The sequence below is a fragment of the Mesorhizobium sp. WSM4844 genome, assembly GCF_055811775.1.
Genome location: NZ_JBVVQB010000015.1, coordinates 1 through 56,063, shown reverse-complemented (window position 1 = coordinate 56,063; position 56,063 = coordinate 1). Strand labels below are relative to the sequence as shown.

General features: G+C 63.1%; 53 protein-coding genes and 2 pseudogenes (1 of these 55 running past the window's edge). 19 read left to right on the top strand and 36 right to left on the bottom strand.

The genetic code is table 11. The features are described 5' to 3' along the window. The 3 genes in view from AC0L2A_RS14630 to AC0L2A_RS14620 are tightly spaced (at most 44 nt apart) and all read right to left on the bottom strand, a layout consistent with a single transcriptional unit that may run on beyond the window. Positions 1–56 carry the start of an ABC transporter permease gene (locus tag AC0L2A_RS14630; RefSeq protein WP_473609422.1) on the bottom strand. The gene continues 724 nt to the left of window position 1, outside the view, so the window shows 56 of its 780 coding nt (coding positions 1–56); it begins with the start codon at positions 54–56; the stop codon falls past the left edge of the window. A gap of 44 nt (positions 57–100) precedes the next feature. Then, complete coding sequence (locus AC0L2A_RS14625) at positions 101–1,087, bottom strand: ABC transporter substrate-binding protein (RefSeq protein ID WP_473609420.1); 987 nt, start codon at positions 1,085–1,087, stop codon at positions 101–103. Between the two features lie 38 nt (positions 1,088–1,125). Further along, on the bottom strand, positions 1,126–1,335 hold the full coding sequence (locus AC0L2A_RS14620; protein ID WP_027151301.1) for a hypothetical protein: 210 nt from the start codon (positions 1,333–1,335) through the stop codon (positions 1,126–1,128). A 661-nt stretch (positions 1,336–1,996) separates the two neighbouring features. Here AC0L2A_RS14620 and AC0L2A_RS14615 point away from each other — a divergent pair. Further along, positions 1,997–2,377, top strand: a complete 381-nt coding sequence (locus tag AC0L2A_RS14615) for a c-type cytochrome (RefSeq protein ID WP_023797685.1) — start codon at positions 1,997–1,999, stop codon at positions 2,375–2,377. 153 nt (positions 2,378–2,530) lie between these two features. Here AC0L2A_RS14615 and gph read toward each other — a convergent pair whose 3' ends face one another. From gph to AC0L2A_RS14565, 10 genes are all read right to left on the bottom strand, one after another. Then, a complete protein-coding gene (gene gph, locus AC0L2A_RS14610; RefSeq protein WP_473609340.1) occupies positions 2,531–3,232 on the bottom strand; it encodes a phosphoglycolate phosphatase in 702 nt (233 codons plus the stop codon). Continuing rightward, positions 3,229–3,786: a thioredoxin family protein gene (locus tag AC0L2A_RS14605; protein WP_091596793.1), complete on the bottom strand. Its 558-nt coding sequence runs from the start codon at positions 3,784–3,786 to the stop codon at positions 3,229–3,231. Before AC0L2A_RS14605 ends, gph begins: the two co-directional genes overlap by 4 nt. 22 nt (positions 3,787–3,808) lie before the next feature. Further along, the gene (gene rpe / locus AC0L2A_RS14600) at positions 3,809–4,495 is read right to left on the bottom strand and encodes a ribulose-phosphate 3-epimerase (RefSeq protein WP_473609338.1); all 687 of its coding nucleotides are present in this window, start codon (positions 4,493–4,495) and stop codon (positions 3,809–3,811) included. Between the two features lie 61 nt (positions 4,496–4,556). Further along, positions 4,557–5,495 (bottom strand): CbbX protein, encoded by a 939-nt coding sequence (gene cbbX / locus AC0L2A_RS14595; protein ID WP_473609337.1) that lies wholly within the window; start codon positions 5,493–5,495, stop codon positions 4,557–4,559. A gap of 8 nt (positions 5,496–5,503) precedes the next feature. After that, the gene (locus AC0L2A_RS14590; protein WP_023797690.1) at positions 5,504–5,938 is read right to left on the bottom strand and encodes a ribulose bisphosphate carboxylase small subunit; all 435 of its coding nucleotides are present in this window, start codon (positions 5,936–5,938) and stop codon (positions 5,504–5,506) included. A gap of 18 nt (positions 5,939–5,956) precedes the next feature. Next, a complete protein-coding gene (locus tag AC0L2A_RS14585) occupies positions 5,957–7,450 on the bottom strand; it encodes a ribulose-bisphosphate carboxylase large subunit (protein ID WP_023797691.1) in 1,494 nt (497 codons plus the stop codon). A 21-nt stretch (positions 7,451–7,471) separates the two neighbouring features. Then, entirely contained in the window at positions 7,472–8,551 is a 1,080-nt protein-coding gene (gene fba / locus AC0L2A_RS14580) for a class II fructose-bisphosphate aldolase (protein WP_023797692.1), read from the bottom strand. Between the two features lie 13 nt (positions 8,552–8,564). After that, positions 8,565–10,571 (bottom strand): transketolase, encoded by a 2,007-nt coding sequence (gene tkt / locus AC0L2A_RS14575; protein WP_473609335.1) that lies wholly within the window; start codon positions 10,569–10,571, stop codon positions 8,565–8,567. Positions 10,572–10,581: 10 nt separating this feature from the next. Beyond that, complete coding sequence (locus AC0L2A_RS14570) at positions 10,582–11,454, bottom strand: phosphoribulokinase (protein ID WP_023797694.1); 873 nt, start codon at positions 11,452–11,454, stop codon at positions 10,582–10,584. A gap of 5 nt (positions 11,455–11,459) precedes the next feature. Continuing rightward, positions 11,460–12,506 (bottom strand): class 1 fructose-bisphosphatase, encoded by a 1,047-nt coding sequence (locus AC0L2A_RS14565; protein WP_473609334.1) that lies wholly within the window; start codon positions 12,504–12,506, stop codon positions 11,460–11,462. A 119-nt stretch (positions 12,507–12,625) separates the two neighbouring features. Here AC0L2A_RS14565 and AC0L2A_RS14560 point away from each other — a divergent pair, with 119 nt between their 5' ends. Then, on the top strand, positions 12,626–13,582 hold the full coding sequence (locus tag AC0L2A_RS14560; RefSeq protein WP_473609332.1) for a LysR family transcriptional regulator: 957 nt from the start codon (positions 12,626–12,628) through the stop codon (positions 13,580–13,582). 43 nt (positions 13,583–13,625) lie between these two features. Here the strand turns inward: AC0L2A_RS14560 and AC0L2A_RS14555 are convergent, their stop codons facing one another. From AC0L2A_RS14555 to AC0L2A_RS14535, 5 genes and pseudogenes are all read right to left on the bottom strand, one after another. Next, complete coding sequence (locus AC0L2A_RS14555; protein ID WP_473609331.1) at positions 13,626–14,180, bottom strand: TetR/AcrR family transcriptional regulator; 555 nt, start codon at positions 14,178–14,180, stop codon at positions 13,626–13,628. 201 nt (positions 14,181–14,381) lie between these two features. Beyond that, positions 14,382–17,523: pseudogene (locus AC0L2A_RS14550) on the bottom strand (efflux RND transporter permease subunit). Positions 17,524–17,525: 2 nt separating this feature from the next. Beyond that, the gene (locus AC0L2A_RS14545; protein ID WP_473609329.1) at positions 17,526–18,635 is read right to left on the bottom strand and encodes an efflux RND transporter periplasmic adaptor subunit; all 1,110 of its coding nucleotides are present in this window, start codon (positions 18,633–18,635) and stop codon (positions 17,526–17,528) included. A 35-nt stretch (positions 18,636–18,670) separates the two neighbouring features. Further along, positions 18,671–19,084, bottom strand: coding sequence for a hypothetical protein (locus tag AC0L2A_RS14540; protein WP_473609328.1), 414 nt, complete (start codon positions 19,082–19,084; stop codon positions 18,671–18,673). A 437-nt stretch (positions 19,085–19,521) separates the two neighbouring features. Then, entirely contained in the window at positions 19,522–19,980 is a 459-nt protein-coding gene (locus AC0L2A_RS14535) for a nuclear transport factor 2 family protein (protein ID WP_473609327.1), read from the bottom strand. Between the two features lie 83 nt (positions 19,981–20,063). Between AC0L2A_RS14535 and AC0L2A_RS14530 the strand changes: the two genes are divergently transcribed. The 4 genes from AC0L2A_RS14530 to AC0L2A_RS14515 all read left to right on the top strand — a co-directional run bounded on the left by AC0L2A_RS14530 (position 20,064) and on the right by AC0L2A_RS14515 (position 23,350). Continuing rightward, positions 20,064–20,642, top strand: coding sequence for a TetR/AcrR family transcriptional regulator (locus tag AC0L2A_RS14530; RefSeq protein WP_473587365.1), 579 nt, complete (start codon positions 20,064–20,066; stop codon positions 20,640–20,642). 47 nt (positions 20,643–20,689) lie between these two features. Continuing rightward, positions 20,690–21,994 (top strand): beta-ketoacyl-ACP synthase II, encoded by a 1,305-nt coding sequence (gene fabF / locus AC0L2A_RS14525; protein WP_473609325.1) that lies wholly within the window; start codon positions 20,690–20,692, stop codon positions 21,992–21,994. Between the two features lie 71 nt (positions 21,995–22,065). Continuing rightward, the gene (locus AC0L2A_RS14520) at positions 22,066–22,881 is read left to right on the top strand and encodes an oxidoreductase (protein ID WP_473609324.1); all 816 of its coding nucleotides are present in this window, start codon (positions 22,066–22,068) and stop codon (positions 22,879–22,881) included. A gap of 268 nt (positions 22,882–23,149) precedes the next feature. Further along, a complete protein-coding gene (locus tag AC0L2A_RS14515; protein WP_023797709.1) occupies positions 23,150–23,350 on the top strand; it encodes a hypothetical protein in 201 nt (66 codons plus the stop codon). A gap of 26 nt (positions 23,351–23,376) precedes the next feature. Here the strand turns inward: AC0L2A_RS14515 and AC0L2A_RS14510 are convergent, their stop codons facing one another. The 6 genes from AC0L2A_RS14510 to AC0L2A_RS14485 form a co-directional block, all read right to left on the bottom strand. Next, on the bottom strand, positions 23,377–24,003 hold the full coding sequence (locus AC0L2A_RS14510; protein ID WP_473609323.1) for a hypothetical protein: 627 nt from the start codon (positions 24,001–24,003) through the stop codon (positions 23,377–23,379). Next, positions 24,003–24,863 (bottom strand): ABC transporter permease, encoded by an 861-nt coding sequence (locus tag AC0L2A_RS14505; protein ID WP_473609419.1) that lies wholly within the window; start codon positions 24,861–24,863, stop codon positions 24,003–24,005. The genes AC0L2A_RS14510 and AC0L2A_RS14505 overlap by 1 nt, the downstream gene beginning before the upstream one ends. 11 nt (positions 24,864–24,874) lie before the next feature. Continuing rightward, on the bottom strand, positions 24,875–25,663 hold the full coding sequence (locus AC0L2A_RS14500) for an ATP-binding cassette domain-containing protein (RefSeq protein WP_128173332.1): 789 nt from the start codon (positions 25,661–25,663) through the stop codon (positions 24,875–24,877). A gap of 84 nt (positions 25,664–25,747) precedes the next feature. Beyond that, positions 25,748–26,242: a cupredoxin domain-containing protein gene (locus tag AC0L2A_RS14495; RefSeq protein WP_473609321.1), complete on the bottom strand. Its 495-nt coding sequence runs from the start codon at positions 26,240–26,242 to the stop codon at positions 25,748–25,750. 73 nt (positions 26,243–26,315) lie between these two features. Further along, positions 26,316–27,242 (bottom strand): YVTN family beta-propeller repeat protein, encoded by a 927-nt coding sequence (locus AC0L2A_RS14490; protein WP_287137524.1) that lies wholly within the window; start codon positions 27,240–27,242, stop codon positions 26,316–26,318. A 66-nt stretch (positions 27,243–27,308) separates the two neighbouring features. Further along, positions 27,309–28,559 carry an ABC transporter substrate-binding protein gene (locus AC0L2A_RS14485; RefSeq protein ID WP_473609320.1) on the bottom strand — a complete coding sequence of 417 codons (1,251 nt, stop codon included), beginning with the start codon at positions 28,557–28,559 and terminating at the stop codon, positions 27,309–27,311. A 225-nt stretch (positions 28,560–28,784) separates the two neighbouring features. On the opposite strand from AC0L2A_RS14485, the gene AC0L2A_RS14480 reads away from it, so the two are divergent. The 5 genes and pseudogenes from AC0L2A_RS14480 to AC0L2A_RS14460 all read left to right on the top strand — a co-directional run bounded on the left by AC0L2A_RS14480 (position 28,785) and on the right by AC0L2A_RS14460 (position 33,881). Then, on the top strand, positions 28,785–30,626 hold the full coding sequence (locus AC0L2A_RS14480; protein ID WP_473609319.1) for a (5-formylfuran-3-yl)methyl phosphate synthase: 1,842 nt from the start codon (positions 28,785–28,787) through the stop codon (positions 30,624–30,626). A gap of 3 nt (positions 30,627–30,629) precedes the next feature. Continuing rightward, on the top strand, positions 30,630–31,181 hold the full coding sequence (locus tag AC0L2A_RS14475; RefSeq protein WP_473609317.1) for a flavoprotein: 552 nt from the start codon (positions 30,630–30,632) through the stop codon (positions 31,179–31,181). Continuing rightward, positions 31,174–32,564, top strand: a pseudogene (locus tag AC0L2A_RS14470) (DUF6513 domain-containing protein). The gene AC0L2A_RS14475 and the pseudogene AC0L2A_RS14470 overlap by 8 nt, the downstream one beginning before the upstream one ends. A gap of 3 nt (positions 32,565–32,567) precedes the next feature. Beyond that, a complete protein-coding gene (locus AC0L2A_RS14465; RefSeq protein ID WP_473515017.1) occupies positions 32,568–33,158 on the top strand; it encodes a DUF447 domain-containing protein in 591 nt (196 codons plus the stop codon). A 591-nt stretch (positions 33,159–33,749) separates the two neighbouring features. Continuing rightward, entirely contained in the window at positions 33,750–33,881 is a 132-nt protein-coding gene (locus AC0L2A_RS14460) for a hypothetical protein (protein ID WP_473515018.1), read from the top strand. Positions 33,882–34,268: 387 nt separating this feature from the next. Here AC0L2A_RS14460 and AC0L2A_RS14455 read toward each other — a convergent pair whose 3' ends face one another. Together AC0L2A_RS14455 and AC0L2A_RS14450 are read right to left on the bottom strand one after the other, a co-directional pair. After that, positions 34,269–36,497: a serine hydrolase gene (locus AC0L2A_RS14455; protein ID WP_473515019.1), complete on the bottom strand. Its 2,229-nt coding sequence runs from the start codon at positions 36,495–36,497 to the stop codon at positions 34,269–34,271. A gap of 431 nt (positions 36,498–36,928) precedes the next feature. After that, positions 36,929–37,978, bottom strand: coding sequence for a hydantoinase/oxoprolinase family protein (locus AC0L2A_RS14450; protein WP_473609316.1), 1,050 nt, complete (start codon positions 37,976–37,978; stop codon positions 36,929–36,931). 56 nt (positions 37,979–38,034) lie between these two features. Here AC0L2A_RS14450 and AC0L2A_RS14445 point away from each other — a divergent pair, with 56 nt between their 5' ends. Next, positions 38,035–38,733: a HisA/HisF-related TIM barrel protein gene (locus AC0L2A_RS14445; protein ID WP_473609314.1), complete on the top strand. Its 699-nt coding sequence runs from the start codon at positions 38,035–38,037 to the stop codon at positions 38,731–38,733. Positions 38,734–38,989: 256 nt separating this feature from the next. Here the strand turns inward: AC0L2A_RS14445 and fae are convergent, their stop codons facing one another. The 7 genes from fae to AC0L2A_RS14410 all read right to left on the bottom strand — a co-directional run bounded on the left by fae (position 38,990) and on the right by AC0L2A_RS14410 (position 45,568). Next, the gene (gene fae, locus AC0L2A_RS14440; protein WP_029350398.1) at positions 38,990–39,496 is read right to left on the bottom strand and encodes a formaldehyde-activating enzyme; all 507 of its coding nucleotides are present in this window, start codon (positions 39,494–39,496) and stop codon (positions 38,990–38,992) included. A gap of 168 nt (positions 39,497–39,664) precedes the next feature. Beyond that, complete coding sequence (locus AC0L2A_RS14435; protein ID WP_473609313.1) at positions 39,665–40,534, bottom strand: triphosphoribosyl-dephospho-CoA synthase; 870 nt, start codon at positions 40,532–40,534, stop codon at positions 39,665–39,667. After that, complete coding sequence (locus AC0L2A_RS14430; protein WP_473609312.1) at positions 40,531–41,499, bottom strand: ATP-grasp domain-containing protein; 969 nt, start codon at positions 41,497–41,499, stop codon at positions 40,531–40,533. The genes AC0L2A_RS14435 and AC0L2A_RS14430 overlap by 4 nt, the downstream gene beginning before the upstream one ends. A gap of 86 nt (positions 41,500–41,585) precedes the next feature. After that, positions 41,586–42,542, bottom strand: coding sequence for a methenyltetrahydromethanopterin cyclohydrolase (gene mch, locus AC0L2A_RS14425; protein ID WP_473609310.1), 957 nt, complete (start codon positions 42,540–42,542; stop codon positions 41,586–41,588). After that, entirely contained in the window at positions 42,539–43,687 is a 1,149-nt protein-coding gene (locus AC0L2A_RS14420) for an ATP-grasp domain-containing protein (RefSeq protein ID WP_473609309.1), read from the bottom strand. The genes mch and AC0L2A_RS14420 overlap by 4 nt, the downstream gene beginning before the upstream one ends. Continuing rightward, the gene (locus tag AC0L2A_RS14415; protein WP_473609308.1) at positions 43,665–44,558 is read right to left on the bottom strand and encodes an NAD(P)-dependent methylenetetrahydromethanopterin dehydrogenase; all 894 of its coding nucleotides are present in this window, start codon (positions 44,556–44,558) and stop codon (positions 43,665–43,667) included. Before AC0L2A_RS14415 ends, AC0L2A_RS14420 begins: the two co-directional genes overlap by 23 nt. Before the next feature lie 41 nt (positions 44,559–44,599). Then, a complete protein-coding gene (locus tag AC0L2A_RS14410; RefSeq protein WP_473609306.1) occupies positions 44,600–45,568 on the bottom strand; it encodes a beta-ribofuranosylaminobenzene 5'-phosphate synthase family protein in 969 nt (322 codons plus the stop codon). Positions 45,569–45,729: 161 nt separating this feature from the next. Between AC0L2A_RS14410 and AC0L2A_RS14405 the strand changes: the two genes are divergently transcribed. The 5 genes from AC0L2A_RS14405 (at position 45,730) to AC0L2A_RS14385 (ending at position 50,808) form a co-directional block, all read left to right on the top strand. Then, positions 45,730–46,110 carry a 4a-hydroxytetrahydrobiopterin dehydratase gene (locus AC0L2A_RS14405; RefSeq protein ID WP_473609305.1) on the top strand — a complete coding sequence of 127 codons (381 nt, stop codon included), beginning with the start codon at positions 45,730–45,732 and terminating at the stop codon, positions 46,108–46,110. Positions 46,111–46,374: 264 nt separating this feature from the next. Beyond that, positions 46,375–47,481, top strand: a complete 1,107-nt coding sequence (locus AC0L2A_RS14400) for a tungsten formylmethanofuran dehydrogenase (protein ID WP_473609304.1) — start codon at positions 46,375–46,377, stop codon at positions 47,479–47,481. Then, entirely contained in the window at positions 47,475–49,106 is a 1,632-nt protein-coding gene (locus AC0L2A_RS14395) for a formylmethanofuran dehydrogenase subunit A (protein ID WP_473609303.1), read from the top strand. The genes AC0L2A_RS14400 and AC0L2A_RS14395 overlap by 7 nt, the downstream gene beginning before the upstream one ends. Next, on the top strand, positions 49,094–50,002 hold the full coding sequence (fhcD, locus tag AC0L2A_RS14390; RefSeq protein WP_029350418.1) for a formylmethanofuran--tetrahydromethanopterin N-formyltransferase: 909 nt from the start codon (positions 49,094–49,096) through the stop codon (positions 50,000–50,002). Before AC0L2A_RS14395 ends, fhcD begins: the two co-directional genes overlap by 13 nt. Further along, positions 49,999–50,808: a formylmethanofuran dehydrogenase subunit C gene (locus tag AC0L2A_RS14385; RefSeq protein WP_473609301.1), complete on the top strand. Its 810-nt coding sequence runs from the start codon at positions 49,999–50,001 to the stop codon at positions 50,806–50,808. The genes fhcD and AC0L2A_RS14385 overlap by 4 nt, the downstream gene beginning before the upstream one ends. Before the next feature lie 50 nt (positions 50,809–50,858). On the opposite strand, the gene AC0L2A_RS14380 is transcribed toward AC0L2A_RS14385, so the two are convergent. From AC0L2A_RS14380 to AC0L2A_RS14370, 3 genes are read right to left on the bottom strand one after another with little or no spacing between them, the layout of a single operon-like run. Beyond that, positions 50,859–51,683, bottom strand: coding sequence for an alpha/beta hydrolase (locus tag AC0L2A_RS14380; RefSeq protein ID WP_473609300.1), 825 nt, complete (start codon positions 51,681–51,683; stop codon positions 50,859–50,861). Positions 51,684–51,694: 11 nt separating this feature from the next. Then, positions 51,695–53,182, bottom strand: coding sequence for an NAD-dependent succinate-semialdehyde dehydrogenase (locus tag AC0L2A_RS14375; RefSeq protein ID WP_473609298.1), 1,488 nt, complete (start codon positions 53,180–53,182; stop codon positions 51,695–51,697). An 18-nt stretch (positions 53,183–53,200) separates the two neighbouring features. Further along, on the bottom strand, positions 53,201–54,427 hold the full coding sequence (locus AC0L2A_RS14370; protein ID WP_473609297.1) for an iron-containing alcohol dehydrogenase: 1,227 nt from the start codon (positions 54,425–54,427) through the stop codon (positions 53,201–53,203). 137 nt (positions 54,428–54,564) lie between these two features. Here AC0L2A_RS14370 and AC0L2A_RS14365 point away from each other — a divergent pair, with 137 nt between their 5' ends. Both AC0L2A_RS14365 and AC0L2A_RS14360 read left to right on the top strand, forming a co-directional pair. After that, positions 54,565–55,266: a GntR family transcriptional regulator gene (locus tag AC0L2A_RS14365; RefSeq protein ID WP_473609296.1), complete on the top strand. Its 702-nt coding sequence runs from the start codon at positions 54,565–54,567 to the stop codon at positions 55,264–55,266. Positions 55,267–55,345: 79 nt separating this feature from the next. Then, positions 55,346–55,939 carry a DJ-1/PfpI family protein gene (locus AC0L2A_RS14360; RefSeq protein ID WP_473609295.1) on the top strand — a complete coding sequence of 198 codons (594 nt, stop codon included), beginning with the start codon at positions 55,346–55,348 and terminating at the stop codon, positions 55,937–55,939. Positions 55,940–56,063: the final 124 nt, after the last annotated feature.

Here is a 56,063-nt window from a genome sequence, read left to right as displayed (position 1 = left end):
GCCGCGACCGTCAGCACCGGTGTCAGCGCCGCTGCCAGGCCGGATTGGATGGACATGCCGGCCGCAGCGCCAGGCGGGCGATCGCCGGTATCAGGTGCGCTCATTGCGGGGGTACCTGCCAGAACGTGCCGGGCGCCATCTCGGGCGCGCGGCCGACCAGCTTTTCGCCGCCGATCTCGGCCAGCACACGATAGAGCTTGCCGGCGTCGGCCGCATCCTCGGCGACCGGGCGTCTGGGAATGCCTTCGCGATAGCGGTCACGCAGTCTTGCCAGTTCCTCGCCTTGCGCGCGGATATCAGGCGCAAGGCGCAGCCACTCATCGTCGGATCGGGCCAGCAAGTCCTTGGACTGCGCCGAAGCCTTGATGAAGCCCCTGATAGCGTCCGGATGTTCGTTCGCCCATTTGTCATGAAAGACATAGCCGAGCGCCGATACGGCGCCTGAGGCCCCGAGGGCTTTCGCCGCAGCATCGGCGCCGATCAGGCGACGAAAGCCGTTGGCCTCGAGGCGGGCGCAAAAATGCCAGAAATTGAGCACCGCATCGAGCTCGTCCTGCATCGCCTTTTCCGAAATCAGCGGCGGCGCGCCAAAGACGATGTCGCTGGTTGCCGGCAGGTCGAGGCCGTGATCGCGTCTGGCCAGCGCCTGGATCAGCAGCCAGCTTTTATCGAGCGGTCCGCCGGCGACGCCGAGCTTTTTTTCCCTGAGATCGGAGATCGTGCGGATCGGCGCTCCCTCCTTCACCATGATCGCCCCGACGGCGGTCGAATAGGGGACCAGTGTGAGGTCGACGCCTTCGGAGCGTTGGCGCGAGACCCACAGCCAGTCGGAGACGATCATGTCGATCGCGCCGGCCAGCAAGGCGACGTTGGTTGCATCCTCGCCGGCGAAATCGACGACCTCCAGATCGATACCGTTGGCTGCGTCGAATCTGTGGTGCTTCAGCGTGTCAAGCGCCCAGCTCACGGTGCCGAATTTCAGCACACCGATGCGAACCCGGTTCGTGGCGAATGAGGGCTTTGGGACAAGTGCCGCGGCTGTTCCAAGAGCCGCCAGCCGGAGCGTTCCTCGACGCGAAATCATGATGATGTCTCCTCCCGGGGCCATAACGGCCGGGGCGCCGATCAGATCGCACGGTCTTTGTTCGGGAAAGCGCATTTCCAGCGCTTGACCTTGAGGGTCGGGTGTTCCTGCGACCATTTTGCGATTTCGGTGGGCGCCAGCATCATGCATTGGAACAGAGAGCCGCGGCTCTCGAAATAGAGATGTTCGTCTCGGCAATTGCCCGGATTGGCAATCAGGCAAACCGTCAAGATGAGGTCGACCATATCCATTCAGCACCTCTTGCGCGCTTGAAGACGCCCGCTTTGACGAGTTCCGGCCCGATCCGCGAACCTGGACAAAATCGCCAACTGCCGGAGTCCCGAGGTGCCCATGGAAAACCGGAATGGTTTGAGGCTACGCGCTCGCCCGATGGCCGTCAACAACGGCGAATGGAGAGGGGCGGAGCCGAACTCCGCCGGTTGCTTGCCCAGTCTTCCAGCGTTGGTGGTTGGCGAAAGCCGAAGCGGCATCCAATCTCCCCCCTTGCGGGGGAGATGTCCGGCAGGACAGAGGGGGGTGGGAAGGATCGCCAACTTTCGACTTTCAGCTATTTCACCATTCCCGACCGAAAGCAGCCTGACTGCGTGGCTGTAATTGACTGCCAGGCCAGGCGGGACAGCACCCCCCTCTGCCCTACCGGGCATCTCCCCCGCAAGGGGGGAGATCGGCAGCTTCGCCGGCTGCGCTGCGAGCAGCAATTGGTCTGAGGCGATTGCCTTGAATTCGGGGTAGCGGTTGACATCGCTCATCTGCCGGGTAGCTTCCAGGGTGCAGGCGCTGCAACTCCACAAGGGAGACGTTTTCGCTCTGCATAAAACGATGCATGCCGATGATCAGACAAAGGCATGCGCTAATCGTCCAGGGCACCTTGACGATCAATGAGGAAATGCCATGCGTGCAGTCGCATTTTTCGCCGTCGTGTCCGTTGCGACGTCTATTACAAACCAATCGCAGGCACAGGATGCCGCGGCGGGTGAGAAGGTCTTCGCCAAGTGCAAGGCCTGCCACGTCGTCGACGAGGACAAGAACAAGATCGGCCCGTCATTGAGCGGCGTTATCGGCCGGACGGCCGGCACGCATCCGGGGTTCAAATATTCCAAACCGATGGCCGAGGCGGGCAAATCCGGCGTCAAATGGGACGAAGCCACGCTGACGAATTATCTTCGCGACCCGAAGGGCATGATCAAGGGTACGAAGATGGCGTTTCCCGGTCTCAAGAAGGACGAGGATCTCGCCAACGTCATCGCCTATCTGAAGCAATACTCCAAATAACCCGGTTTTTCCGCAGGAAATAACCCGGTTTTTCCGCAGGAAATAACCCGGTTCTTCCGCAGGAAGTAACCCGGTTCATCCGCCGGAGTAACGCGACTTCGCCGGCCGTTCGCAAACTGCGCTCGGCCGGCGCGCCCGCACTGGTGGCGCCGGTCAAGCGGCGTCTTGCAGCCTGCGCATCGCGGAAGGCAGGTCGAGCAAGCCATCGCAAACCAGGTCGGCGCCAAGCGCTTCAACGGCAATTTGGGTGTAGCCGCCACGCAGCAGGATAGCCGGTATGCCGGCGGCGCGGGCGGCGGCCACGTCGGCGCCGCTGTCTCCGACCATCAGTGCGTCACGAGGCTCGACCTGAAGCTGGTCGAGCGCCAGCAGCAGAGCGTCGGGCGCCGGTTTCAGGCAAGTCACCGCATCTCCGCCGACGATCGCGCCGAGATGCTCCGTCAGCCCGAAATGCAGCAGGATTTCGCGAGCCGCCAGCTGCGGCTTGTTGGTCACCACGCCCATGGCTATTCCGCTCAAATGGAAGTGGGTGAGAACCTCCCTGACGCCGGGCATCAGCGTCGTCAGGCCGGTCAGATGTCTGCGGTAGATCGGCGCCATGGCACGGTTGGCCTCGTCGAGGGCGCTGCCGAGGAGCGGCGCGCCGGATGCCGCGAAGGCTCGCTCGACCAGTTTCCTGACGCCGCCGCCGATCATCGCCCTGACCTGTTCCAGGCGCAGCGGCGGCAGATCGCGACCGGCCAGCAATTCGTTGACCGCGGCGGTTATATCGGGCGCCGAATCGACCAGCGTGCCGTCGAGATCGAACAGGATCGCCTTCGGCGATCGAAACGGCCTACTCATGCCGACGTTCATGCGGCGTCCTTCCACTTGATCGAGCAGCCGATCGAAGCGATCTGGTCCAGCGGTCCGTCGCCGGTTCGGGCAATTTGCCTCATCGCCTCGAAAAGGTCGCGTCTTAGTCCGGGCGGTCCAGCGTCGCGCCGCGCCGCGTCCAGCCTGCCGCGATATTGCAGCGTCAATTCGCTGTTGAGCCCGAAGAAATCCGGAGTGCAAACGGCTCCATAGGCACGCGCCACCGTCTGGCGCTCGTCGTGGAGGTAGGGGAAAGTGAAGCCGTTCGCCTTCGCGAAGAGCTTCATGTTGTCGAAGGAATCATCCGGATAGGCGTCGGCATCGTTGGCGTTGATCGCGACAAAGCCGATGCCTTCGGGCTTGAGGTCGTCGGCATCGCGGACGATGCGGGAAATCACCGCCTTCACGTAAGGGCAGTGGTTGCAGATGAAGGCCACCACCAGCCCGTTCGGACCGGCGTGGCTGAAGATCGAATGCGATTTGCCGTCGACGCCGGGCAAGACGGCATCGATGGCTTGCCAGCCGAAATCGCAGACAGGTGGGATTGCCCCCATGTTGTGCTCCGATGAAATGGTTTTACGCGGCTTTCCGGATCGCGCCGTCGGCTGCCTGCCTGATGGCGCCGATATTGGCGCGATAGGCCGCCTCGCTGCCGCCCTTGAAGATAGCCGAGCCGGCGACCAGCACATTGGCGCCGGCCGCGGTGACCAGCGGGGCGGTCTCGGGGGTGACGCCGCCGTCGATCTCGATGTCGATCGGGCGATTGCCGATCAGCGCCTTGACCCGCCTGACCTTGTCGACGACCGCCGGAATGAAAGCCTGGCCGCCGAAACCCGGATTGACCGTCATCAGAAGCACCAGATCGAGCCGGTCGAGCACATATTCGATGACGCTTTCCGGCGTCGACGGGTTCAGCGACACGCCGGCCTTCTTGCCGAGATTCCTGATCGCCTGCAGCGAACGGTCGAGATGCGGCCCGGCCTCGGCATGCACGGTGATGATGTCGCAGCCGGCCTCGGCGAAGGCGGCGAGATAGGCGTCGGCCGGCGCAATCATCAGGTGACAGTCGAAGACCTTGTCGGTTCGATCGCGGATCGCCTTGATCACCGGCGGACCGAAGGTGATGTTGGGCACGAAATGACCGTCCATCACGTCGAGATGGATCCAGTCGGCGCCCGCCCGGACGACTGCTTCGACCTCATCGCCGAGCCGCGAGAAATCCGCAGAAAGCACCGAGGGGGCGATGATTGTCTTGGTACCCATGGTCGTCGGCTCCATTCCGTCTTCGGTTTCCGGTCGCTGCACACCAACCGGCGTCATCGTGTCAGCGCGCCTTCGTCTCCGGTTCGCCTTCGAGCTTGCCTTCTGCGAAAACGCGGCTGCCGCGAATGTCGGATTCCTCAATGGTGATAAGGTCGGTCTTCGTCAACACCCGGTCGCGCGACGTGAAAAGCCGGTTGGCCTGGCGAAGCCGCGCCCGGTCGAGCCCATTGCGGACCGAGCGAGCGTTGGAGAAATGCGGCAGCCGCATGCGGATCGGCAGGTACTCTTCGAGCGCCTTGGCCGCCGCCTCGCTGAGACGATAATTCTGTTCCGCCAGCATGATTTCGGCGATCGATTTGAGCTCGCCGACGCCGTAGTCGGGAAAGTCGAGGTGGTGGGCGATGCGCGAGCGCATGCCGGGATTGCTGTTGAAGAAGCGGTCCATCTTGTCCTTGTAGCCGGCAAGAATCACAACCAGATCGTCACGGTTGTTTTCCATGCATTGCAGCAGGATCTCGATCGATTCCTGGCCGTAGTCGCGTTCGTTCTCGGGCTTGTAGAGATAGTAGGCCTCGTCGATGAAAAGCACCCCGCCCATGGCGCGCTTGATTACTTCGCGGGTTTTGGGCGCGGTGTGGCCGACATACTGGCCGACGAGATCGTCTCGCGTCACTGCGACCATGTGGCCCTCGCGGACATAGCCGAGACGATGCAGGATTTCGGCCATCCTGAGCGCCACGGTGGTTTTCCCGGTACCGGGGTTTCCGGTGAAGTTCATGTGCAGTGTCGGCGCGCCCGAGGTCAGGCCGAACTTGCGGCGAAGCCGGTCGACCAGGAGCAGCGCCGCGATCTCGCGGATGCGGGTCTTGATGGGCTTCAGGCCAACGAGTTCGCGGTCGAGCTTGCCCAGCACCTCATCGATGTTGGACGCCTCGAACTCGGCCTGCAGATCGACCGGCGCGTCCGGCGCGGCAGTGCCCTTTGCTATCGCGTCCAGCATGGTTTCGACTAGCTCCGCTCGCCTTCGGGCCTGTCGGTCGCATAAGGCACGATCGAATAGCCCTGGCTGCGGCCGTCGCGCTCCTGGCGCAGCAGCCGGAACCCGGGTTCGTTGGGCGGCCGATTGACGATGAACGACATGCGCGGCGCTTCCCAGCCCTTGCTCGAATCGAAGGCGGTGACCCGGACATACATGTTGGGCATGGCTTTCCGGCAATTGTTGACTTCAAGCAGGATGCCCGCCGGGTCCTTCAGGTCGAACATCGGGTTGCCGTACATTTCCCAATAGGTGTTTCGCGGATGCGGATCGTCCGTGTACTCGACGCTGACCGCCCAGTGGTTTTTCAGCGCGTATTTGATCTGCGCCGAAATCTGCTCATCGGTCAGGTCGGGCAGGAACGAAAACTGTCCCTGCGTGACCTTGTTTCCCGGATTGGTCATCATGGCGACGGTTCCTTTCGTCTAGAAGCTGGGCGTTGCGGTTGGCACGAAGTCGGCCGTGTCGGTCGATTCGTAGTTGAAGGTGACGTCCTTCCAGGTCTCCAGGGCAGCTTTCAGCGGCGTGCACCATCTGGCCGCCTGTTCGAGGATTTTGGTGCCTTCGCGCAGATAGTCGCGGCCCTCGTTGCGGGCGAGGATCATCGCCTCCAACGCGACGCGATTGGCCGTCGCGCCGGCCTGGATGCCGTCCGGATGGCCGATCGTGCCGCCGCCGAACTGCAGGACGACGTCCTCGCCGAGATAATGGATCAGCTGGTGCATCTGGCCGGCATGGATGCCGCCCGAGGCGACGGGCATCACCTTGTTGAGCGAGGCCCAGTCCTGGTCGAAGAACAGCCCGGTTTCGAGGTTCTGCGGCGTGCGCTCCTCGCGAAGCGTGTCATAGAAACCCTTGATCATCAGCGGGTCGCCTTCCAGCTTGCCGACCACCGTGCCGGCATGGATGTGGTCGACACCGGCCATCCGCATCCATTTGCAGATGACGCGAAAATTCATGCCGTGGTTCTTCTGGCGCGAATAGGTCGAGTTGCCGGCGCGGTGCAGGTGCAGGATCATGTCGTTGCGGCGTGCCCATTTGGCCATCGACTGGATCGCCGTGTAGCCGATGACCAGGTCGATCATGACGATGCAGGAGCCAAGCTGTTTTGCGAATTCGGCGCGCTCGTACATCTCCTCCATCGTGCCGGCGGTGACGTTGAGATAATGGCCCTTGACCTCGCCGGTGGCGGCCGACGCCTTGTTCACGGCCTCCATGCAGTAGAGGAAGCGGTCGCGCCAGTGCATGAACGGCTGCGAGTTGATGTTCTCGTCGTCCTTGACGAAGTCGAGGCCACCCTTCAGCGCCTCGTAGACGACGCGGCCATAGTTGCGGCCTGACAGGCCAAGCTTCGGCTTCGTCGTCGCGCCGAGCAGCGGCCGGCCGAACTTGTCGAGCCGCTCGCGTTCCACCACGATGCCGGTCGCCGGGCCCTGGAAGGTCTTCAGGTAAGCCACCGGGATGCGCATGTCCTCGAGCCGCAAGGCCTTGACTGCCTTGAAGCCGAACACGTTGCCGATGATCGATGCGGTCAGGTTGGCGATTGAGCCCGGCTCGAACAGGTCGAGGTCGTAGGCGATGTAGGCGAAGTACTGCTGCTCGGTCTTGGTGCCGGGACCGGTGTTCGGCACCGGCTCGGATCTGAACGCCTTGGCGCGGTAGAGCTCGCAGGCGGTCAGCCTGTCGGTCCACACCACCGTCCACGTCGCGGTGGAGGATTCACCGGCGATGGCGGCCGCCGCCTCCTCGTGGTCGACGCCTGGCTGCGGCGTGATCCGAAACATGGCGATTAGGTCGGTCTCCTTGGGCCGGTAATCCGGCTCCCAGTAGCCCATCTTCTTGTAGGGGATGACGCCCGACTTGTAGCGTTCCTTGCCTTCCTTGAGCGTGCCAGCTGACGGCATGTCGATCTTGTTCATGACAGGTCTCCTGTTTGCCGCTCAGGCGGCTTTCGCGGTTGCGATTTGCGGGTCGAGTTTTCCCGCGGCATAACGTTTGGCCATCTCGTCCATGGCGATGACCCTGATCTTCGAGGCGTTGCCGGCGGTGCCGAAGCGCTCGAAGCGATCGCGGCAAAGGTCGCGCAGGGCATCCATGGCGGGTTTCAGGAATTTGCGCGGATCGAATTCGCGCGGGTCTTCCGTCGCGACGCGGCGGAACTGCCCGGCCATGGCCATGCGGCAATCGGTGTCGATGTTGACCTTGCGCACGCCGTAACGGATGCCGCGCTCGATCTCCTCGACCGGAACGCCAAAGGTCTGGGGCATCTCGCCACCATATCGGTTGATGACGTCCTGCAGTTCCTGCGGTACCGAGGAAGAGCCATGCATGACCAGATGCGTGTTGGGCAGCTTTTCGTGGATCGCCTCGATCACCTGCATGGCGAGGATGCCGCCGTCGGGCTTGCGGCTAAATTTGTAGGCGCCGTGCGAAGTGCCGCAGGCGATCGCCAGCGCGTCGACCCGGGTGGCGGTGACGAAGTCGACCGCCTGATCGGGATCGGTCAAAAGCTGGTCGTGGGAAAGCACACCTTCGGCGCCATGCCCGTCCTCGGCCTCGCCCTGGCCGGTTTCCAGCGAGCCGAGCACGCCAAGCTCGCCTTCGACGGAAGCGCCGACCCAATGCGCCATGCGTGCGACACGTTCGGTGATGGCGACGTTGTAGTCGTAGCTTGCCGGCGTCTTGGCGTCCGCCATCAACGAGCCGTCCATCATCACCGAGGTGAAGCCGTGGCGGATCGCCGAAAGGCAGGTGGCTTCGTTGTTGCCGTGGTCCTGATGGATGCAGAGCGGAATGGCCGGATGCATTTCGGTCAACGCCTCCATCATCTTGGCCAGCATGATGTCGTTGGCATAGGAGCGGGCGCCGCGCGAGGCCTGGATGATGACCGGTGCGTCGCAGGCCCTGGCCGCCTCCATGATGGCAAGGCCCTGTTCCATGTTGTTGATGTTGAATGCCGGAACGCCATAGCCGTGCTCGGCGGCATGGTCGAGAAGCTGGCGAAGGGTGATGCGGGCCATTTTGGGGTCCTTCCTAGATGATGAGCTTCAGCGCCGCTGCGGCGACGGCTTCGGGCGTGATGTCAAAATGCCGGTAGAGATCCGGGGCAGGGGCGCTGGCGCCGAAACCGGCCATGCCGACGAAAGCACCGGTGTCGCCGATCCAGCGGTCCCAGCCGAGCCGTGCTGCGGCTTCGACGGCGACGCGCGGCGCCGAGCCGAGGACCGCCTTGCGGGTGTCGGCATCCTGTTCCTCGAACAGCTCCCAGCACGGCATCGAGACGACGGCGGCGGCGATGCCGTGCTCGGTCTCCAGCCGTTCGGCGGCGGCAACGGCGATCTCGACCTCCGAGCCGGTGGCGATCAGCGTCACGGCGCGGTGCCCGGCCGGCTCGCGCAGGACATAGGCGCCCCGGCTGGACCGGTTCTCTTCGCTATCTGTGTGGCGCAGCATCGGCAGGTTCTGCCGCGAGAGCACCAGCACGCTCGGCCGGTTCTTGCTCTTCAGCGCCAGTTCCCAGCACTCCGCCGTTTCGATGATGTCGGCCGGACGGAAGACGTTGAGGTTGGGCGTCGCCCGCAGCATCGCCAGGTGCTCGATCGGCTGATGGGTCGGGCCGTCCTCGCCAAGACCGATGGAATCATGGGTCATCACATAGATGACGCGCTGGCCCATCAGCGCCGAGAGCCGCATCGCGCCGCGGGCATAGTCGGCGAAGCACAGGAAGGTGCCGCCATAAGGCACGAAGCCGCCATGCAGCGCGATGCCGTTCATGGCCGCGGCCATGCCATGCTCGCGGATGCCGTAGTGGATGTAGCGGCCGGCATAGGCACCAGGCGCTATGCGATCCATGCCCTTGGTGATCGTCAGGTTCGAGTGCGTCAGATCGGCGGAGCCGCCGACGGTCAGCTCGGTTGCGGCGTTGATGGCGCCGAGCGCCATTTCGGAGGCTTTTCGCGTTGCGACCTTGGTCGCCTTCTGGACATGCTCCTTGCGGAAAGCGGCGAGCGCTTCGAAGACCGCGTCGGGCAGGGTGCCGGCGACCGCACTCTCGAAGGCCTGGCGCTGCGGCGAGGCGGCAAACCGCTGCTCCCAGGCGTGCCGCGCCGCTTGCCCGCGCTCGGCAATTTCGCGCCAGGCGAAAAGGATGTCGTCCGGCACCTCGAACGGCACGCAGGCCCAGCCGATGTTCTCGCGCGTCGCGGCGACCTCGGCATCGCCCAGCGGCGCGCCATGCGTCTTTTCCGAGCCGCCCAGATTGGGCGCGCCCTTGCCGATCACCGTGCGGCAGGCGATCAGCGACGGCCGGTCCGACTGCTGCGCCGCTTCGATTGCCGCAGCGACGGCTTCCGTGTCGTGGCCGTCCACCGACTGCACATGCCATCCGGCGGCTTCGAACCGTGCCGGCTGGTCCATCGATGTCGACAGCGACGTCGGTCCGTCGATCGAGATCGCATTGTCGTCCCAGAAGACGATCAGCCGGGCGAGCTTCAGGTGACCGGCAAGGTCGATCGCCTCGTGACTGATGCCTTCCTGCAGGCAGCCGTCGCCGGCGATCGCATAGGTGAAATGGTCGACGAGATCGGCGCCGTGGCGGGCAGCAAGCATGCGCTCGGCCAGCGCCATGCCGACAGCGGTCGAGATGCCTTGTCCGAGCGGACCGGTCGTCGTCTCGATGCCAAGCGCATGGCCATATTCGGGATGTCCGGCGGTGCGGCTGCCCAGTTGGCGAAACCGCTGCAATTGCTCGATCGGCATGTCTTCGTAGCCGAGCAGGTAGTGCAGCGCATATTGCAGCATCGAGCCGTGCCCGGCCGAAAGCACGAAGCGGTCGCGATCGGGCCAGTTGGGCGCCGACGGATCGATGTTGATGAAGCGGCTGAACAGCACCGTCGCGACGTCGGCCATGCCCATCGGCATGCCCGGATGACCGGAATTGGCCTTTTGGACGCTGTCCATCGCCAGCGCGCGAATGGCGTTCGCCATGTCGCGCTCTGAGACGGCGGCGGCGGGCTTCAGGGCTGCTGCTTGGCTGTTCATGGCGTCCTCCTCACGACACACGGTTCTTGCGTTCGATCAATTGCAGGATGAGCGGCGTCAGGATCAGCTGCATCGCAAGATCGAGCTTGTTGCCTGGCACCACTATGGAATTCGGCCGCGACATGAACGAGTCGTGGATCATCGAAAGCAGGTAGGGGAAATCGATGCCGCGGGGATTGGCGAAGCGGATGACCAGCATCGATTCGTCGGGCGTCGGGATCCAGCGCGCGATGAACGGGTTGGACGTGTCGACGATCGGCACGCGCTGGAAGTTGATGGCGGTCTGCGAGAACTGCGGGACGATGTAGCGGACATAGTCCGGCATGCGGCGCAGGATGACGTCCATCACCGCCTCGGTGGAATAGCCGCGGGTTGCCCGGTCGCGATGGATCTTCTGTATCCATTCGAGATTGATGACCGGCACCACGCCGATCCTGAGGTCGGCATGCCTGGCCAGGTCTATCTTGTCGGTGACGACGCAGCCATGCAGGCCCTCGTAGAAGAGCAGGTCGCTCGGCGGGAATTCGCGCCATTCGGTAAATTGCCCCGGCGGCGTGCCGTACTGCTTCTCCTCGTCCTCGTCATGGATGTAGGTGCGGGTCTTTCCGGTTCCACGGCGGCCATATTCCTCAAACACCTCTTCGAGGATTGCGAGCTCGTTGGCCTCGGCATGGAAGTGGGTGAAGTTCGGATTGCCGGCCTTCTCCTCCTCGGCCACCTTGACCTTCATCGTGGCGCGGTCGTAGCGGTGAAAGGCGTCGCCTTCGATGAAGGCGGCGTCGATGTTCTCACGCCGGAAGATCAGCTCGAAGATGCGCTTGACCGAGGTGGTGCCGGCGCCTGACGACCCGGTGATGGTGATGATGGGGTGCTTTGCCGACATGATGCTCAGGCCCTGAACAGGCCGCGGCGGCTGAACAGCGGTGCACGCTCGCCGATCGCGCTGGGCTCGGTGTGGTAGCGGGTGATGCGCGCGACCTCGCGCGCCGATCCGAACACCACGGGCACGCGCTGGTGCAGGCCCTCGGGCTCGATTTCGAGGATGCGGGTGATGGTGTCGGTGGCGGCGCCGCCTGCCTGTTCGATGAGATAGGCGATCGGGTTGGCCTCATAGACGAGGCGCAGCCGTCCCTGGCGGTAACCCTTGCGCTTGTCGCCTGGATACAGGAACACGCCGCCGCGCATCAGTATGCGGTAGCAGTCGGCGACGAGGGAGGCGATCCAGCGCATGTTGAAGTCCTTTCCGCGTGGGCCTTCAGTGCCTTCGAGGCAGTCGTCGATGTAGAGCCGCACCGCCTCGTCCCAATGCCGGTAGTTGGCGGCGTTGATGGCGAACTCCTGGGTACGCTGCGGGATGATCCGGCTCTCGTAGGCCTGGACGAAGGTGCCGAGCCTGGTCGAGAGAACGAAGACATGCGTGCCGCTGCCGAGCGACAGGACCAGCGCCAGCTGCGGCCCGTAGATGAAGAAACCGGCGCCCAGCTGCTTCACGCCCGGCTGCAAAAAAGAGGCGGCCGGATTTTCGTCCGGCGCGCCAGTTGCAGGGAGGAGCGAGAAGATCGTTCCGATCGACACGTTGGTGTCGATGTTGGAAGAGCCGTCGAGCGGGTCGATGGCGATGGCGAGAGGCGCCTGGCTGTCGAGCAGGACCGGCTGCTCCAGTTCCTCGGAGGCGTAGAGCGCGACCGGAGCGTGGCGCATGGCATTGAGGAAGATGTCGTCGGCGAAGATGTCGAGATCCTTCTGGATGTCGCCGTCGGCATTGGCGCTGCGGGTCCCGGCAAAGGCGGTGCCGAGCACGCCCTGATTGATTGTGTTGCGGACCTTGGTGGCGGCCTGCGTCAGCTGACGAACGGTCGCGACGACTGCCGAACGCAGTTCGTCGGGCGGGCCGAGATAGGAATTCAGAAATGCGTCGAGCGTTGCCGCTGGCATCGTAACCTCCCGATCCAGCCGCAACTCCTCCGGCCGGATTGGGGAATGAGAACAAACTGCCATGGATAAGTAAAATTCAATAACTTTACTTTCGTGCTAAAAAAAATTTAGTATGGCGCATGAGAAACCTCACGCTCAAGCAATTCAAGACCGTTCAGGCTATCATCAGTCATGGGAAAATCGTTAGCGCGGCCAAGGTGTTAGGCTTGTCTCCTCCAGCTGTGACGATCCAGTTGCGGCAGGTCGAGGAGGAGTTCCAGCTGGCCTTGTTCGACCGGACGTCGGACGGCATGCGTCCGACTGCCGCAGGTCTGGCCTTCGTCGAGACGGCGCAGGAGATCGAGGAGCGGCTTCGCCTGCTCGAAGACAAGATGGATGCGATCAAGGGCGTGCGTATCGGCAGCTTGCGGCTCGGCGTCGTTTCCACCGCCAAATATTTCGCGCCGCGGCTGATGGCCGGCTTCATGAAGGAACATCCCGACATCGACATGCGCCTCGCCATCGGCAACCGCGCCGAAACCATCAACAGTCTTAAGAACCACGACATCGACATCGCGCTGATGGGACGCCCGGCGAGGGAAGTCCCGGTGCGTGCCTCGGTCTTTGGTGATCACCCGCTGGTCATCATCGCGCCGCCCGACCACCCGCTGGCGTCGGCGCGCGAGATATCCAAGGAGCGGATCGCCGAAGAGCATTTCCTCATCCGCGAGCCCGGCTCCGGCACGCGCATCTCGCTGGAAATCTTTTTGAGCGACGTGCCCGGCCGCATCGACGATCTCGGCGTTGAAATGGGCTCGAACGAGACGATCAAGCAGGCGGTGATGGCGGGGCTCGGCATTGCCTTCATCTCTGCCCACACCATCGCCGCCGAAACCGAAGCCGGCCGGCTGGTCATCCTCGACGTCGTCGGCATGCCGATCCGCCGGCAATGGTTTTCGGTGATGCGCAGCGATCACGCGATCTCGCCGGCGATGGCGACGTTCCACGATTTCCTGATGCGCAAGGGCGCGATGTATCTGCCCCTGTTCGGCAAGCTCTATCCGCACGAAGGACCGAATATTGGAGGTCGCGCCTGAATTGAGGGCGGAATGCGTCGCTGGCAGCCACCTGCCAGGGCGGCTAGTTCGATTTGCCGAGAGCTTTCAGGACAAAGCGAATCTGCGTGCGCAGGCCCGCTTCGGTGTCTTCGCCGTGCTGAACGCAGTGCTCGATCAGAATCGGGTGGAAGAACGGCGTGAACGCGGCGTTGACCGCACGCGCCGCTTCTGCCGGGTCCTCGACCTTGAGTTCGCCCGCCTCGGTCCCCTCGCGAATGATCGCCTCAAGGATTTCCAACATTCGCTCGACATGCGCCTTGATGACCGCCCGATTCTCGCGCAGGGCGGCGACGATCAAGTCGTGCATGCTTCTTTCCTTGATCAATTTCGTCTTGTTGTGCTGGTGAACGGCGGTCAGGAGCCGGTCGAGTTTCTCCAAGGCCGGCGCGTTGGTGCGTGCGATCGCAACGGCGATGTCCGCGACCTCGTTCACGACCTGCCTGCAGATGGATTCGTTGATTGCGTCCCTGGAGGAAAAGAAACGGTAGACGTTCGCCCGGCTCATGCCGAGTTCGGAGGCGATGTCGGCTACCGACGTCTTATGGTGGCCGATGCGGCGAAAATGCTCCTCCGCCACCTCCAGGATGCGAGCCCGCACCTTGTCGGGACCCGTTCGCGTTCCGACCGGATAATTCATCGATGTCTCCAGAACTGATGATGGATCTGCCGGGCTCGTCCTGAACGTTCTTTGCAAGCGGTATAGTCGTGCGACTGGCCCTGCCTATGTTCAGGCAGAGCCAGCGGCGAAATCTTGATCCGCCTGCTCGACAACAGGGCCCTATTCGGCAGCAATTGCCGTTTGCTTTTCCAGTTCATCCGTCGAGCCGGATGGCTCCTCACGGACGTCGTCTGCAGTTGGTTTGATCCGGAACCACGCGGCATAGAGCGCGGGAAGGAAGAGCAGGATCAGCACCGTGCCGACCGCCGTGCCGCCGATCAGCGTATAGGCCATCGATCCCCAGAAGACGGAGTGCGTGAGGGGGATGAAGGCCAGCACGGCGGCGAGGGCCGTCAGGATCACGGGCCTGGTGCGTTGCACCGTCGCCTCAATGACGGCGTGATAGTCGTCGAGGCCGGCAGCACGGTTCTCCTTGATCTGTTCGGTCAGGATCAGCGTGTTGCGCATCAGGATGCCGGCCAGTCCTATCATGCCCAGAATGGCGTTGAATCCGAAGGGCTGGTTGAAGGTGAGCAGCATCGGCACGACGCCGACAAGGCCAAGCGGCGCCGTCAGCATGACCATGGCCATCGTCGAGAAGGATCGCACCTGCAGCATGATAACGATCAGCATGGCGGCGATCATTGCCGGAAAGACTTTGCCCAGCGCGGTGTTGGCCTTTTCAGCCTCCTCGATCGATCCGCCCAATTCGATGCGATAGCCGGCAGGAAGGGATGCGATCAGCGGCTGAAGGGCCTTCATGATCTCCTTGGAAACCTCTGGAGGCTGAGTCGCTTCGTTGATATCCGAGCGGATCGTGATGACAGGCGTGCGATCGCGACGCTTCATGATCGGCTCTTCCAGACGGATTTCCGAATGGCCAATCTGGTCGAGCGGAATCGGGCGACCGTCCCGGCTCATCAGTGAGAAATCCGCCAAACGTGTCGGATCCAGCCGCTCGCCGCCGGCGCTGCGTGCGACGATGGGGACGTTGCGGATGTCCTCGCGAACCTGCGTAACGGGGATGCCGGTGAGCAAGAACTGGAGTTGCTGGCCCACCTCTGCCGACGACAGGCCGATGAGGTTCAGTCGATCCTGATCCGGGACGAAGCGGAGCACGGGTGTGCGATTGCCCCAATCGCGGTTGGCCTGACGCACGTCCGGGACGCCCCGCATGATATCGAGGGCCTTCTCGGATATGCTGTAGAGCTGCGCGGGATCAGGTCCGATAATCCGGAACTCGACCGGGAATGGCGTGTAGGGGCCGAACACGAGTTGCGTGACGCGGACATTGGCCTCGGGTGCAAGCCCCTCTGCCACCGCCTCGCGCAGGCGGTGCTTCAACACCTCACGCGCCTCGGCGTCCTGGGTCAGCACGACCATCTTGGCGAAGGCAGGATCGGGCAGTTCGGGCGCCATTGCGAAAAAGAAGCGGGGTGCGCCCTGACCGACATAGCTCGTGACGATCTTGGCCTCGGCCTGGTCGTCCAGCCAGCCTTCGAGCTTCTCGACCGTAGCGGTCGTCGTCTCGATGCTGGTGCCTTCCGGCAGGCGAACCTCCACCAGCACTTCGGGTCGGTCGGATGTCGGAAAGAACTGCTGTTTGAGAGAGCCCATGCCGACAACGGAAAGCACGAAGGCGATAGCGACGATACCGGAGATTGCGAATTTGTGGCGCACGGCAAACGTGATGAGCCGCCGCAAGCGCCGATAGTTCGGCGTGTCGTAAATTGCTTGGTGACCGCCTTCGACCGGTTTGATGTCGGGCAGCATCTTCACGCCAAGATATGGCGTGAAGACAACGGCGACGATCCAGGAGACGATGAGCGCAAACCCGACGACCCAGAAGATGTTGCCGGCATACTCGCCGGCCGTCGAGCGCGCGAAGCCCACCGGCAGGAACCCGGCGATCGTCACGAGCGTCCCGGACAGCATCGGCGCCGCAGTGTGGCTCCACGCATAGGCCGCCGCCTTGATGCGGTCCATGCCTTCTTCCATTTTCACCACCATCACCTCGATGGCAATGATGGCGTCGTCCACGAGAAGACCGAGCGCCAGGATGAGGGCGCCGAGCGTGATGCGGTCGAAGAACCGGCCAGTCTCCAGCATGATGAGGAACACGACGGCAAGCGTCAGAGGGACGGCAGCCGCCACCACGATGCCGACGCGCCAGCCGAGACTCAACAGGCTCACCAAGAGCACCACACCGAGCGCCATCGCAAACTTCATCATGAATTCGTCGACCGCAGAGGTGATGTTGACGGCCTGGTCGGTCACCTTGTCGAGCGTCATCCCGAGAGGCAGTGTCTGTGCGATGGCTGCTGTCCTGTCCTCCAGCGCCTTGCCGAGCGCGAGACCATCCCAGCCCTCCTGCATGACAGCCGCGAGCATGATGGTGGGCTCACCCTGACGTCGAATGAGGTAGGTGGGAGGATCTTCATAGCCGCGCCGGACTTCGGCGATATCTGAGAGCTTCAGCGTCCGCCCTGCAGCTGCAATCGGCGTGTCGGCGATCGCCTGAACGCTGTCATAAGCGCCGTCCACCCGGATGAAGACCCGCGGCCCCTGTCGGGGGACCCATCCATCCCTTTGTGTCGATCGAGCCTGCCGGCGTGAGGCTGTTCTGCCGCTGCAAGGCGGCGACGATGTCCTGTGCCGACACGCCGAGGGTGGCCAGCTTGGCGTAGGAAAATTCGACGAATATCTGTTCGGGACGTTCACCAAGGATGTTGATCTTCTTGACGCCGGGCACGTGCAGGAGGTCTTGGCGGATCGCCTCGGCCTGTCTCGCCAACTCACGCATCGGCATGCCCTTGGCCTTCAGCGCGTAAAGGGCGAAGCTTACATCCGAATATTCGTCGTTGACGAAGGGCCCGAAGACGCCGGACGGCAGGTTGCGGGCTTCATCCCCGAGCTTCTTGCGAGCCTGGTAGAACTCCTCCTGCACGACAGATGGCGGTGTGCTGTCCTTCAGCGTGACCGTCATATACGCGTAACCCGGCCGTGTGGTCGTCTCGACCCGGTCGTACCAGGTCATCTCCTGAAGCCGCTTCTCCAGCGGTTCGGCGACGAGGTCCTGCATCTCGCGCGCCGTTGCGCCCGGCCATGCCGTTGTGACCGTCAGGGTCTTGATGGTGAAGTTGGGGTCCTCCGCCCGCCCGAGCATGACGAAAGCGTAGGCGCCGGCGGCCACCAGCAGGAGGATGAAGAACAGGGTAACGGCGCGTTCGCGAACGGCGATCGCGGAGAGATTTAGGTTCATCATCAGTTGCCCCTGCTTTCGGACGCAGTCCTGACGCGAGCGCCCTCCTGCAGGAGATGGGCGCCGAGCGAAATAATCGGATTGCTGGAGTTCAGTCCGGAGACCACAGCGGTTTCGCTGGTCACACGAACAAGCTTGACAGGCTGAAACTGTACGGTCGAGGTGGCGTTGTCCAGGATCCAAACGCCTGTCTTCTCGCCGTCATCGAGCACGGCTCCCAACGGCACCTGGACTTCCCGCTGGCGTGCCTGGCCCGCAAGCCGAATGGTTACCGTCGCGCCAAGCGGTGCTGCCGCGGCCTCACCGTCGAGCACATAACGGGCCTCATAGGTACGGGTCTGGGCATCGGCGGAGTTCGATAGTTGCCGGAGATGTGCCGTGTAACGACGCCCATCGCCGCCATACACGCTGGCCTCGGCCGCCGACCCAATCGCCGGCCGGATCGTTTCGGGAAGCGCGACGACCGCTTCGCGGGAGCCGGCCTTGGCGATCCGGACCACTGTCTGGCCGGCGGAGACGACCTGCCCCGGCTCGCCAAGCGTTTCGACCACCGTTCCATCCGCGTCGGCCAGCAGGACCGCGTAGATCGCCTCGTTCTCGGCGACCCGTGCTTCGGCTTCGGCGGCGGCGAGTTGCGCCTCGGCCGTATCGACCGCGGCCTTCGCCTGCTCGTAGCGCTGTCGGGGGACCCATCCATCCCTGAGCAAACTGGCGTATCGCCGTTCATCCGGTTCCGTCTGAACGACTGTTGCGCGCGCTGCGGCAACGGCGTTGCGCTTCGCCGTGAGCGCGAGGCGAAGGTCGGTGTCGTCGATGCGCATCAGTGGCTGACCAGCTTTGACCTCCTGACCCACATCCACGAGCCGCTCCACGATTTTGCCGGGGACACGAAAGCCGAGATCGCTCTGCACCCTCGCCCCGACAATACCGGTAAAGCCGCGTTCGGATCCGGTCACCGGCGCTGCCGTCACCAATCTGACGATCGGCGGTTCCTGCCTCGGGTCGCCTACGGCGGAGGCTCCCTGCGTAGGAATGGCAAGTATGGCAAATGCCGCCGCTCCTGACATCGCGATCAGCATGCTCCCCAGTACAACAGCGGGTCTCTTTTTCACGTTCGTCGCCTCTCAAGAAAGATTGCGTTCGACCTTTACATCGGCTCGACGGACGCGAGCCCAGCAGCACGCAGGCCGCTGTCTGCAAGTCGGGTCGGTGGATTGGCATCGGCGCGCATGTTGGTCTCGGACGACACCGTCACCTCGTCGCCGGACCTCGAGAACGCGTATTGCGAACCGCGGTGGCCCGGCATCGAAAAGGCCACGGAGTCGCCGTCGGCGAGGCCCATGACGACGCGCTGCGGATCGCCGCCGATCTTTGGCGCGAAGGTGGCGGTGACCTCCAGGCGGTCGCCTTCGGCCGGGACGTAATAGACGACCATGTCGAGGTGGCCCTCGTGCAGGCTGCCGGCTTCGATCGGGCGTCCTATGGTGGCTTCCTCGGCAAACGCCGGGGCGGCAACAAACAGCGCGGCCAGAACGGAGGCGCTCAGGGTTTTGCGGATCATCTGTATCTCCTTCGTTTTAGATTTCGTTCGAACTCTATACTGGTTAGATGTCGAATGCAATCTAAAAAAAAGAGAAAAATTGATGATGCGTGTGAGGCGTTGCAGAAAACCGCGAAACGGCGATCAAAGCGGGCAGACCGGCTTTTTCGGGAGCGCGGCTTTGACGGCATCGGCTTTAAGGATTTTGATGGAGGCCTGGGCTCACCCAAGGCACGCTTTGCAAGCAGTCGCATCCAAGAACGATCTGGCGGAGCAGGCGTCCAGGCGGGCGATGGAGAGCTCAGCCGGTGGTCTCGCGGACCGTCACCGATGAGCGGCTGTCGAAGCGGTTCCTGCAGGGCAGGGAGGGCGCTGAAGGGGTCGTCTGCGGGCGATGCCTAGCATGGCCACGGGCTAGCGTACCCGCGGTTACGCTTCGGCCGCTGACTGCGCTTCTGCTAGCCTGCTATTGGTTCGGCGACAGCCTCTTCGAGGCCAGCTGCCGCTTGGGCGGCGAGACCGCGGGCCGCTGCTTGTGAATCGTAGAATTCCTCTAGCGCATAGACTCGGCCCCACCGCAGGGTGAACACGTGCAGGCCACTGTTGACGTAGGACGCGTCGCCGTTGAGCAGCGTTGCCGTGCCGTCCCACTGGGCAAATACGGTGGTATGCCACGGCCAGCCCGTCACCCAGACGTGGTTGACCGTGAGATGGAGATTGGGCAGGACGCGGCCGAGGCGCTCAAACCAGCGGCGCACGGCTTCCTTGTCGTGGCGCTCACCACCAAGCGCGTGGGCGCCGGAAACGCGGTGATGGACATGCGGCACGAGTGCTTTTACCGCCTCATCCCAGCGATGGTTGTTGACGTGGTCGAAGCTCTGCCGGATCGATTTCTCGACGATATAACTGTATAGCATTTGACCTCTCCTCCAAATTGGATTGCGTTCGTACTCTATATCTGTTATAGATGTCGAACGCAAGCTAATATAAGGAGGTCTACATGCGTGTGAGTCGCATTCAGGCGGCGGAAAACCGCGAAACCGTGATCAATGTGGCAAGCCGGCTTTTTCGGGAGCGCGGCTTTGACGGCATCGGCCTCAAAGACCTGATGCAGGCTGCCGGGCTGACCCAGGGCGCGTTCTACAAGCAGTTCGCCTCCAAGGACGATCTGGCGGTGCAGGCGTCGAGGCGGGCGATGGAGAGCGCCACGCTGCGCTGGTCGGCCGCGACTGCGGCAAAATCCGAGGATCCGCTTGGCGCGGTGATCGCATTCTACCTCAGCATGGGCCATCGCGGAGAAAAGATGGACGGCTGCCCGATTGTCGCGCTCGGCTCGGATGCCGCCAGACAGGGCAGCGAGGTGAAAGCGTCGTTCGAAGCCGGGATCAAGGAGCATCTCGAAATCCTCGGCCGTTTCATTGCCGACGCCAAAGCTGAGGAGCCCGACAGAAAGGCCATGGCCATTCTCTCGACGATGGTCGGCGCGCTGATGCTGTCGCGCGTCGTCAACGATCCGGATCTCGCCCAGGCCTTCCTGGACGCGGCGACCGGACAGGTTCGTGAAGCAGCCGCCGCTTGAACGGCGTGCGCAGCGCTGGCGACGCAGCCAAATCGATAGGAAAATAGATGCGACGGATTGTTGTTACAGGCATGGGAGCGGTCACGCCGCTTGCTGCCGATGTCGAAGCGTCGTGGTCGCGGCTGCTGGCCGGTCGCTCGGGCATCCGCAGGCTTCCGGACGCTATGGTGGCAGACCTCCCGGCCAAGATCGGCGGGGTGGTTCCCTCGCTGGAAGACGATCCGGAGGCTGGTTTCGATCCGAATACCGTCCTGGCTGCGAAGGACCAGCGCAAGGTAGACCGGTTCATCATCTTCGGGCTCGCCGCTGCACAAGAGGCCCTCGCGCAAGCAGGATGGGCGCCCGTCTCGGAAGCGGATCGCCTGCGCACGGCCACGATCATCGCGTCCGGCATCGGCGGCTTACCCGCCATAACCGAGGCGGTGCGCACGGTTGACCAGCGCGGCGTGCGCCGCCTGTCGCCGTTTACGGTTCCGTCCTTCCTGGTGAACCTCGCGGCGGGCCACATCTCGATCCGCCATGGCTTCAAGGGGCCGCTCGGCGCGCCGGTGACGGCGTGCGCAGCCGGCATCCAGGCGATCGGCGATGCGGCCCGCCTCATCCGCGCCAACGAGGCCGATATCGCCGTGTGCGGCGGGACGGAAGCCTGCATGAACATCGTCAGTCTTGGTGGTTTTGCTGCAGCACGCTCTCTTTCGACCGGCTTCAACTGGGCGCCGGCTCAGGCGTCACGGCCGTTCGACGTGTCGCGGGACGGCTTCGTCATGGGCGAAGGAGCCGGCATCCTGGTCATCGAGGCGTTGAGCCACGCGCTGGCGCGCGGCGCGAAACCGCTCGCCGAGCTCGTCGGCTACGGCACGACGGCGGATGCTCATCACGTCACCTCCGGTCCCGAGGATGGCGACGGGGCGCGCCGAGCCATGCAGGTCGCAATTGCCCAAGCCGGCATTTCGCCGCGTGAGGTTCGCCACCTCAATGCGCACGCGACCTCCACGCCGGTCGGTGATCTCGGGGAAATGGCGGCGATCAAAACACTCTTCGGCGCAGATTCCACCATCGCCGTCAGCGCAACCAAATCGGCGACCGGACACCTGCTTGGAGCCGCCGGCGGGCTTGGAGCCATCTTCGCAATCCTGGCGCTCAGGGATCAGGTGGCGCCGCCAACCCTCAATCTGGGCGCCCCGGATCCCGCCGGCGACGGCATCGACTTCGTCGCCAACCAGGCCCGGCCGATGACAATAGACTACGCGATATCAAACGGCTTCGGCTTTGGCGGCGTCAACGCCAGCGCGCTATTCCGGCGCTGGACGGACGAACTCGCCGGTGCGAACGCCAGAGGCGCTCATAACTGACGCCTCCGACCTTTCGTGCTTCTCCCACGCCAATCCAAAATCAGTCCAACCCAAAGAAAGAAATGATTCCCATGAACAAGACCAATCCTGGCGTCGCCCTGGTGACGGGGGCGTCCTCCGGCATCGGGCGCGCGACGGCCATAGCTTTGCAAAGCGCCGGTTTTCGCGTGTTCGGCACCAGCCGTCGCGCAGCCGCCAAAAACTCCGACGGCCTGACCATGCTGTCCTGTGACGTGACCGATGACGCGTCGGTGGCGAAACTGGTCGATGACGTGCTGGCCGAGACCGGGCGCATCGATCTGCTTGTCAACAATGCCGGCATGGGTCTGTTTGGTGGCGCGGAAGAGTCGTCAATGGTCCAGGCTCAGGCACTGTTCGATGTGAACGTCTTCGGCGTGCTCCGCGTGACCAACGCGGTCCTGCCGATAATGCGCCGTCAAGGCAAGGGTAGAATCGTCAACCTGAGTTCGGTGCAGGGGTTCATCCCAGCTCCCTATTTCGCGCTTTATGCGTCGACCAAACATGCCATCGAAGGCTATTCCGAATCGCTCGACCATGAACTGCGCCCGTTCGGGATTCGCGTTGCATTGGTCGAACCCGCTTATACCCGCACGTCCTTTGAAGATAATCTAGCCAGGCCGGACCAGTTGCTTGATATCTATGACGCTGCGCGCGCTGGCATGAACGCAGTCGTGCGGAAAGCAATGGAAAAAGGCGATTCGCCCGAATTGGTCGCCAAGACCGTTTTGGCGGCTGCGACCGATCCCGTTCCGAAGAGGCGCTATGCCGCGGGAAAAATGGCGCGCCAGGTCAGTCTCCTGCGCCGTTTCGTCCCCGCATCCGCATTCGACAAGAGCCTGCGCAAGCAGAACGGGCTGCCGGTCTGACGACATCGAAGACACCCCGTGAAGATCGGAATCATCGACGCCGGAAACATCGGCGCCGCATTGGCGCAGCGCAACCTGAAGCAATTGCCTAGAACAACGCCCGGCGGTTGTTGGTGTTAGATAAGCGATATGTTATATTGCGGTGCGAAAGAGCGGGGGCACGTCCTTTCACACCCGTAAGCGATCTGTATGTGCGACCCTGCAGACTGGTCGGTATCACTGAAACTCCCGGGCATGGGGTTCGGGATTCGATGGGGGTAATGGGGCAATGCTTTACACGCTGGTTATGATGGTCTGCCTGACGGATGTGCCGCAGACCTGTGAACAACGCGAGCAGATGGTGGACGGCCTGGCGATGAACCCAGGGACCGCCTTCATGCAAGCGCAGCCGCTGGTCGCCCAGTGGATCGAGACGCATCCCGGTTATTTCGTGCAGCGCTGGCGCGTGCTGCCCGGCCGGGGAACGTGAGATCCGCTGCGGAGATAGAGGGTCTACTACTTTGCGGCGAGGGTTTCCGAGACGGCCTTGGACAATTGATAAAGCCGCTGCTCGATGATCGTCGGCACTTCACAGACGTAAGTCAGTGATTGGACGCGTTCATTGAAAATTCGCGTTGCGAATTTCAGCTGCTCGGTTCGCCGTTCGATGTCGTCGGGATTCGCATCCGGCTTTGCCCGCAACGCATCGACGTTGGACGCTTCCTTGCGCAAGGCGGCGGCCATTTCGAGCTGCTTGTAGGCGTAACGGGAAATGCCTGAGATCACCTGCGAACGCTCGGCGTCCATGTGATCGAACATGCCTTGCACCAGCATCGCCATCTTCGGGGCAAGCTGCTCGGCCGGCAGCGAGGCGGCGAAATCCTTGATCTTCTTCTGGGCTTCGGCGATCGGCATCCGCCGGGCCGCCACCTCCTCGACCAGGGTGGAGACGGCAGGGTCCTTCGAAAAGTCCTTCGCCGCTGGCGGAAGCTCCGGCCCGTTCCAGATCTGGCCGAGCGAGAGTTGCGGCACCTTGCGCTGTATGCAGGGCCAGTCCGGATCGGTATTCGCCGCCCTGGCGTTCACGCTCGGCGCGAGCATGGCAACCACAGCCAGGCTGCGAACAAGGCTCATTCGTGCCATCAGGCATTTCCTCCGGTGTCTTGTTTGCGGGTCACCAGGCCGCGCGAAGGGTCGTAGGCGATGATGGCGGCGGCAAGGAACAGAACAGTGCAGCCGGCAACGACGCCCAGCGACAGCCACTCGATCTGGCCGTAGAAGGCGAAGCGGATCAGTTCGACGGCATAGGTGAACGGATTGGCGAGGCAGATCTTGTGCAGCAGCGGGCTCGCCTCCTGGATGCGCCACAACGGATAGAGCGCCGGCGAGGCGAAATAGCCGGGAAAGATGACGAAGTTCATGATGCCGGCGAAATTTTCGAGCTGCTTGATCATCGACGACAAAAGCATGCCGAGCGCGCAAAGCATCATGCCCGACAGGAACAGCGCCGGCAGCACCATGAGATAGCCGATCGGCGGCGCCTTGACGCCCCAGAACCAGGCAACGATCAGGAACGCATAGACCTGCGCGATCGATACGGAGACGCCGGCGAGCATCTTCGACACCAGCAGGAACCAGCGCGGGAAGGGGCTGACCAAAAGGGTGCGCATGTTGCCCATCTCGCGGTCATAAACCATCGACAGCGAAGACTGCATGCCTGAGAACAACAGGATCATGCCGCACAGCCCCGGCGTGATGTAGACCTCGTAGAGCACGTAGGTCTTGTAGGGCGGGATGATCGACACGCCGAGCACCTGCCGGAATCCGGCGGCAAAGATGAACAGCCAGATGAGCGGCCGAACCAGCGAGGATATGAAGCGCTCGCGCTGGTGCAGGAAGCGCAGGCATTCCCGCAGGACGACGCCCTTGAGGCAAATGAGATAGTGGCGCAGGCCGAATTTTTCGAACTTCGCCGGGATGATGCCGGCGACTTTTTCGGGCATTGAAGGAGCGCTCATGGCGATATCCCCGCGGTGCCGGCCGCCTCGATGCGGCTGAGCCTGGAAAAGGCGTCGCGGATCGAGCCGGCGCCGCTCGTCCTGACGACATCGGCCACCTTGCCCTTGGCGACCAGTTCGCCCTGCCGCAGCACGACGACATGGTCGCCGTCGTCAACCTCGTCGATCAGATGCGTTGCCCACAGCACGCCGATGCCCTCGGTTTCGACGAGCTTGCGGATGGTGGCGAGAATGCCGGCGCGCGACTGGATGTCGAGACCGACCGTCGCCTCATCGAGCAGCAGCAGCGACGGGCGGTGGAGCAGCGCCCTGGCGATCTCGATGCGCCGCATCTGGCCGCCGGAAAGGCTGCGCGCCTTGTCATGCTGACGGCCCGGCATGTCGACGATATCGAGCAGCGCGGCAATGCGCTGCCGGGCCTCGCGTCCGCCGATGCCATGCAGCGCGGCGTGGTAGGAGAGGTTCTGGTAGACGCTGAGATCGAGGTCGAGCGTGCGCGCCTGGAACACAATGCCGACCCGCCTGAGCGCCTCGCCCGAAGCGCGGCTGACGTCATGGCCGAAGATGCGGATCGATCCGCGGCGCGTGTCGTAAAGATGGCTGATCAGCGAGAACAGCGTCGTCTTTCCTGCGCCGTTTAGACCGAGAAGAACGGTGAACGTCGCCGGCGCGATCGAGAACGAGACGTCGTTGAGCGCCGGCTTCGAACCATAGGAATGGCTGACGGCGGCGACGTCGAGCGCCGCCACCTGATCTCCCGGTCCGCTTGTCCTCACATGCTGCACGCCGGCTGGCTCCCTTGTCGTCGACAATAGTCTGGCCCAAGTCTAGCCCACGGGGCGCGATCGCGCAGGTCCTGCTTTCAAACCTTACTTGATCGTGATCGTGCCCTTCATGCCCTTGTCGGCGAGGTCGGGCACCGACCATGTGTAGATACCGGGCCTCACGGTGGTGAACTGCACCTGGATGGTGCCGTCGGCGTCGAATTCGAGCCAGGCGGGTGCGCCGTTCATGTGCACCTCGAGGTCGTTGATGACGATCTGGTTGTTCCACACATTGCGGAACAGGTCGGTGTGGAATTTGTACTCCAGCCCGCCCGCCGCGGTGATCTTCCAGCGATAGCCCTGGCCGGCGATCAGCTCAAAATCCTTCTGGTTGGCGGTGAACTGGTCTTCCTTGCTGCCGAGGATAAGTTCCGGCACGTCCTTGCTGGCCCGGGTCGCCTTCTCGGCTTTCGGACTGGCCTCCGTGCTGGCCGCTCCGGCGGCGGCGTCATCGTCATCGCCGTCCTGCGCCGAGACCTGGCCCTGGCTGAGCGCCATGCCCACCAGCGCGGCGAAAGCGACTGCCCGAAATTTCCGCATGATTTCCTGCCCTTCTGCTGTTTTTCTGTCGGTTTGATTCACTTGGTTTATTCAATGGTTCATGTGGCGGGATTCATTTGGGAGAGACGACGACGCCCCATGGCAGCGCGCCGACGGTCACCGACTGCACCGGCTCGTCGGTCGCCACGTCGATGAAGGTGATGTCGTTCGACACGCCGTTGGTCGAGATGATGGTCTTCTGGTCCGGGGTGAAAGCAAGCTGCCAGACGCGCTGGCCGACCAGCACGTATTTCTCGACCTCGTATGTCTGGGTGTTGACCACCGCGACGCGGTTGGCCGGCCCGAGCGCCACATAGGCTTTCTTGCCGTCGGCGGTGATGCGCACCCCGACCGGCTGGATGGATTCGGGCCTCAGGCCGGCAACCTCGAAGGTGATCTTCTGGACGACTTCGCGCGTTTGATTGTCGATCACCGAAACCGTGCCGCCGATCTCGGCGCTCACCCAGGCCTGCTTGCCGTCGGGGGTGAACTCGACGAAGCGCGGACGCGCGTCCACCAACACGTTGTCGGTGATCTCGTGCGTCGACGTATCGATGAAATGCGCCATGTTCGTCGTTTCCGACGTGTTGACCATGGTCTTGCCGTCCGGGCTGACACCCATGCCCTCCGGTTCGACGCCGACCGGGATTTCCGCCAGCACCTTCTTGCCCTCGATGTCGATGACGGTGACGAGATTGTCGTCCTCATTGGCGACATAGAGCGTCTTGCCGTCAGGCGACAGCACGAACAGCTCCGGGTCGGGCCCGGAAGGCAAGGTATCGACGATCTCCAGCGACGCCGTGTCGATGACCTCGATCGAATCATCGTCGCTGGCGCAGAGATAGATGTGCTTGCCGTCGTGGGAGATGGTGATGCCGCGCGGACGCTGCCCGACATTGACGGTCTTCACCACCTGCATCGTCGCGGTGTCGACGACGGTCATCGTGTTGTCTTTCTCGTTGGAGACATAGGCCATGTAGGCCGACGCCGGACCGGCCATTAAACCGGTCGCAACGATGGCGAGTGCGCAAGCTCGTCTCTGCACCGAAATTCCTCCCAATCTTTTCTACTTAAGCACGCATTTTGTTTCCGGCTCGTCGACCCCGAGCGTATCGAGCTCCGACAGCTGGTGCAAAAATCCCTCCTGCGGCGATGTCGAGACGACCGACCTGGTGTCGCCGAGGAAGATCGGCTGCCGCAACTGCTGGTTCCATTTGCGGAAGGTCAGTTTCTGCCCCTTGAAGGCGGCGATCGAAAAATCGTCGGAGCGGATGAAATCGGCCATCTTGCGCGGGTCGGCGCCCTGCGTGCGGGTCGCCGCCTCACCGAGGATGCGCACCGCGGTCCACGCCGCCATGTCCTTCGACACCATGCGGCGGCCGTTTGCCTTGGCGAAGCGGTTCTGGATCTGTGTGCCGCCCCATTGTTCGCTGGCCGGATGCCAGGCCGACGGGGTGAGGCCGGCGGTGCCGGCGACCGGCCGCGGAATCCAGGTGCGGAACGGAACGTAGGTGCCGAACACCTCGCTTTCGTCGGCGACCAGCAGCACATCGTGCTCCGGCAGGTCCTGGGTGAAGACAGGCATCTGCCGCTGGATCTGGACGACACCGGAATCGGTCCGCCGCGCCGTGCCGGTATCCTCGAACAGCTTTTCGCCGACGATCTCGCCGCCGAAGCGCGTCGCCGCCCGGCGCAGCGCCTCGGCAAAAAGCTGGTCGCGCTCGTGCGAGCCGTAGATCAGCACCCAGCGCCGCCATTGCTTCCAGATCAGATATTGCGCCAGCCCGTCGGCCAGCATGCTGCGCGTCGGGATGGTGTGGAAGATGCTGGCGCGGCATTCCTCCTCGCGAAGACTGTCGTCGGTGGCGCCGGCGTTGAAGATCAAAACGCCGTTGTCGCGGGCAAGATCGGCGATCGACAGCAACTGCCTGGCCGAGAGGTCTGCGACCACATAGCGGTTGCCTTTGGCGATCATCTCCTGGAAGGCCGGGACGACATCGGCATCCGGCTTCACCTCGGTCACGTCGAGGCTGAATTTCTGGCCGAGGAAGCTGCCGGTCGTGTTGTTGTCGGCAATCGCCACATTGCCGCCGGCGACACCTTCATCGCGCGGCGGGACGTCGAGCACCGACAAGGCCAGTTGCGGCGCATAGGCGCGCAAATAGCCTATCTTGATCTCGGTCAGCTTTTTTTCCGGCTTGGCCGTTGCGGTCGGTTGCTTGCCCGTCGCTTCCTGGGCGAGCGCGCCCGCAACGTTGACGGTCAGGGAAAAAAAGCACAAAAAGGCCGCCAGAGTGCCCGGCACCGCGCTCGTCATCGATAAAATTACCCGTTCTTGCGCTAAAGTCCGATTGTTGTCGGAGCGGCGCGAAGTCAAGGTGCCCGTGATGAGCTTAGCTGACCCGCAAAATTTATCAAACCCTGAAAGTGGACTTCTCACGTCTGCTTTAGTGCCATGCCTGCTCGCCCGAACGGCGACCGAGCGGATTTCGGTATTCGGGCCCAAAAGCGTCCTTTTCCTCATGCCGGAGAAAGTCCGTCAATGACCAGAATGCTGGCCAGCGTCACCGGCGTCGACGAGGCGGAGATCGCGCTTTCAGGCGGTGCCGACATCGTCGATCTGAAGGATCCGAAGGCGGGAGCGCTGGGCGCGGTGTCCACGCAGACCATCCGCCGGACGATTTCGCTGATCGCCGGCCGGGCGCCGGTCAGCGCGGTCTGCGGCGACCTGCCGATGGAACCCGAGACCATCCGCGCCAGGGCCGAAGAGATCACTGCCGCCGGCGTCGATTACGTCAAGATAGGTCTTTTTCCGTCGGCAAATGTCGCGGCTTGTGCTACGGCGCTCGAACCGCTCGCCGCGCGAACGAAACTGATCGCCGTGCTTTTCGCAGACCTGACGCCGGATTTCGAGCTTCTGCCGATGCTTGCCGAACATCGCTTCCATGGCGCCATGGTCGACACGGCCAACAAGGCCAACGGGCGGCTGCTCGACCATCTGCCGCCCGAGCGTATCCCGGGATTCATCGATCGAGCGAAATCGCTCGGCCTCATGGTTGGGCTGAGCGGATCGCTGGAAGCCCCTGATATTCCACGCCTGCTGCCCTTCGCTCCCGATTTTCTCGGCTTTCGCGGGGCGCTGTGCGGCGATTCCGGCCGCGTGGGTTCGATCAGCGCCGAGGCGGTTGCGCAGATCCGCGAACTGATCCCGGAAGCATCCCGGGCCGGCGGCGCGTCGAGCATCGACTACCGCCTGCTGGCGGCGAGGGGCTATTCGCCGGGCACCGACCCGACACTGGGCACCGACAAGATCTTCGTGCGGGACTTTGTCCTGCCGGTCCAGATCGGCGCCTACAGTTTTGAGCACGGCCATACCCAAAAAGTGCGTTTCGACGTGACCGCCGACGTGCTGCAAGTCACTGACCATCCCGAAGACATGCGCCATGTGTTCTCCTACGACATCATCATGGACGGCATCCGCACCATTGTTGCGCGCGGCCACATCCAGCTTAGCGAGGCCCTGGCCGAGCAGGTGGCGACCTACATTCTGGAGAACCCGCGTGTCGTGCGGGTCACGGTAAGGGTGGAAAAACTCGAGCTCGGCCCAGGCGGCGTCGGCGTTGAGATCGAACGCAAGCGCCAATCGGCAGGCCGCGGCGTTGCCTCCGGCCCTGCCGGGCGAAAAGACCAAGGCGCCGTTTCCCGGCCGCGACAGGAAAGGCCCGAGGCCATCAGGCGAGCCGTCGTCAAGCCGTCCGTCGTCAAGCTTGGCGGCAGCACCGTCCATGCGGCGGAACTGGAAAGCTGGATCGCGGCGCTGGCGGGTTCCCAACTGCCGATCGTCATCGTGCCCGGCGGCGGCCTGTTCGCCGACCAGGTGCGCGAGACGCAGATTTACATGGATTTTTCCGACACCGCCGCCCACGCCATGGCGATCCTCGCCATGGAGCAGTTCGCCCAGGTCGTCCTCGACCGTGACGAAAGGCTGGCGCCGGCACGGTCGCTGGAAGAAATGCGGCGGGCGCTGGACGCGGGGAAGATCCCGGTGTGGCTGCCGTCGTCATTGGCGCTGCCGGCGCCGGACATTCCGGCGTCCTGGGATGTTACCTCCGATTCCCTTGCCGCCTGGCTTGCCGGCAAGCTCGGCGCGAACGCGCTGCTCTTGATCAAGCAGACCGGTGCCTTCTCCGGCAGCGACACGATCGACAGCCTGGCGGTCAGAGGCATCGTCGACGCCGGCTTCGCCGCCATGCTGCCCGACGGTGTCGATGTCCACCTCGCCGGCCCGAAAGATGCCGCCGAGGCCGGGGCGCTGCTCGCGGCGGGCAATCTGCCCGGCATTGCGATCGCGGCTTCGATCCGGTCGGCAAGAAAAGCAGGGTAGGCGATGGCGACGCTGCATACGCCGCGCTGGGCATGGGTTTTGACCGGTTCCGGTCATTTTTTTACGGAGAGTTTTGCACTCATCCACCAGATCGAGCATTGCGATGTCTTCGTGTCGAAAGCCGCCAACGAAGTGCTGCGCATGTACAAGCTCAAGCTCGATTTCCCGGAGACGACGCGCGTGCTGCACGACAAGACGGCGAGCGCGATCCCGGTCGGCGAATTCTATCACGGCGTCTATCATACGGTGGTGGTGGCGCCGGCCAGCTCCAACACGGTCGCCAAATGCGTGCACGGCATTTCCGACACGCTCGCCACCAACGTCTTTGCCCAGGCAGGAAAATGCCGGGTGCCGGCCATCGTCTTTGCCTGCGACACCGCGCCGGAACTCGAAACCATGGCGCCGCATGGGCTGGTCAAGGTCTATCCGCGCAGCATCGACCTGGAGAATACCAACCAGCTGAAGAGTTTTGAGCGAACCCAGGTGGTCGAGTCGCTTGCCGATCTCGAAGCCTCGGTCAGGCGGCGCCGCGCCGAACTCGCAAGCCATGGCTGAGCGGCTGGTCTTTCTTACCGGCCATCTGGCCAAGGTCCGGCTGGAAAGGCTGCTGGCCGGACTGGGCGAAACCGAATTTGCCTGGGAGATCATCGACATCGGCGTCAAGGTCGCGGCGCTGATGAGCGAAGACATCATCAAGCGGCGGCTCAGCCTGGCAGGCGGCACCGACCGCGTCATCCTGCCCGGCCGTTATCGCGGCGACATCGAGCATCTGTCGAACCATTTCGGCGTGCCCTTCGTCCGCGGGCCCGACGAGATCGCCGATCTGCCGGCCTTTCTCGGCCGGGCAGGCGAGCCGCCTGACCTTTCGCGTCACGACATGCGCATCTTCGCCGAAATCGTCGATGCGCCGATGCTGTCGGTCGAGGCGCTGGTGGCGAGAGCACGGACGCTGGCCGCGGCCGGCGCCGACGTCATCGATCTCGGCTGCCTGCCGGAAACACGGTTTCCGTTGCTGGACGAGGCGGTGCGCGAGCTGAAGGCACAGGGATTTCTGGTCAGCGTCGATTCCGCCAGCACCGACGAACTGTCGATCGGCGCGCGCGCCGGTGCGGACTATCTTCTCAGCCTCGATGAGAACACGCTGCCCTTGGCCTTCGACCACAACGCCGTACCAGTGCCCCGGCCACGCCCGGCGACCTGGATTCGCTCGGCCGGGCCATCGAAGCGGCACAGAAGGCCGGCGTCGCCTTCCTCGCCGATCCGGTTCTCGACCCGATCCATTTCGGCTTTGCCGCCTCACTCGGGCGTTTCATCGAGGCGCGCCGCCGCTGGCCCGAGGTCGAACTGCTGATGGGCACCGGCAATCTCACCGAATTGACCGACGCCGACAGTTCCGGCGTTACCGCGGTTCTGGCCGGGCTCTGCTCGGAACTTCAGATCCGAAACGTGCTTGCCGTGCATGTCAGCCCGCATACGCTGCGAACGATCGAGGAGCACGACATTGCCCGCCGCATCCTGTTTGCCGCCAAGAGTGACGGTGCGCTGCCGCGGAGTTATCATCCAGGACTGCTGCAGGTTCACGATCGCAAGCCGTTCACCGCCTCGACCGAGGATATCGCAGCCCTCGCGGCCGAGGTGCGTGACACCAACTTCCGCATCATGACCGCGGAGGACGGCATCCATGTTTTCAACGGCAAGGGGCACGCGGTTGCCACGGATGCGTTCGAACTCTTTGCCGGGCTTGGCGTTGAGGCGGATGGAGCACACGCGTTCTATCTCGGCGCCGAACTGATGAAGGCCGAGATCGCGTGGCGCCTCGGCAAGCGCTATGTGCAGGACGAGCCGCTCGCATGGGGCGTTGCCGCGCCGGCTCCCGAAACCGACCGCAGCCGTCTTGCCGAAGCGGGCCCCACGCTTCGCGCGAAGAAAGAGCGCTAAACCATGCCGTTCATTCGCGAATCTATCATCACCACGGTCAACGAAGCCGGCGACGTCCACATCGCGCCGATCGGCATCATCGCCGAGAAGGACGGCTGGGTCATCGCGCCGTTCCGGCCGTCGATCACGCTCGACAATCTCGCCGAAGTGCCGTTCGCCATTGCCAATTACACCGATGACGTGCGCATCTTTGCCGGCTGCCTGACCGGCCGCAAGCATTGGCCGACCGTTGCGGTCGACGGGTTTCCGGTGCCGCGGCTCGCAGCGGCGCTCGCGCATTCGGTCCTCGAAGTCGAAAGTGTCGACGACGATGCCATGCGGCCTCGCCATTTCTGCCGCGTGGTGCAGGAGGAAACGCATGCGCCGTTCACCGGCTTCAACCGCGCCAAGGCGGCGGTGCTGGAACTGGCCATCCTGGTCAGCCGGCTCGGCATGCTGCCGCGCGATAAGATCGAGGTGGAAATCGCCTACCTTTCGATTGCCATCGAAAAGACTGCGGGCGAGGGCGAAAAAGAAGCCTGGGACTGGCTGATGCAGCGTGTCGGCGATCACCTTGCGGCCGAGGATGCCAGCGGCGAGGATGCGCGGGGCTGAACCGGATATGCTGAACCTGGGTAAGCGTCCGGGCCGACGTGGTTTAGCATGGTACACGGTGGCGGTGATCTCAAACGGCGGTGTTCGACCCTTTGCGGTCATTGAGCCCGGTATGCACGATGACCGGCCCGTGTCCTCTACCTCACCGCGCGCGCCCGTCCCGCGCAGCGGGTTCGTTCTTCGACCCCTGAGCGGTCATCCATTGGCCCCCTAACCGACGGGCTGGGATTGGCTGCTCAAAACTATTGTAGGCGGTAGGCCATGTTATGCGATACGGCTGCTTCCACAACGAAGTCCGCCACTGCTCCACCTCGGCACCCGCGATGGACGGCCCCACCATGTCAATGTTCCTCGTTACTTGAACCTCAGGAGACATTGACGAGCAGCTGCTGGAGTTCGTTCTCGGTGCGGTTTAAGTTTGCGATCCGATCGTGTCGTGGTCCGCTAAAACAAAAGGGCGGGCGAGCTTTGCGAACGGTATCCGGTGGAGGGGCTTGCAGCAAAAAATCTGAGGCAACCCTCGCCTGATCGCTGGGATTCTTGTCGGCACTCGCCACCAAGGTCAACGTGCCAATAATAGGAGAGATGAAATTGAGCATTACCCCTGAACAACGAAGCGAGATCGAGGCAGCCCGCGCAAACGCCTCGTTCGGCAATGGCGTAGAGGTCGCCAAGGCTTATCCTTTTGCTCAACTGGTAGGCCCACGCTTGCTGCAACTGTGACGCCGGCACCGTCACGGCGCCGCGAACCGTTACCGACCTCAAGGTGAATAATATTCGTTCGGCTTGTTCGGGTGGCGTAGTCTTGCGCGCGTCGGGGACCGAAAGGTCGATCGTTCCAGGCTTCCTCGGTGCGGAATAGCGTCGGACAGTCTCGTTCTGATCCGAGATCACCGAGTCGATCTGCTCGGGAATTGTAAGGCTGGGCCCGACAATGAAGGCACTGATCGCAAGACAAATCGATAGGCAACGCACTGCGTCGGACCATCGGGACAGCGCCTTGCGGCCAGGCATGTCAAAACTCGCTGAACTATCGTGGCAGGGAAATCAGCGGTAACTCTGAATTGGTTTAGCAGTATGCCGCGGGTCCGTCACTGGCAAAAAATACCGTCAATGGCCGAGTAACGCGCAGACAGCCTGAGCCTGAACCTCCCTCAAGTGCTCAATCAAGGCGCCTGTGGGCTCGGCAGCGTTCAGCGTGGTAGTGACCGAGCGCGTACCGTCGGCGTTGGACGCGGCCCACTGCGTATAGCCCGGGAAGTTGCCTGTATGGCCGTACACGACGCCGCACGGCGTGGTGTAGCGGAACAGTCCTAGGCCAGCCTCATTCGTCCCTGGTCCGGGCGGGCTGGAATCTCCTGATATGAACTGCATCTGCTCCTGCTGCTCGGCAGCGCCGAAAAACTTCAGCGCAAGGTCAGCCCGTATGAACGTGGACAAGTTTTCAGGAGTCGACACGATCGCACCAGATGCCCACGCGCCGCTGGGGCTGACAAAGTTGGTCACGTCCTCTGGCTGGGATCCGGGCTCAACGGCGTAGCCGTGGATGTAGGGCGTCGGCAGCGCGATTTCCGTTGTCGGGAAGCTAGTTTGCGCGAGGTTGGCAGGACCCAATATCATCTCTTGCAACAGTGCCTCGTAAGGTTTGGAGGTCACTTCTTCGGCAATCAGCCCAACCACGATATTGTCGGTGTTTGAGTAGGCATACTTAGAACCGGGGGCAAACTCGAGCGGATCGTTGCGGACCCAGTCGATGATCTTTCTCGGCTCGACGTAGCCTTGGGGATCTGTCGCCACATGCTTGGCCAAGCCGTCGGATCGCAGGTAATCAGGTAACCCGCTGGTGTGGTTTAGCATGTGCCGAAGCGTGATCGCGGACCAAGCCGCCGGCAGCCCGGGCAAATGTTGGCCGATAGTCTCGTCGAGGCCGATCCGGCCAGTCTGGACGAGATGCAGGGCAATGGCCCCGTTGAAGGCTTTTGAGACGCTGGCGATACGCATGTATTGATTGACCGCTGGCGCTACATCCGAGGACACATTGGCGCGGCCCGCACTGAGTACGGTTAGGCGGCCGTCGCGGTAAAGAGTTGCTATCGCACCTGGCGGCCCACCCTCAGTCTCGACTAGCTGCTGCAGGCCGTGTCGCACCGCTGCATCGGTTGTGGCTGACCGCGCGGCCGGCGGAGGGGGCGTGGGTGCGGGGCGTTCGGCATCGGAATGCTTTATATATCGGCCGGGATCCATTTCCTCCGGCGCCACGATGACCTCGTCGTTAACGCCAGAGTCGATGTATTCATCGGTAATGGAAAAGCCTGCCAGAAGCTGCTTTCCCGTGAGAGGGTACCAGGAGCCGAATTCGTGTGAGTATGCGGCGATTGCCAGCAAGGCCAGTTGCCGGTTGTCATATAAGTCGATTTCATAGCTTTCCGCCAATTTGCCGCCTGAATATTTTTTGTAGCCGTCAATATACGCATCACGAGGATTGTCGCCGCGGTACTTGTCTACGATGGCGCCAATGGTGACCTTGTCCTTCTTGCCCCCGAAATAGATTTTGCGAAGAAGAAAGCCCCAAGCGGCTACCCCAAACTCAGGAGTCTCGTAAACGGCGGTCTGGTTGCCGTACCTGTCGGGCAGCGTGCAACCCACATACCCTTTCATGCTATCTCGCTGCCATCTCGAGATGTTGATGGCGCCGGGATTGTTTGTTCGAAGCGCCCGTCGAGTGAGCGTATCGGACGAACTGTAGCGGGCGTCTGGCACGCTGCTGAAGAAATTGCCAATCCCGATCAGGCTCCTGAACCTGAATTCTATATCGTCAGGATATTTCGCAGAATCACGAAATGGAGGAGTTAGCTTGCGAGTGTGACTGGCGTCCCAAAACGGCAACCCCATCGCTTTGCCTGTCTCAATGCCGACCATGCCGTCGACAGGCATCCCACTATTGGCCTGAAAGGACTTCACCGCGCTCACTGTTTGCGAGCCGAACAAGCCATCGATCACAGATGCATAAACTGCCTTATCCGCCAGCACGCTCTGTAGAAGCGCAACTCTGCGATCAGGAGCGTTGCGTAGGCTCTGCCTGAATATGGGGCCGGCGGGTTGTCGTTTTGGGTTCGGTTGGGGCTTGCTGGCTCCTTCGCTCGGTGCGGAACGATTGCCAGAGGACCCGCAACTCAAATAATCCGTTGCGCTAGCTTGCTCCAGGCTCTCAAAAGCGGAGGTCGGGCCACATAGCGATGCAAAGAGAATGGCAGCCGAGCAGTACGCACTCAGCTTGAGATAATGGCCGACCGTTTGGCGACTTCGCCGGACGCTGGTCAATTCCTCGATGTTCGACATGTCGTCTGACCTATGGCGAAGTCTTGTGCACCATCTTCAATATCACTTGATGAGTGCGTAACGGAAGCAGGGTTCGATATACAGGCTGCAGCGATGTCAGGCAGGCCTCGACGTCGCCGACAGACGCAAGTCTTGTTCGCGAAAACTACCCCATCGCAACGTCCGAAGTCGGCGGCCTGCTGTCGGACAACGTCAATACCAGGGCGGCAACAGTCCGCTTCTGAATAATTGACTTGAAAGCCGCCAGTCCGCTCCCGGCCCAATTGCGGTCATCCGCGAGTATGCATCTGGCTGACTGGTATTGGCGCAACGAGCGGGTGCCGAACGCGAACTTTCCACCCTGTTGCGACCTGCGCTGGTACGGGTCGGGATCTTCGAGCCGGGGGAAATATCTCATCTCCCCGATTGATCCGATGGCCATGATATAGCACCTACAATTGAGATCCCGCCAGCAGCGCCACCGCTGACGCGGGCGCCACGCTGCTGGCTTCGCCGCGGACGGTGTCATCTGCGGGGATGATCTCGGCGAAATCGACGAAGCGGCGTTGCATGCGTTCGGCCAGCCGCCTGATCTGCCAGCGGCCGGTCCCGGCGCCGACGATCGGCGCATCCCGGGCAACGGCCCCGGCAACCAGGGACCCGGCAACCAGGGACGCTGCGTCGTGGATCTTGCGCAATTGCTGTTCGCTGAACCAGCGTGCGATTTCCTGCCATTCCGGCAGGGTCAGCTCGGCGGCGTCGCGCCCGATCATGCGCGCCAGCCGCGCGATCGAGCCATCGGTCGTCTTTTCCTTGCCGTCAGCGGAAGCGTGCCTGTCGTCCTTCTCGTCGAGCACCCCGAGGATCCGGTGCGCATCGGCGATCGAGGCGAAATACTCGTTCATCAGCGGCGTCAGCCTGCCGCGGACGGGGGCCGACGAAGCGACACCGAACAGGAACGTCCTGGTGAAGCCGGTATAGACCAGTTCGCCGCTCAGCAGCCGTCCGGCATCGGTATAGCCGTCATTGGCGACGGCGCCATTTCTAATGGCGATAATATCGGTGGTGGTCGAGCCCATATCGACGAACAGGGCATCGCCGGCGAGTTTCGCCACCAACGACGCTGTCGCATGCCAGTTGGCGGAGGCGACATCGGCGCTCAGCCGCGCTGCCTGCTCGACCCCGACAAAGCCGGACGGTCCGGCATAAATCAAGTTTTCGCCTGGGACCCGCGCTGAAATCTCATCCAGCAGGGCCGCGACGCCGGCGTTGCGGGACGGAAAGATATCAGCCAGTTCGCCGGTCATGGTGAATGCGTTGAGATCGGCGCCGGCATAGATCGGAGCCGTTTCCTCGAATGCCGAGGTCAGGGTATGGAGCCCTAGCCAAAGCGGCGTGGCGATCGTTACAGCCTCGACGATGCGGCCGTCTTGCGCACGCGTCACCTTCAGATGGGCGCCGCCAATATCGAAGCCGGCAACGATGCTCTTTCTTTTTTCCACGCTTCAAGCTTTCATTAGAGTTGGTCAGGGGCAGTCGGTCAGCGAGAAAAAGAGCGTTGCGTATCATTCCGGTTCTCGACCTGAAAGGCGGCGAGGTGGTGCGCGCCCAGCAAGGAAAACGCGATCGCTACAGGCCGATCGTCACGCCGCTCAGCCAAACTTCCGATGTCGTTGCGGTCGCTGAGGGTCTGCGCCGGCTTTACCCTTTTCCGACCTTCTATATCGCCGATCTCGATGCCATCGAAGGCGGAACGCCAAACGATGGCGCGCTTGCCCGGCTGGAGGCGATGGCGGAGCCGCCGGAGCTTTGGGTCGATGCCGGCTTCGACGACGAGAAAACACTTTCGGCAGCACTTGCCGAACCTTGGCTTTGCCCGGTGCTGGGATCCGAATCGCAGCAGGACGACGCGCTGTTGCGGCGTTTTTGCGATCATCCGGAGCTTATCCTGTCGCTGGATTTCTTCGACGATGGGTTTCGCGGTCCGGCATCATTTCTCGACGAGCCGGCGCTTTGGCCGCAAAAATTGATCGTCATGACATTGGCCAAGGTCGGCTCCGGCTCCGGTCCCGATTTCACGCGGCTCGAGGCGATCAAGGCGAAGGCTGGAAGCCGCTCCGTTATCGCGGCCGGCGGGGTGCGCAACGAGGCCGACATTCGCGCCCTTTCATCGCTCGGTATCGCCGCGGCGCTGGTTGCGACCTCGCTGCATGACGGCACGCTCACGCCGGGGCACCTCGCAACGCTTGGCACCTGACATTCGCGGCAACCTCGAACTTCGGTCTCGGAAACCGTGCCTTGGATCTAGAGCGGCGAACTCTCAAGTCGATCGTCTCGCCGCTCTATCTCTTTGCTGGAGCATCGGATTTCCCAAAACCGGTTCCCAACCCTCGGGTCAATTCCGAGGGCAGGTTTTGGGGTCCGATGCTCTAAAGGCCCAGAAGCTTTTTCAGGCGACGCAACAGACCATCCGGCTCCGCGGAGGGTTTTGCCTGTGCGGGGCTGTCTCTTGTCTAAGCCGCGAACGGATGCTTCACCTGGTCCCGCTTGGCCGTGGCCTCGGCGGCGGTCGGCGTTCCCGAGACCGCGCGCTGGATGGCTTCTTTCGTCGCTTCATAATTGTATTTCTGGATCTTGGCGTCGTCGGCGGCGTCCCAATGGATGAAAACGCCGACGCAGATGAACAGATCGTCCGCCTCGTTGGCGGGAATGATGTCCTCGGCGACGGCATCCTGCACGGCCTTGGCGACCGCATGCTGGGCCGGGCCGAACATCTGCACCGCCTGCTTGGCGCCCTTGATCGTGACCTTGTTGAACATCACGGTGTTGGGCTTGCACTGAAGATTGGGCGCGATCACCGCCAAAAGGGAGGTAAAGCCGTCCTTGTTGTTGGTCAGCGCGTTGCAAAATGCTGTTTCGACTGCGCTCCCCCGTGGGCCGATGAGCAGGTCGACATGCGCCACTTCGTTGCCGTCTCCTACGAGCGATTCACCGACCATTACTTTCGAGATCTTTGCCATGCCAATTTTCCTCCAAGACACAGTTATGGTGTCCAAAGACGCCGCAAACCGAGCGAGCGCTCGATGGACAGCTATCCTTGTTGGCAGCGCCCGGGGATCCGGACCGGTTGGCTGGATAGCCGCGGAAGCCCAGCTTCCGCTCCTGAAAGTCAACCACCAACGTTGCGATTATGCAAGCTGAACGCCGAGAGTGTGGACTAAAAGAGTAGCCACGGTCAGGTCGGCCGAGGTGCCGGGGTTGACGTTGTTCGCTTTCAGCCGGCGGTCGAGCTCCATGAGCAGACGAATGCGTGACGTCTCGTCGTCGCTGGCATGCAGCGCCGCTTCAACGGCAAGGGCTTCTTGCCGCGCCTGATTTGCAACTTCAGCACCATGGTTGCGCACCACATGACTGTCCGGGAAGCCGGCGAGAAACGCCATATAGGCGAACACCGTCGGCCACATGCCTACTTCGCCGCGCGCCAAGGCGGCTTGCAGAGCCGCAAGCCCGGCGCCGAACACGTCGCCGAAACCGGTAACATACTGGCGGGCGATCATGTCGCGGTCGGCCGCCTCGCGCATGGCTTCGAGCAGATGAACTTTTGGCTCCTGCCGCACATCGTTCGCCGCCTCTCCGAGGCCGCCCGGCGCGGCGGCGACGATCGCCTCGAACACCGCCCTGGTATCGTCGATGCTCATCGCGCGCAGCACCGCGTCGAGATTGTCGTGCAGTCGATTGTCGGGCAGTTGGGCGCCCGCCATTTCGGCGGCGCACAGCAGTGGCCCTGCCAGAAGGATGATACCGAGATTGGTATTGGTCTGGACCGCCAGACGGGTCGCGCGGACCGCTTCCAGCATGCGCCGTCCGACCGGCAGGCGCGGATCGGTCAGCGGGACGGACGAGACCTCGGCGCTGGTCATGAACTGGGCAGCGGACATGCCGTGCCCGTCGGCGAACAGATGGACGTTGCCCGGTTTCAGCGCCTCGATCTCCATCCGGCAGGCATCCTTGTAGGCAGCCCGGAGGCGTTCTCGCGAATGCGCCATGCCGTCGGTCACGAATTCGCCGGCGCGGTGAGGCGGTAGGGTCGCGCCGCCGCCGCCTCTGGGTGATCAGCTGGGCGATCAGCCAGGAATTTCAGCAGGGCGTCGGCAATCGCATCGGCGATGTTGACCGCGACCACCGATTGAAGCCCGGACCAGGCGGGCATGCTGTTGACCTCCAGCACCAACAGCTTGCCGTCTGCCGCCGGCACGATATCGACGCCGGCGAAATCCGCTGAGATAGCGGCGGCGGCGGCCCGTGCCAGCGCCGCCAGTTCGGTTTCGCCATGCCTCGAAACCTGCCCCGAGACCAGCTCGGGCACGGCCCCGCGATTGACGTTGGTGATCCAGTCGTCGCCACGGCGGCTCATCATCGCCAAAACCTCGCCGGCGCAGACGAACACGCGAAAATCGCGGAAAGGAGGGCCAGGACGCGGCACGTAATGCTGGAGATAGTAGACGCCGTTCACCTCGTCCTCGGCGGGGAGGTCGGACAGTGTTTCGATCAGCCGGATGCCGCGGCCCTGGGCGCCGAAAAGCGGTTTTAGCACCAGCGGCGTGAACGGCAGTTCGCGTCTGGCGACCGTTTCGGCCATGGCAAGACCCTCGACCGCGAATGTCGGCGGCGTCGGCAGGCCGGCATTCTTCAGGAGGAAGGTCGTCATCGACTTGTCGACGCAGCGTTCTATCGCCTGCGCGGAATTCCACACCGGAATGCAAAGCTTGCCGAATGCGTGCAGCACGCCGAGACGCCGGGTGACCGCTTCGAACGATCCGGCGGCGATCGAACGGACAAGCACGGCGTCGGGCAGCGCGCCGTCGAAACCGGGGATCGACAGTCCGCTCAGGCTGCCGGTGTCGAACGCGATCGCCGCCAGCGGCACGGTTGCGACCACGGCGCCGTGCCGCTCCAGCCTTGCCGCCAGGCCCTTGGAGCGGGCGTCCGAGACGTCGCTGACGATCAGGATGCGAGGGATCATGTCACGCCTTGGATACCGGTATACGGAAAGCCGGAACGAATGCCCCGGCAGGCGGATGACAGACCGATCCATTGCAGCGCCATGGTCTAACCGAGGCTCCGTTCGAGCATCTGCAGATCACGCTCGCCGGCGCGGAACGTATCGCCGGTCTCGATCGCCGTGACGATCACTTCGGCCGGGCTGAACAGCAGCGGATCGATGGCATAGAAATCTCCCTTGAACCGCTTGAAGACTTCGGCGAAGGGGTGGCCGTGGTCGCGCGAGGCTTGGCTCGGCAGTCGCTCAGCGAGTTCGCTGGCGTCTTTCGCCGAGCCTTTTACGAAGAGCTGGACGCTGCCGCCATAGATGATGGCGTCGTTGGTTCTGCCCATGGCGGTCAGAAAATCCGGATGCGGGGCGGGGATGGGCGCCGTGCCGATGCCGTCGACAACGTTGTCCAGCGGAAATTTGAGATCGTTGGTCTTGTGCAGGGCAACCTCGAGCGCGCGCGCAACGATCTGCACGCCGCCCGCCAGGCTTTGTGTCGGCGCATAGAGGAAGGTGAGCTTTTCGGGTGCCAGTCCGGTTGCCCTGCCGACCTTCTCGACGATCGCCTGGGGCGGCGGTTTGGCCGTCTCCAGGATCAGCACGGCGGACGACGCGGTGTCGCGATAGGAGAGTGTTTCGAACAGCGGTTCGACGCGGGCGAGCGCCCGCGCCGGTCCCGATCCCATGGCGAAATAGCCCTGGCTCGACAGGTTCCAGCCCGCATACTGGCTGCCCAGGCAGGCAAGCACCGGCTGCGACGACCGCACTTCGATGGTGAACGGCCATTTTGGCGACGCACGGTCCATGCACACCGAAATGCTGCCGAGGCCGCCCATCGCGGCTTCCGCCATGCGCAGCCCGGCCTCGACGCCGCCGGCGGCCCTGGCGCCGGCATCGATCAGGCACTCGCCCAATGGCCCGGTGGAAACGCCGATACGCAGGCGTTCGGCGTCGGCGATCATGCCGTCGATGATGCGCTGCGCATTGTCGTTGAGGAATGCCGAACCGTCTTTCATGTCCGGTCTCCTTCCCATTGGTGTTGCAATCGGCTGGCTTGTCCCTTGATCAGCCGCCTGGTCAGATCGGCGCTCGGACCGCGCGCGAAGATGGTGCAGACCGGATCGCCGGCAATCAGACGGGTGCCGGGCGACTGATGGTCGGCAGTCCATTCAGGCCAGGCAATCGATGGAAAGCGGGCGATCGGCGCCGCCGCGTAGGTCACCATCGACGCCATCGAATCGACAAAGCGCGGCAGGCGGTAGGCCCTGCCTGCCGCGGCGCGCAGATGCACTTCGATCAATGGCGCGTCGGCATCGTCGAAAATGTCGAGCGTGGCGCCGGGCCGCGGATTGATCTCGATGAGCTTGTAGCCATCCGGTCCGCGAATGAGATCGGCGCTGCACAATCCAACCAGGCCGGCGCGACACGCCAGACCTGAAAGCCAGCCGCGGATCATCGCCGCCCGTCTGCGATCGAAGCGCCTCAACCGCACGGCGCCGCCATAGCGATAGGGCGCTGCCGGGGCAGGCGACGCCCATTGTTGGCTGAAGCCGACGATGTCAGCGCTTTGGCCGTCGCCGACGAACAGGGCCGAGATGCTGCGGCCGGCAATGAAACGCTGGAAATAGCGGCCGCCAGAAGCCTGACACTGTAATATCGGGGTTTCTCCGGCGGCCCGCCTGATATGCGCGCCGCCAGCGCCGCCTGCGGTCTTGACCACCCAGTTCTCCGGATCGGGCGGCGGGTCCCATCGGAATTCCGGATGCGGAATGCCGAGTTCGGCGCAATCGGCGGCCAGCAATTGCGGGTCCTTGATCCTGCGGATCGCGGCGCCGCTGTTGCCGGCGAGCGGAAAATGGCGCGCGATCTCGTCGACGGTCTCGGTCATCCGCTCGAAGCCCGAGCCCAGGACAATGGCGACCGGGTGGTCGTCCCCGGCCAATTGCTGAAGCGTCTCGATGATGCGCTCGCCGTCGATGCCGCCTTGCAGGTCGCCCGGCAGCATCGTCGCGCGCTCGGCAAGCGCGACCGTGTCGGTATCGCAAAAGAAATCGGCGACCAGCGGACGATAGCCGGCGCGGCGCGCAGCGGCAGCCAGCGCCCGGCCTGAAATCGCCGCGATCAGCAGAGTTCCGGCGTTATTTGGCGGTCTCGCGTGCAAGGGAAAATGCTTCCTGGAAATCGAGCGTGATGGTTTTTTCGGATTCGATCATTCTTTTGAAGAGGCCGAATTCGACCTTGTATTTCACGTTGCCGATGGCGAGCGGACCAATGCCGACAGCTTTTGCCGCTTCGAGCGGATCGCCATTGGCATTGACGGCCACGCCTTCGATGCCGGCCGGCGGGACCGCATTGACGTCGGCGGCAATAAGCAGGCCGTCGCCTTTCAACTGGGCTTTCGAGACCACCTGGACGCCGGCCTTGGCGCACGCCAGGATCACCTCGCTCGCCTCGACCAGCTTCGTCTTGCGGGCGTCGCTCGACCCGTCGGCCGCATCGACGGCGGTGTTGAACCGGCTTTTGATCTCGGCCGCGATCTGCTTGACCCTTTCGATGCCGTCATGGCCGACCAGCGTCACCCCCGCGCCTTCCCTGGCGGCGATCACGGCGGTGCAGAAGCCGACGACGCCGGTGGCGCCGAAAACAGCGATCCTGGTGCCTTTCAGCCCGCGCTCGAATTTCTTCTCCAGCGCTTTTTCGACCTTGGCCACCATCGCCGCGGCCGTGGTGAACGAGCCGGCCGGATCGGCGAACACCGAAACCTGGAAAGGCGGCACCATCGCTTTTCGCGCTGCGTCGAACATGTCGAGCGCCAGCGAGGCATCCTTGCCGGCGATAAAAATGCCGGTATCGACGCCCGCATCGGGCGGGCGCGAGAAGATCGCGTCCTGCACGAGGCCTGTCACCTCTCCCAGGCTTACATCGACATAGGGGACGACGGCGTCGAAGCCTGCGTCGAGAGCCATGTTCACGTCGAAAGGGCTCATATGCTTCAACGGCGTCAGCATGTGCAGGATGTGTTTGCGGGCCATTTCTCGCCTTTCTTCTTGAACCTGATCGTGTTGCCCAGCCGTCAGCTGCCGACGAGATCAAGTCTGGTCGAACTGATCTTCGCGCCGGAATTCCTGCCCTTGACGATCCTGATCTCGATGCCGTCTTCAACTGTCTGCTGAACCGCGCTGACGAAGCTGACTGCAGCGTCTTGCGATGCGGCAAAGGCAAACCCTGTCGGCCCCCACGAACTCTGGCCGATGCCGACGGCGCCTGCTTCGTTGAGACCGTGGGCCACGCTCTCGACCCGCCTGGAGGTGAACACGCCGTCTTGCGCCGGGGCGAAATGGGTGCCGATCAGCATCTGGATCGCGGCGACGGCGGCGCCAAAGGCCGGCAGGTCGTGCTCGACAAGAGCCGGCATGATGCCCATCAGCACCCGCCGGCAGATCTCGCCGCTGCCGGATGCGGGGAAGGGCGGCAGCGAACGAAATGCCGCGATCTCGGCATCGCCATGCAGTCCATGCCCGCCATGGTCGAGGATCAGGATGACGCGCCACTGTTCCGGAAACGGCAGTCGCGCCACGACCGGAGGCGGCCTGCCGCTGTCGTCCTTGCCGGCGTCGACAATGACGCCACCGCTTTCGAAGCTGGCGATGCCGATGCCGGATCGTCCGCCGCGATCGAGCAGGGTCGCATCGCTGTCTGTATCGAGAGGCAGTTTGTGGAGCGTGCGCAGCGCCGCGGCGACGGCAAGGGCGATCTGCGTGCCGGAGCCCAGGCCGGCATGGCTGGGGATCGACTGTTCGACCACCAGACGGTGCTGACCGCGAATGCCGAGATGGCTGCAGAGCGTCGCCAGATGTTCGCCGGCGCGCCGGCTCTCGGCACCTTCGACGATGGTCTCGCTGGACCGCGACAGGGTGACTGTTGTTTCGGGTTCGCTCAGCGGCAGCCCGACGCTGCCAAAGCGACGCCCGGTATCGCCGTTGAGATCGAGGAAGCCAAGATGCAGGCGGGCGGGCACTCGTATGGTAACAGAATTCGACATCTACCCCCCGATGGGTGCATCATAGACGCATCATGGAAGTTTAGGTGCCCGTCGCCATGATAGCTGTTTTCGTCGAAGGGGCAAGCCGCAGAGAGTGCATTCGTTTTATCTTCTTTTTGGCCCCGGCGCGAGAACGGACCGGGCAATTCGCGGAGGTCGAGATGAACGAGACGCCCAAGGAAAAGGTCTATTCGGAAGCCGAGATTGCCGACCGGCTCGAGAAGGAACTGCCGAAATGGTATTACGAGAACGGCTGGATCCGGCGCAAATACAAGACCCACAGCTGGAAATCGACACTGATGGTCATCAACACGGTCGGCCATCTCGCCGAGGCGGCATGGCACCACCCCGACATCACGGCTTCCTATGCCTGGGTCGAGGTGCGCCTGATGAATCATGCGGCCAAGGGCATCACCGACAAGGACTTCGAGCTGGCCAAAAAGATCGAGGATGTCGTCCAGTGGCAGCCGGCCCGGGAAGGCGGCGCGCTGGAAGGCACTCCGCCGACCGATCAGCGCTTCGCTTACATCAAATATGATTAAGCGCGGTCGGAATTTGTTGATGGCGTATAAAAACATTCGCTAATCTGCTGAGAGACTGTTTGGAAACTCTACTCTGGCGGCCATCTGATGGCGTTTTCTGCGCTTCCGGTGCTCACGGACCCAAATGTCCGCTGCGCTCCGGTTCTCGAAACCACCACCATATGACTCACCAGAGCGAATTTCGAAACAGTCTCTGACAGGCGGGGTTCACGGCCGATCCAGTTTCGTCTAGGATCGGGCCGGCACCAGAAAGTAGCGTAGTGAATGGCGGTTGCTTGGATCGGCAACCGGGAAACGCTGGTCGAGCGCGCGGCCGCACATGCCGCCGCGCTGTTGGGGTCAAGCCGGTGCCCGGTTTTCAGCCTGGATACGGATATACACGGCACCAGGGCGGCGATCGCTCTGGCTGAGCGGGTTGGCGCGGCATATGATCATGCCGATGGCGCGGCAGTTTCCCGAGAGGCCGCCCTTTTTACCGACAAAGGCGCGATGACCGTCGCGCCCGGCGAGACGCGCCGGCGCGCCGATGTCGTGGTGATCGTCGGCGAACTCCCGCAGATCCACCATCAATTTGTCGGCGAGCTTGCCGAGACGGTTCCCGATCTCTCGGCCCCCGATCTCTCGGCCAAGAATCAGCGCGAGATCTTTCTCGTCGGGTCGAATGAAACGGCTGCGCCGCGGTTGAGCAACGGGCGGACGGCGACGCTGCTGTCCTGCGGCGAGGCAGGCCTCGGCGCGACGCTGGCGGCACTGAGGGCGCAGTGGAGGGGGCGCCAGACATCGCAGCCGGTGTCGAATTTCGACGATTTCGCCAAAGCCCTGGAGGCTGCGCATTTTCCCGTCTTCCTGTTTTCAGGCGACGCAACCGACGGGCTGGCGCTGGAGATGTTGCAAGGGCTGATCACCGATCTCAACCGCAAGTCACGCGCATCCGGCCTGCATCTGCCGGTGAGCGAGAACGGATGGGGAAGCGCGCTCGCCTCGACCTGGATGACCGGTTTTCCGCTGCGCACCGGCTTTGCGCGCGGCTTCCCGGAGTTCGATCCCTGGCGTTACGACGTCGCGCGCATGATCGCTGCCGGCGAAGCCGACCTGCACCTGCGGATCTCGTCCTCGATTGTCCAGCCGAAGAAGAAAAGGAACCGCATGGCGCTGATCGCCCTGGCGAAAACGCATGAGCCGGTCGCGGGTGCTGCGGTCACCATCGCCATCGGCGAAGCGGGCGTCGATCATCAGGCGGTGGTCTATTCCAGCCGCACCGGATCGCTGCGGTCAGTCGAGGCGCGAGCGGTGTCCGAACTGCCGTCTGCTGCGACTGTTATCCGGCTGGTCGCCAGTCATGTCTCCGCCGAGGCGGCGTTGCCATGCTGACGAAAATCGCCGGCGGCGACATCATCGATCCGGTCAACAGCCGTCTCGGCAAGGGCGACCTGTGGATCAGCGACGACAAGATCGTAGCGGCGCCGGCGGCGGGCGCTGCCGACCGGACCATCGACGCTGCCGGCTGCATCGTCATGGCGGGCGCCATCGACATCCATTCCCACATCGGCGGCGGCAACGTGAATACGGCACGGCTGCTGTTGCCGGAGCAGCACGCCGCGCACCAGGCGCGGCCGGCGACGACGCCGCTCTCCAATGCCGGCTGGTCGACCTTCCAGACCGGCTGCCTCTACGCCAAGATGGGTTTCACCACGGTGGTCGAGCCGGCGATGTCGCCGGGAGCCGCGCTTCACACCCATCTCGAACTGGCCGACATCCCGATCATCGACAAGGCGACGCTCGCCATTCTCGGCAACGACGATTTCCTGCTGTCGATGATCCGCGACGACGCCTCCTCAACGATGATCGAGGACTATGTCGCCTGGACGGTCGCCTCGACGCGGGCGCTTGGGGTCAAGGTGATCAACGCCGGCGCGGCGGCCGCCTTCAAGGAAAACGTCCGCACCTTCTCGCTGGACGATGTGGTGCCTTCCTATGGCGTCAGCTCGCGCAAGATCGTCAAGACGCTGCAGGCGGCCGTCGGCAGCCTCGGCGTCCCGCATCCGCTGCACGTCCATTGCAACAATCTGGGCAGCCCCGGATCGGCGGACACGGCGGCCGCGACGATCGCGGCGGCGGAAGGATTGCCGCTGCACCTCGCCCATCTCCAGTTCTATGGCTACGGCACGGAAGGCAAGCGCAGGTTTTCCTCGGCCGCGGCGCGGCTTGCCGAACTGGTCAACGCGACGCCGGAAGTCACCATCGATATCGGCCAGGTGATGTTCGGCCAGACGGTCACCATCTCCTCCGACGTCATGCGGCAGTTTTCGGCGCGTGGCAGTGCGCAGCCGAAGAAATCCGTCATTCATGACGGCGACGGCAATGGCGGCGGCGTCGTTCCCTACCGCTACGGCAAGGACTTTTATGGCACGATGCAGTGGGCGATCGGGCTCGAGCTTTTTCTGCTGATCGACGATCCGTGGCGTGTCTTCTTCACCACCGATCATCCCAACGGCGCGCCCTTCACCGCCTATCCGGCCCTGTTCGAGCTGCTGATGAGCCGGGAAGCGCGCACCGAAATGATTGCCGGACTTTCACCTTCGGCCATGGCGCTCTCGACCCTGGCGGCGATCGACCGCGAATACAATTTCGAGGAAATCGCCATCATGACGCGAGCGGCCCCGGCCAGGCTGCTCGGGCTGACGGATCGCGGCCATCTCGGCGCCGGCGCGACAGCCGACATCGCTGTCTACCGCAGGGACCAAAATATAGCGAAAATGCTGGGGCAGGCGGCGTATGTCTTCAAGGACGGCGATCTCGTCGTGCAGGACGGAGAGATCACCCACTACCGCTGGGGCAAGGCGCTCAGGCTCAATCCGTCGCCGGACAAGGCGATGCTGCGGCGCCTGGAAGACTATCACCAGCAGCGCTACGGCCTCTCGCTGGACTGGTTCGATTTCCCGGATTCGGCGATCGCGCGCGAACAGCCATTCGGCGAGGTGGCATGCCGAACGTGAGCGTAAATGGCATAGTGATCGACGATACCTTTGCCGAGGCCTTCGGCATGCGCGCGACCGCCATCATCATCACCGCGCCGAACCGGAAATGGGCGCGCCAGGCGGCGATCACCATGACCGGCTTTGCCACCTCGGTGATCGGCTGCGGCTGCGAAGCGGCAATCGATGTCGAGCTGCCGCCATCGGCGACACCGGATGGCCGACCCGGCTGCCGCGTGATGATCTTTGCGATGGGAACCGACGAGCTGCAGAAACAACTGCTCAATCGCGTCGGCCAGTGTGTCTTGACCTCGCCGGGTTCGGCCTGCTTCGCCGGACTGGAGGGCAGCGCCGCGTTGAAGCTCGGTTCGGCGCTGCGTTATTTCGGCGACGGCTGGCAGATCTCCAAGAAAATCGGCGGCAGGCATTTTTGGCGGGTTCCGGTCATGGACGGCGAATTCCTGTGCGAAGCAACGACCGGGCTGACCAAGGCTGCCGTCGGCGGCGGCAATTTCTTCGTCATGGCTGAAACCAGCGCCAGGGCCTTGCTCGCCGCCGAGGTCGCGGTTGCCGCGATCGGCCTGGTGCCGGGCGCGATCGTGCCGTTTCCGGGCGGCATCGCCCGTTCGGGTTCCAAGATCGGCGGTAAATACAAGGGCATGATCGCCTCGGCCAACGAAGCCTACGCGCCGACACTGCGCGGTGTCGTCAGGAGTGAGCTCGGCGCCGACATCAACGCCGTCCTGGAAATCGTCATCGACGGCGAGACCAACGATGCCGTTGCCGCGGCGATGAAGGCCGGCATCAAGGCCGTCATCGAGCTCGGGCCGAAGCGAGGCGCGGTTCGCATCAGCGCCGGCAATTACGGCGGCAAGCTCGGCAAGTTCATCTATTCGCTGAAGGATATGCTGCCGTGAAAGCGCTGACCTTCACCCTTGTCGCCGAGCCACCCGAGCGCCTTGATCTGTCGCGGTTGACGGCGGAGCGGCTTGCCGGGATCGAAAGGCGCGATTTCGAAAAGATTCGGATCGGCATGTCGAAGCATGGATCGAAGGTCGGCGATATTTTTCGCGTCGCCGGCAACGATCTGCTGGACATCGTCTTCGAAGGCGGCAGCGCGCGCCTCGACCGGGTGGCGGAAGGCATGCGGGGCGGTTCGGTTCGCCTCGTCGGTGATGCCGGCGCCCAGGCCGGGCGCGCCATGCGCGGCGGCACGCTCACCATCGAAGGCAATGCAGGCCCGCATGCCGGCTCCGGCATGCGCGGCGGCAGGCTTGAAATAACCGGCAATGCCGGCGATCACCTTGGTGGGCCGCTCGCCGGCGAACTGGCCGGCATGAATGGCGGCGTGCTGATCGTCAGGGGCAAAGCCGGCGCTTTTGCCGCCGACCGGATGCGGCGCGGCCTGATCGCGGTGCTGAAAGGCGCAGGCGACAATGCCGGCAGCCGCATGATCGCCGGCACGCTGGTGGTGGCCGGCGGCACCGGCGAGATGCCTGGCTATCTGATGCGTCGCGGTTCGATCCTGCTCGATCGGGCGCCGAAAAGCCTGTCGCCGAGTTTTGTCGAATGCGGCGCGCCGGAGAGCGTCTTCGCCGCCGTCATCGATCGCCATCTGATCGCCGAGGCTATCTTGAAACGGCCGCTGCTGGGCAACGCGCCGCAAAAATATGGCGGCGACAACGCGGTGCTTGGCATGGGTGAGGTTCTTTTCCCGCGCTGAGGCGTGCTGCTGACGGCATTGCCGTTAAGCCGCCATAACCGCGGGGAGGGTCAATGATCGTCGTTGGCAATCAGTTTCGCCAGGCAATCCCCCGCCTGGCTCTTGGGCATGCCGAGATCTCTGACACTGTCCATGTGGTTGCGGTTGGTGAGAACAAGCGACGTTACCGGCGAACCCTGCTGCAGCAGGTGCTCCTTGAATCGATCTGCCTGCTGATGGAAAGGCGGCGTCTCGTTGGCTCCGACCAGAACCATCGCCCTGGTTTGAGGATCATGCCGATAGGCAAGCGGTGTAAACCTGGCGACTTCCTCATCGGTGATTGCAATCTCGTTGGCGAGAAAGGAATTTTGGAGCGGTTTCAAATCGTAGAGCCCGCCGAGCAGAAGGGCTGCCCGCACATTGGAGGGGGTATGCTCGCTGTTGAACAGGAACGTTGAAAGATGTGCCCCGGCCGAATGACCGCTGACGGTCAGGTTTTCCGGGTCTCCGCCATGGTCGGCGATATGGGCCAGAACCCACCGCTTGGCGCGGCGCACCTGGTCGACGATCGTCGCCATCCTGACCTTGGGCATCAGAGCATAGTCGACGATGGCGGCAATCGCACCGGCCTGGGTAATCGTCGCCGCGACGTATGAGTAGTCGCGCTTGGAGAACATCCTCCAGTAGCCGCCATGGATAAACATGTGCACCGGCAGGCCGCTTGTTTTGCCCGGGGGAAAGAACAGGTCGATGGTTTCGGTCTGATCCGGCCCATAGGCAATGTCCGCTGTCATCGGGATGGTTGCGCGGACGGCCTCGCTGCGGCGAACGATATCCTGGACGAGTTGATCGAAATCGGCGACATGGTCGCGGATGCGGAACGGATCGTTTTGCACTCTTCCTCCGCTCAGATGCTGATGGCGAGGTATTTCGCCTCCATGAACTCGGCAATGCCGTGATGCTGGCCGCCCTCGCGGCCGAGGCCGCTCTGCTTGACCCCGCCGAACGGTGCTGCCGGATCGGACATCAAGCCGCGGTTGAGAGCGACCATCCCGGCTTCGATCCTGGATGCCACCCGCATTCCACGGGCAAGATCGCGCGTGTAGATGTAGGCGGCAAGACCGTATTCGGTGTTGTTGGCACGCGCGATGATTTCGGCTTCCGTTTCGAAGCTCGAGATCGGCGCCACCGGCCCAAAAATTTCCTCGTGCGCCATCTCCGCCTCGGCCGGGACGTCGCAGAGCACGGTCGGTGGATAATAGTATCCCGTTCCCGAGCCTGCCTTGCCTCCGCACAGCACCCGCGCGCCACGGGCGACAGCATCGTTGACCAGACGGTCGATCTTGTCGACGGCCTTCCTGGTGATCATCGGCCCGCACTCCGTGGCTCCGTCCGTGCCAGCGCCGATCTTGAGTGCCGACATCCGCCTGGCGAGGCTTTCGCAAAACGCATCGTAAACGCCGGACTGGACATAGATGCGGTTTGCAGCCGTGCAGGCCTCGCCGGCGTTGCGCATCTTCGCCACCATCGCCCCATCGACCGCCGCGTCGAGATCCGCGTCATCGAACACAAGGAATGGCGCGTTGCCGCCAAGCTCCATCGAACACGAAACCACGTGCTTTGCGGCCTCGGCCAGCAGAACGCGCCCGACAGAAGTCGAGCCGGTGAAGGAGAGTTTGCGCACCCGCCGATCGGCCAGCATCGCGGCCGTCACCGGGCCGGGATTGGAGGTTGTCAGAACGTTGACAACCCCCGGTGGGACACCCGCTTCTTCATAGAGGGCGGCGAGCGTGTAGGCGGTGAGCGGGGTCTCGCTGGCCGGCTTCAAAATCACCGTGCACCCGGCAGCCAGGGCGGGCGCGATCTTGCGCGTCGCCATGGCGGCAGGAAAATTCCAGGGTGTGACAAGGACGCAGATGCCGATCGGCTCGTAGTCGACGACGATGCGGTTGGTGCCGGAAGGCGCCATCCCGAATCCGCCGGTGATGCGAACGGCTTCCTCGGCATTCCAGCGAAAGAATTCCGCGGCATAGGCGATCTCGCCACGCGCGTCCCGCAGTGCCTTGCCGTTTTCCAGCGAGATCAGGGTGGCCAGCGTCTCGCAACGCTGCGTCATCAGTTCGAAGCAATTTCTGAGGATTTCGGAACGCTTGCGGGGCGCTGTTGTGCGCCAGCCATCGGCGGCCTTGGCCGCAGCCTCGACGGCGGCCGTTGCATCTTCGATCGTCGCATCGGGAACGGCGGCGATCACCGCCTCGGTGGAGGGGTCGACGACCTGGATTTCCCTGCCGTCGGCGGATTGCCGCCATTGGCCGGCGATATACAAGCCGTGGGAGAATCTATGGAAGCCGGCAGTGTCCTGCTCGTCCTCCAGCAGCTGATGAGATATGTTCATGGCCTGCTCCTCGATTGCTCACATGACACAGGCGGCGAGATCGCCATCATGGGCGGCCTGGATCAGGCCGCGCATGGCTGCCGGATCGAAAGGACGCGGATTGTTCTTGATGAGACGGTCGATGCCGAGCGCCTGTTCGGCCGTCCAATCGAGCTTGTCGGCGGGAAGCCCGAGCCTGGCCAGCGTAGGCGTGATCCCGATCGCTGCAAACAGCCGGCCGATCTCGTCGATCGTCGCGTCGGCCATCTCGGCGGTGCTCCGGTCCTTGCCGTCGAGACCAAGGGCAAGGCCGATCTCGGTCATCTCGGCGGCCGCGGCGGCCCGGTTGTACTTCATGACATACGGCAGCATGGTGGCGACACCCAGCCCGTGAGCGGTGTGGGTAAGGGCGCCGACCGGATATTGCACCGCGTGCGCCGCCGCCGTTCCGGCCGTCCCGAACGCGCAGCCGGCTGCAAGCGCGCCCATCATCACATCGGCGCGAGCGTCCTCGTCGGCCGGGGCGCGGCAGGCCTTCTCGAGACTGCGGCCAAGCAGCTTGATCGCGAGCAGCGCAAAATGATCGGTCAGCGCGCTCTTGCCGATGAAGACATGCTGTTGCGGCAGGCTGGGGTCAGTGCCGCGCCTGGCGGCGGTAAAAGCCTCGACCGCATGGGTCAGCGCGTCTGCGCCGGCGATCGCCGTCAGTCCCGGGGGACATGTCATCGTCAGTTCCGGGTCGCAGATGGCGGCTGCCGCGATCAGATGCGGGCTGGAGATGCCTACCTTCATGGTGCGATCCGGATCAGAAATCACCGCGACAGGGGTCACTTCCGAGCCGGTGCCGGCTGTCGTTGGCACCGCGATCAGCGGCAGCGTCGGACCGGGCACCTTGAACTCGCCGTAGTAGTCCTGGAGCAGGCCGCCGTGGCTGATGAGCAACGCGGCGCATTTGGCCATATCGAGACAACTGCCGCCGCCGATGCCGATCACCATGTCGGGCGCAAACTCCCGCGCCTCCTCGACGCAGACGGCAACCGTGTCGCGCGGCACATCGGGCTGCACACGATCGTGCACCAGAACATCGATCGATGCGCCCTCGAGCGCCGCCATGATCTCGGCGAAGGCGACAGTTGCGGCAAAGCGCTCGTCCGTACAGACGAGAGCGCGATGGCCGAGCCTGGCCGCAACGGTTGCAATGACATGGCGCTGACCCTTCCCGAAGAGGATTTCACGCGGCAGCCTTATGGCAGCGAAAAGGCTCATGGTCTTGCGTCCCTGGATGATGGTGGAAAGGCGAAAGCTCGCCGAGCCCCCACGGTATCCTCTATTAAATCGTATAGGATATAGGATTGTATTGAGCGAAGCATCGTGTTAGCCAGTGGTCCTGTCAAGAGGCAAAGATGCAGGTCACGAACACAAGCAATGCCCGAGAAGTCGACCCCGCCGGCGGGCGCATCCAGCGATCCAACAGCCTGGTTGAGGACGTGTATGAAGCGATCTTCGCGCAACTCATGTCGCTGAAGATCGCGCCTGGCTCACGGATCACCGTCGACAGCCTGGTCAAGGAACTCGACGTATCCCACACGCCGATCCGTGAAGCGCTTGGCCGCCTCGAAGGCGAAGGCCTTGTGCTGAAGACACATTTGATCGGCTACCGCGCCGCGCCGCAGATAACCAGGCGCAGATTTGACGAACTCTATGAGCTTCGCCTGCTGCTCGAGCCGCATGCGGCGGCCAAAGCAGCCGCATTGATGGATGAGGCGAAACTTGCGGTGCTTCAGGAGTCCGCAGGCGGCATGGCGCGCCGCGACGGCAAGGATGAACGCCTGCGCTACTCCAACTTTGCGCGGCAGGACGCCATTTTCCACGACAGGATCATGGAATTTGCAAACAATGAACTGGTGCGCGAGACGCTCGCGTTCCAGCATACGCACTTCCACATCTTCCGCCTGATGTTCCATTCGCGCGTCACCGAGGAGGCGCTCGACGAGCATCAGGCCATCCTGGCCGCCTTCGCTGCCTCTGACCCCGCTGCGGCGGAACGGGCGATGCGCCGTCATATCGAGCATTCCCGTGATCGTTTGCTGCCGGCGTTCGATTGAGGCCCGCGCCGCCGGCCAGTGCGATGTCCGCCTCCCTTCCATTCACAAAACCCTTCCATCCACAAACGAGGAGCCGACCATGCCAGGCAAGAAAATACTGATGCTGACCGGTGAGTTCACCGAGGAATACGAGATCTTCGTCTATCAGCAGGCGATGGAGGCCGTCGGCCACATCGTCCACGTTGTCTGTCCTGACAAGAACGCCGGAGACCTGATCAAGACGTCGCTTCACGATTTTGAAGGTGACCAGACCTACACCGAAAAACCCGGCCACAATGCCTTGCTGAACAAGACTTTTTCGGAGGCGGAAAGACAGCTCGACCAGTATCATGCCGTCTATTGCGCCGGCGGCCGTGGTCCCGAGTACATCCGCACCGACAAGCGTGTGCAGGCGATGGTTCGCCATTTCCACGAGACCAGGAAGCCGATCTTCACGATCTGCCACGGCGTCCAGATCCTGATCGCGGTCGACGGCGTCGTGCGTGGCAAAAAGGTCGGTGCGCTGGCTGCCTGCGAGCCGGAAGTGACGCTGGCCGGTGGAACCTATATCGACCTGTCGCCGACCGAGGCCTATGTCGACGGGACGATGGTCTCGGCAAAGGGCTGGACCGCACTTGCCGCGTTCATCCGCGAGTGCCTGAAGGTGCTGGGAACGGAGATCCGCCACAGCTGAGACGATCGTTGGCGCCGAAAGGCAGGCAAATTTGCCGAGTCAGCGCCAACGGAAGTCTCCCTCCCCCTTGTGGGGAGGGGTTAGGGGTGGGGGTCCTCGTAGAGCGAAAGCCTCGGAATTACGG

Excerpts from the sequence above, each read along its gene's own strand:
- AC0L2A_RS14585 (WP_023797691.1), bottom strand. The coding sequence starts at position 7,450 with ATGAACAAGATCGACATGCCGTCAGCTGGCACGCTCAAGGAAGGCAAG.
- mch (WP_473609310.1), bottom strand. The coding sequence starts at position 42,542 with ATGAAAGACGGTTCGGCATTCCTCAACGACAATGCGCAGCGCATCATC.
- AC0L2A_RS14370 (WP_473609297.1), bottom strand. The coding sequence starts at position 54,427 with ATGAGCCTTTTCGCTGCCATAAGGCTGCCGCGTGAAATCCTCTTCGGG.
- AC0L2A_RS14530 (WP_473587365.1), top strand. The coding sequence starts at position 20,064 with ATGCGTGTGAGTCGCATTCAGGCGGCGGAAAACCGCGAAACCGTGATC.
- gph (WP_473609340.1), bottom strand. The coding sequence starts at position 3,232 with ATGAACGTCGGCATGAGTAGGCCGTTTCGATCGCCGAAGGCGATCCTG.
- AC0L2A_RS14515 (WP_023797709.1), top strand. The coding sequence starts at position 23,150 with ATGCTTTACACGCTGGTTATGATGGTCTGCCTGACGGATGTGCCGCAG.
- fhcD (WP_029350418.1), top strand. The coding sequence starts at position 49,094 with ATGCCGAACGTGAGCGTAAATGGCATAGTGATCGACGATACCTTTGCC.
- AC0L2A_RS14485 (WP_473609320.1), bottom strand. The coding sequence starts at position 28,559 with ATGACGAGCGCGGTGCCGGGCACTCTGGCGGCCTTTTTGTGCTTTTTT.
- AC0L2A_RS14535 (WP_473609327.1), bottom strand. The coding sequence starts at position 19,980 with ATGCTATACAGTTATATCGTCGAGAAATCGATCCGGCAGAGCTTCGAC.
- AC0L2A_RS14465 (WP_473515017.1), top strand. The coding sequence starts at position 32,568 with ATGCCGTTCATTCGCGAATCTATCATCACCACGGTCAACGAAGCCGGC.
- AC0L2A_RS14510 (WP_473609323.1), bottom strand. The coding sequence starts at position 24,003 with ATGGCACGAATGAGCCTTGTTCGCAGCCTGGCTGTGGTTGCCATGCTC.
- AC0L2A_RS14570 (WP_023797694.1), bottom strand. The coding sequence starts at position 11,454 with ATGTCGGCAAAGCACCCCATCATCACCATCACCGGGTCGTCAGGCGCC.
- AC0L2A_RS14410 (WP_473609306.1), bottom strand. The coding sequence starts at position 45,568 with ATGTCGAATTCTGTTACCATACGAGTGCCCGCCCGCCTGCATCTTGGC.
- AC0L2A_RS14495 (WP_473609321.1), bottom strand. The coding sequence starts at position 26,242 with ATGCGGAAATTTCGGGCAGTCGCTTTCGCCGCGCTGGTGGGCATGGCG.
- AC0L2A_RS14490 (WP_287137524.1), bottom strand. The coding sequence starts at position 27,242 with ATGGCCGGTCCGGCGTCGGCCTACATGGCCTATGTCTCCAACGAGAAA.
- AC0L2A_RS14540 (WP_473609328.1), bottom strand. The coding sequence starts at position 19,084 with ATGATCCGCAAAACCCTGAGCGCCTCCGTTCTGGCCGCGCTGTTTGTT.
- AC0L2A_RS14560 (WP_473609332.1), top strand. The coding sequence starts at position 12,626 with ATGAGAAACCTCACGCTCAAGCAATTCAAGACCGTTCAGGCTATCATC.
- AC0L2A_RS14400 (WP_473609304.1), top strand. The coding sequence starts at position 46,375 with ATGGCGGTTGCTTGGATCGGCAACCGGGAAACGCTGGTCGAGCGCGCG.
- AC0L2A_RS14360 (WP_473609295.1), top strand. The coding sequence starts at position 55,346 with ATGCCAGGCAAGAAAATACTGATGCTGACCGGTGAGTTCACCGAGGAA.
- fabF (WP_473609325.1), top strand. The coding sequence starts at position 20,690 with ATGCGACGGATTGTTGTTACAGGCATGGGAGCGGTCACGCCGCTTGCT.
- AC0L2A_RS14365 (WP_473609296.1), top strand. The coding sequence starts at position 54,565 with ATGCAGGTCACGAACACAAGCAATGCCCGAGAAGTCGACCCCGCCGGC.
- AC0L2A_RS14480 (WP_473609319.1), top strand. The coding sequence starts at position 28,785 with ATGACCAGAATGCTGGCCAGCGTCACCGGCGTCGACGAGGCGGAGATC.
- tkt (WP_473609335.1), bottom strand. The coding sequence starts at position 10,571 with ATGAACAGCCAAGCAGCAGCCCTGAAGCCCGCCGCCGCCGTCTCAGAG.
- AC0L2A_RS14395 (WP_473609303.1), top strand. The coding sequence starts at position 47,475 with ATGCTGACGAAAATCGCCGGCGGCGACATCATCGATCCGGTCAACAGC.
- AC0L2A_RS14505 (WP_473609419.1), bottom strand. The coding sequence starts at position 24,863 with ATGCCCGAAAAAGTCGCCGGCATCATCCCGGCGAAGTTCGAAAAATTC.
- AC0L2A_RS14415 (WP_473609308.1), bottom strand. The coding sequence starts at position 44,558 with ATGGCCCGCAAACACATCCTGCACATGCTGACGCCGTTGAAGCATATG.
- fae (WP_029350398.1), bottom strand. The coding sequence starts at position 39,496 with ATGGCAAAGATCTCGAAAGTAATGGTCGGTGAATCGCTCGTAGGAGAC.
- AC0L2A_RS14475 (WP_473609317.1), top strand. The coding sequence starts at position 30,630 with ATGGCGACGCTGCATACGCCGCGCTGGGCATGGGTTTTGACCGGTTCC.
- AC0L2A_RS14405 (WP_473609305.1), top strand. The coding sequence starts at position 45,730 with ATGAACGAGACGCCCAAGGAAAAGGTCTATTCGGAAGCCGAGATTGCC.
- AC0L2A_RS14455 (WP_473515019.1), bottom strand. The coding sequence starts at position 36,497 with ATGTCGAACATCGAGGAATTGACCAGCGTCCGGCGAAGTCGCCAAACG.
- AC0L2A_RS14615 (WP_023797685.1), top strand. The coding sequence starts at position 1,997 with ATGCGTGCAGTCGCATTTTTCGCCGTCGTGTCCGTTGCGACGTCTATT.
- rpe (WP_473609338.1), bottom strand. The coding sequence starts at position 4,495 with ATGGGTACCAAGACAATCATCGCCCCCTCGGTGCTTTCTGCGGATTTC.
- fba (WP_023797692.1), bottom strand. The coding sequence starts at position 8,551 with ATGGCCCGCATCACCCTTCGCCAGCTTCTCGACCATGCCGCCGAGCAC.
- AC0L2A_RS14565 (WP_473609334.1), bottom strand. The coding sequence starts at position 12,506 with ATGCCAGCGGCAACGCTCGACGCATTTCTGAATTCCTATCTCGGCCCG.
- AC0L2A_RS14620 (WP_027151301.1), bottom strand. The coding sequence starts at position 1,335 with ATGGATATGGTCGACCTCATCTTGACGGTTTGCCTGATTGCCAATCCG.
- AC0L2A_RS14605 (WP_091596793.1), bottom strand. The coding sequence starts at position 3,786 with ATGGGGGCAATCCCACCTGTCTGCGATTTCGGCTGGCAAGCCATCGAT.
- AC0L2A_RS14520 (WP_473609324.1), top strand. The coding sequence starts at position 22,066 with ATGAACAAGACCAATCCTGGCGTCGCCCTGGTGACGGGGGCGTCCTCC.
- AC0L2A_RS14430 (WP_473609312.1), bottom strand. The coding sequence starts at position 41,499 with ATGATCCCTCGCATCCTGATCGTCAGCGACGTCTCGGACGCCCGCTCC.
- cbbX (WP_473609337.1), bottom strand. The coding sequence starts at position 5,495 with ATGCTGGACGCGATAGCAAAGGGCACTGCCGCGCCGGACGCGCCGGTC.
- AC0L2A_RS14590 (WP_023797690.1), bottom strand. The coding sequence starts at position 5,938 with ATGATGACCAATCCGGGAAACAAGGTCACGCAGGGACAGTTTTCGTTC.
- AC0L2A_RS14375 (WP_473609298.1), bottom strand. The coding sequence starts at position 53,182 with ATGAACATATCTCATCAGCTGCTGGAGGACGAGCAGGACACTGCCGGC.